Consider the following 57,671-nt stretch of genomic DNA (forward strand, 5'->3'; position numbering starts at 1 on the left):
GCCGGCGGCCGGGCCCGCGGCGCAGCGCGTCGGCGAGGTCGCTGTGCAGGCGGGCCCGCAGCGGGTCGGTGAGGTCGCGGTAGACGGCGTCGGACAACAGCGCGTGGCGGAACCCGATCGCGCCACCGCGCTCGCGGAGCAGTCCGGCCCCGAGCGCCTCGCCCACCGCGCGCGCCGGGTCGCCGACGAGGGGGAGCGCGGCCACCTCGGTGCGGTCGAGGTCCCGACCCGCGGCGGCGACCAGCTCGACGAACAGCCGGGCCGGGGCGCGCAGCCGACTGATCGCGGCCCGGGAGGCGCCCTGCAAGCCCGCGGCGGGATCGGCGGCGGTCTCCAGCGCGATGAGCGGGTTGCCGCCCGCGACCTCGACGATCTGCTCGACCCGTGACTCGGGCAGCTCGGCCACGAGCCGCCGGATCGTCGTCGGCGGTAGCGGAGCCAGCTCGAGGTCGGCGGCGAGCGCGCCGCAGGCCCGCAGCGCGCCGAGCATCCCGTCGACGTCCGGGCGACGCGGCAGCCGGCGGCGGGTGAGGAGCAGCAGCGCGGGCAGGCGGGTCAGCCGGCGTCCCGCGTACGCGGTCAGCTCGAGGCTGGAGAAGTCGGCGAGCTGCAGGTCCTCGACGAGCAGCACGAGCGGCCGGCGCCGGCAGGCCCAGGTGAGCAGCTCGACGACGGCCTCGAAGAAGCGCACCCGGTCGAAGTCCGGCTCGGTGGCCGCCCTGGCCGGCTCGCCCGCGGCGGGCACCACCCGGGCGAGGTCGGCCGGCCAGCTCGCGTCCCGCGGCAGCGGCCCGGCACGGGCGACCAGGCTCGCGACGAGCTCGCTCCACGGCCCGAACGGCGCCGGCGGTCCGAACCCGGTGGCCGCTCCCCGGGCGTCGAGTGCCCCGGCAGCCGCCGCCCGCGCGCACACCTCCTCCGCGAGCCGCGTCTTGCCGATGCCACCGTCCCCGCTGAGCGCCACGGTCCGCCCGGCCCCGCTCGCGGCCGTTCGCCAGACGGTCAGCAGTTCCCCGAGCTCCTGCTCCCGCCCGGTGAGCCCCCGGTCGTCCGGTTCGTCGGCCTCCAACCGCGGAGGATCCGGCGCGGGCTCGTCGGCGAACAGCAGCGCCGTCGTCCGGACGTCCGGGGCGACGTCGAGCTCCGCGCGCAGGCGGGTCTCGAGGCGTCGGTAGGCGGCCACCGCGGCGGCGCGCTCGCCGGTGGCCAGCAACAGGCGGACCAGCGTGCGGGTCGCCGACTCGTCCACGGGTCGCAGGGCCGCCCAGCGGCGGGCCCACTCGGCGGCCGTGGCCGGTTCGGCCGCCGACTCGGCGAGCCGGGCCAGCACCGCCGCGCGCCGGGCGTCGTACTCCTCGCGCAGGTCGAACACCCACTCGGCGTCGAACCGGTGCAGCAGCTCCGCCCGGCACAGCCGCTCCGCCTCGGTGAACCGACCGGCCGCCATCGACTCGTCGAACTCACGAACGTCCACCACGACGTCCGCCAGCTCAACGCTGTCCCGGCTCGCCCGCAGGTGCCCGCCCGCAGTGCCGATCGCAGTGCCGACCGCGTTGCGCAGCGCCCAGATCGCGCTGCGCAGGCTCGCCCGCGCGCTCGAGTCCGGCACGTCCGGCCAGAACGCCGCCGCCAGCCGGGACCGGTCGTGCGGTCCCGGGTGCACCGCCAGCCAGGCGAGCAGTTCGCACGCCTTGCGGCTCGCGGGCAGCGCGAGTGGCTCGCCGTCGACTTCGGCCGCGAGCTCACCGAACAGCAGGATCCGCACCACCGCTCCAGTGTCCGCGTTGGACGGTCCCGCGGGCAACACCAGCGGGTTGACGCTCGGTTGACGGTGCCCGCGGACGCTCGTGGCACCCGAGTCGAGAGGAACCGGCCATGAGCACCACCGAGACCACCTTCAACGTCGAGGCGTTCCGCCGCGGCATCGAGGACCGCGACGCCGCCGCGCTGATCGACCTCTACGGCGACGACGCGGAGCTGCGGATCGTCGACCGCACCAGCCCACCGAGCAGCCCGCGCGTACTGAGCGGCAAGCAGGCCGTCGCCGCCTACCTGACCGACGTCTGCGCCCGGGACATGACCCACCACCTCGAGCGGTTCGTCGTGCAGGGCGACACCGCCGCCTACCTGGAGTCCTGCCGGTACGCGGACGGCACCCGCGTGCTCTGCTCGGCCGTGCTCGACCTCGCCGGCGGCCGGATCATGCGCCAGGTCGGCGTGCAGGCCTGGGACGAGTGAGGGAGGCAACGCCATGACCAGCACGACCACCACCGAGCAGCACGACTTCGCCCGCCCCGACGAGGTCCGCGAGTTCGACCGGGGCCGCCTGGAGCTGCTGCACGTCGGCGGCAGCGAGATCGGCCGCCTTGTCCTGCGACCGGGCTGGCGATGGTCCGAGCACGTCAAGCCGATCGCCGGCACCGAGCTGTGCGAGGTCCCGCACTTCCAGTACCACGTCGCCGGGACGCTGCGCGTCCGCACGGCCGACGGCCTCGAGTTCGACGCCACCTCCGGTCAGGTCACCAGCCTCCCCGCCGGCCACGACGCGTGGGTCGTCGGCGAGGAGGAGGTCGTCATCGTCGACTGGTGGGGCGCGAGCACCTACGCCAAGCCGTAGCGGCCCCTGAAATCAGCTCGCCCGTGCTCACCTCGTCCGATACGTTCCGGCGATGGCGTGTCGGATGGGTGAGCTCGTACTCGGTTGCCGCGACCCCGAGCTGCTGGCGCGGTTCTGGTGCGAGGTCCTGGACTTCGTCGTGCTCGAACGCATGGACGACGGCTCGGCGGAGATCGGGCCGCGCGAAGGGTTCGGCGGTCCGCAGCCGACGATCATCCTCAGTCGCCGGGAAGAGCCGGAGCCCGGGAAGTCTCGGCTGCACATCGACGTCAACCCCACCGACCGCGACCAGGACGCCGAGCTCGAACGCCTGCTGAAGCTCGGTGCGCGCCCGGCCGACATCGGCCAGACGGGCCAGGAGCAGTGGCATGTCCTGGCCGACCCGGAAGGCAACGAGTTCTGCCTGCTCAAGGGCCGTATCGACCCCCTCTGACGCTAGATGGTGCCTTCGACGGGGTCGGGTTTGACGTCTCCGCCGGTGCTCGAGCTGCCGCCGCTGGCGTACTCCTGGCCGTCCGCGATCACCTTGTACGTGAACTGGCCCTCGCCGTGGTGGTAGACGATCCGGTAGGTGGTGCGTTGCGGCCATTCGGGGATCTCCACCAGCTTGCGGTAGGGCAGCTTCACGTTCCGCAGCGTCAACCGGTCGCCGTTGATGGTCACGGTGAGGGCCTTCAGCCGCGCGTCGCCGAACGCGTAGATCTCCAACATCCGTGGCTCGGGCGCGACGGAGGTGGTCACCTGGGCCGGCGCGTCGGACGTCGGGGTGGCCCGCGTGGTCGTGCCGGACTTGGCGGTCTCGTCCTCCGGGATGGCGGCGATCAGGGCGGCCGCCACACCCCCGCCCGCGACCAGCGCGCCGGCGCCGAGCAGCACGGCGCGCCTGCCGAGCCGGCGGGGTGCCTGCCCGCCGAGCGGGTCGAGGGGCGGGTTCCGCGCTTCGCCGGCCCGGGTGGCGATCTCGGTGGTCACGGCGGCGGGCAGGGGCGCGCCCGCGAACTCCGCCAGCGCGGGAGCCAGGTCCGCGAGCCGTGGGCGCTGCGCCGGGTCGACGCGCAGGCAGGGCTCGATGAGCGCGCGCAGCCGCTCGTCGCCGACGTCGGCGTCACGCGGGTTGCCGGTGAGGGCGAACGACAAGGTGGCGCCGAGGGAGAACACGTCGCTGGCGGCGCTCACCCAGCCGCCCGCCGCCTGCTCGGCCGCCAGGTAGCCCGGCGACCCGACGGGCACGCCGCCGAGGTGGGCCTGCCCGTCGCGCAGCGTGGCCGCGATGCCGAAGTCGGCCAGCCGCGGGCCGTCGCCGGTGAGCAACACGTTGGCGGGCTTGAGATCCAGATGCGCCACGCCCGCCCGGTGGACCGACGCCAGCGCCTCGACCAGTCCCGCCGCGACCGTCCACACCGCGGGCGAGGGCAGCGGGGCCGCGTCGCGCAAGGTGACCGACGGGAGGAACTCCATTGCCAGCCACGGCACGGCGGCGTCGGGGTCGGCGTCGACGATGCCGGGGCTGTAGCGACCGCCTACGGCGCGAGCCGCGGCGACCTCGCGGCGGAACCGGTCGCGGTAGGCGGGATCGGCGGCGAACTCGGTGTGCACCGCCTTGAGCGCCACCGCCCGCCCGGTGCTCGACCGTCCGAAGTAGACAATGGCAAGGCCGCCCGCGCTGATCCTGGCCAGCACGCGGTAGCGCCCGATGGTCCGCGGATCGTGTCGCTCAAGAGCCCGCACGCGTACCTCCCGGTGGCGCGAGCGCCTCGACCGCACCGTCGCGCGTGCCGACGTAGACCATGTCGCGCACCGCGCACGGCGGCGTCTTCCGGTTGACGTCCGCCTCGTAGGTCCACCGGGTGGTGCCGTCCGCGGCGTCGAGCACGTGGACCGCGTCGCCCACGGACACCTGCAGCACGCCGTCCGCGTGGCCGACCACGCAGTCGCGGCCGAACTCGCGTGACCACCTCCGCGCACCGGTCGCGGCGTCCAGCGCGATCACCTCGCCCCGCCCGCCGCCGAGGTAGACCACGTCTCCCACGGGCACCGGCGTGCAGGCCACCAGCATCGACGCCAACCGCCACAGCGACTTGCCGTTGGATCTCGCGATCGCGTGCAACACCCCGTCGGGGTCGATCGCGAACACCGCGCGGTCGCCCACCGCGAGGTAGTACGGCGAACCGACGCGGTAGGTCCACCGCGTCCGGCCGGTCTCGGCGGCCAGCGCGGTGAGCGCGGTCTCCGACGCGGCGACGACGATGTCCCCGCGGGCGGCCAAGCCGCTCTGCGCCGCCACCGGCGCGGTCCAGCGGCTCGCTCCGTTCGCGGAGTCCCGCGCGCGCAGCGTCTCGAAGCCGAAGCAGGTGACCGAGCCCGTGTCGACCAACCGGACGATGATCTCCGAGAACGGCGGCTGGTAGGACCAGCGGACGGCCCCGGTGCGGGGGACGAGCGCGCGCAGCACCGGGTTGGCGTTCTCGGCGGCGAAAACGCGGCCGTTGTCGACCTGCCCGATGCCCGTGGTCGGCGTGGTCCACAGGACCTTCCCGCTGCCCGGTTCGATGGCGTGCATCCGGTCCTCCTGGCCGATCGCCACGATGACGCCGCCCGCGGTGTACACGTCCGGGTAGTAGTCGCTGATCTTGGCGCGCCAGCGAAGGGTCGCGGTCGGTGGCGGAGCGGCGGTCGTCGGCGGCTCGGTGGTCGGCGGCGGCGCGGAAGGAGCCGCGGCGGGCTCGTCCCGGTCGCGAAGCGCCGCGATCCCGACAACGGCCGCGGCCGCCGCCGCGCCGCCGGCGATGAGCAGGGTGCGCCTGCGCGGGCCGGGCCGCTCCACCACGGGGTCGGCGGTCTCCTCGGCCATGACCCGCGCCGACGCCGGCCGCGGGTCGGGGCGTGCGACGGGGTCGTCGGTGCCGCGGCGGTCGATCTCCTCGCGCACCGCCGCGGGCAGCCAGTCCCGGCCGTGCTCACCCGTCAGCTCGAGCAGGGCGGCGGCGCCGGGCCGGTCGGCGGGGTCGCGGGCCAGGCACGCGGCGACCGCCCCGCGCAGCCGGTCGTCGGCGATGCCGGCGAGATCGGCCTCGCCCCGTTCCATGCGACCGAGGATCGTCGCGGCGTCGCCCGCGCCGAAGGGGGCCCGACCGGTTGCGGCGTAGGCGAGCACGGCGCCCGCGGCGAACACGTCGGCCACCGGGCCGACCGGTTCCCCGCGGGCCTGCTCGGGCGCCATGAACCCGGGGGTGCCGATGACCGAGCCGACGACGGTGATCGCGGTGGCGTCCTGCGGCCGGGCGATGCCGAAGTCGATGAGCCGCGGGCCGTCGGCGGTGAGCATGAGGTTGCTGGGCTTGATGTCTCGGTGGGTCATGCCGATCCGGTGGATCTCGACCAGCGCCTCGCCCAGCCCGGCGGCCACGACGCGCACCGCGTCGGACGGCAGCGGCCCGTGCCGGTCGACGGCCTCGCGCAGTGTCACGCCGACCAGGTACGCGGTGACCAGCCAGGGCGCGCTCGCATCCGGGTCGGCGTCGAGCACGGGTGCGGTGACTGTGCTCGTGACCTGTGCGGCCGCGGCCGCCTCGCGGCGGAACCGGGCTCGGAACCGAGGATCGGCCGCGAAGCGCTCCCGGATGACCTTGACCGCGACGGCGCGTCCGCCGGGGGAGCGGCCGAGGTACACCACGCCCATGCCGCCCTCGCCGAGCCGGCCGAGCAACCAGTACCCGCCGATGCGATCCGGATCTTCCGGGCGCAGCCCCTCCACGTGTCCCCCAACCTGGCCGAAGTCCACCCGCGACGGCTGGGCTCAGCGTAGCCATCCGTCGATGCGGTCCCCGGCCGGCGTTCGGGTCGTCATCCGCAGAGGACCGTGCGGTCGCGTCGGGGCATGGTGCCCGGCCCGCGTCGGGACTGGTCCCGGGCGGGACCCCTCCCGAGGCGCGCACGCGACAGTTCCCGTGCCACGTCGGTCGACCAGAGGACACTCGCGATGTACCAACCGCAAGAGCCGGCCGTCGACCTGTCCTGGACCAGTCCGCCGCGGCCGCGTGCACCGAGAGATCCGGTCGCCGTCGCGTTGGGCAACGCGTCGCTGTTCGGCGTCGGCTACCTGCTACTCGGCCGCCGCCTGCTCGGTGTCGCGACCGCGCTGATCTCCCTTGTGCTGCTGGTGGTTCTCGGCAGCGCGGCGCACTCGGGCTGGCTGCAGTGGCTGCTGCTCGGCTGGTGGGCCGGCATGATCGGGCACGGCTGGCTCGCCGCGCGCCGGGTGCCGACCACGACGATGACCGGGCAGCGGGTCGGCGCGGGTGTGCTCGCGGTGGTCGTGCTCGGCGCGTTCGTGGTCGTCCGGTTCGACGTCGACGGCCGCGCCGACGACATGGACGTCGCGCACGCCGACGGCGACTGCGGACTCGCTCTGTCCATTGTGGATGGTGTCGGCTTCTGGCAGCGGATCGGCGACGGCCCGGTCGCGGACGGCATGCTGGACGCCGCGGCCGCGTGCCGGCTCGTCCAGCGGGCACGAGAGCAGGCCACGACCGATCGCCTGCTGGCCGCCGAGACGATGGCGGGCTACGAGCGGCGGCCGGACGCACGCTGGACCGGCGCGCGTCGCTACCGCGAGGACCTCCTGCTCGACCAGGCCGGCGACGATCTGCTCGCCGGCCTGACCGACGCCCATCGACTGGACCTGGAGCACGGCTTCGACCTGCTGGCCAGGCTGCGGTCGGAGTTCCCGAACCGGCAGCACGACGCGGACGCCGTCCTGGACGACTTCCTGGCGGGCCTGCCGACCGACGACGCGTGCCGCACCGTGGACGTCACCGACTGGATCGCCAGGCAGGACGCGGAGACCGAGGAGCTCGACCGGGCGGGGCCGGTCGTCGCCGAGGTCGCCCCGGACGCGCTGCTGGCGTGCGCGGACACCCGCCTCGCCGCGGGCGATCCGACCGGCGCCCGCGACCGTTATCGGCAGCTCCTCGACACCTACCCGAACGATCCCGGCGCTGCGAGGGCGAAGCGCGGCAGCACGCTGGCCACCTGGGCGATCCAGCTGGGCGAGGTCCGCGCACTCGTGCAGACCACGTACCCGAACGAGATTCCGGACTACTGCGGGAATCCGAAGCCGTACGGCGCGGCACCGCGATACTCCGGGCGTGGCACGTTCCGCGCGATGGTCTTCGGGCAGGACACCCAGCGCAACAGCCTGCCGAAGGCCTGGCGGGCGGCCGATCCGAAGAACGCGGCGCTCGTCATCTGTGCCGGCGAGACCGACTACGGCGCCGTGACCGAGACCTGCCCATACGTGCCGACGACCGGCGGCGGCCCGACCAGGTACGTCTCGTTCCACAAGCAGAAGGTGCCGGTTCGGGTGTACGAGGTGCGCACCGGCCGGCGCGTGAGCAACCGCGCGCTGCAGATCGGCGGGACCAGCTGCCCGCAGATCATCAGCGTCGAGACGTACGGGACCGACATCGGACCTGGCTCGCAGTACGTCGAGTCGTCGCGTGCGGACATCCGGGCCGCGTACCAGCCCCTGATCGTTCGATAGCGAGAAGTTTTCCCGACCCCGGAGAGTCGAGTTGGTGACCTACTATCGAGCGGTGCGTAGTGGTCAACTGATCGCGGGGCGTTACCGGCTCGAGGAGGTCATCGGGTCCGGCGGGATGGGCGTGGTCTGGCTCGCCACGGACACGCGGCTCGAGCGGCCGGTCGCGGTGAAGCGTGCCTCCGTGCCGGACCGGCGCGGCGCGCGGCAGCTGCTGCGAGAGGCGAAGAACGCCGCGCGGCTGCATCACCCGAACTCTGTGGCGGTGTTCGACGCGGTCGAGGACGACGACGGCCGCTGCTGGCTGGTCATGGAGTACGTGCCGTCGACCAGTCTCGCCGATCTCATGGTCCGCGATCCCGGGTTGTCGCCGGAGACCGTGGTGTCCGTCGGCGCGCAGGTGGCCGACGCGCTCGCCGCCATGCACGCGCTCGGCATCGTGCACCGCGACGTGAAGCCGGGCAACGTGCTGGTCACCGACCAGGGCGTGGCCAAGCTGACCGACTTCGGCATCGCGACCTGGCAGGAGGTGACGGTCACCGAGACCGGGCCGGTGCCGTGCACGCCCGGCTACCTCGCACCCGAGGTGGCCAACGGCGTCGAGGCGACGACCGCGTCCGACGTGTTCTCGCTCGGCGCGACGCTGTACGCGGCCGTCGAGGGCACGCCGCCGTTCGGCCGGGGCGACGTGCAGCTGGTCATGCGACGTGCTCGCGCCGGGACGATGCCGGAGCCGGTGAAGGCGGGCGCGCTGACGCCGGTGCTCGCCTCCTTGATGGCCACCGACCCGGCGGCGCGGCCGAGCGCCGCGGGGGCCCATGAGCTGCTGACCGAGGCGGGCGGGACCAAGTCCACCGTCCACGCGCCACCGCGGTCGCGGGTGCTGCGGCGGCGGCCGGTCGGGGTGGCCGCGGCGGCGCTGGTGGTGGCCGCCGCGGTGGCGCTGATCGCGTGGCTGGTGCCCGTCGGCGAGGTGCGCGGCTCCCCGCGCTCCGCGGCGCCCGGTCCGCCAAGCCTGGGTGCCGAGCCGACGACGGTCGACCCGTGCGCGCTGATGTCGGTGACGCCGTACGAGAAGTTCGGCGACCCGAAGCTGGACGAGGACTTCGGCTCGTTCGCACGCTGCGACGTGCTCGTCGGGATCGGGGAGAACGACGACGTCGACGTGTCCGTGGAGCTCGACGACGCCGACGACGAGGACAACCTGCCCGCGCTGACCGTGCGCAAGGACGACGACGAGGAGGCCGACGATCTCTGCGCCCGCACGGTGATCATCGGCGACGGCCACATCGCCGAGGCCGAGGCCGCCACCTACAACGACAGCGGCACCACCGCGGCCGACCTCTGCGCGATGGCCGACGTCGCCGCCGCCGAGGTCGTCGACGTGCTGCGCCGCGGCCCGGTGCCTCGCGACCAGGACGAGCTGCCGGCCGAGTCGATTGCGAACTCCAACGCGTGCGCGATGGCCGACGAGGAGGTCGTCGCCCTGGTGCCCGACGTCGACCCCAAGGACCCGATGCCCGGCTTCGGGCCGTGGTACTGCCGGTGGAGCGACCCGGAGGACGGGCCGTCGAGCCTGCTGCTCCAGTTCGACCGGAACCCGCCCTATGGTCCCGAGGAGGGCCGCGAGATCCGCCTCGGCGACCGCGACGCCGTCGTGTTCCCGCGCGGCTTCGGCGACGACACGTGCGAGGTCTCGGTGATCCACCGGCGGTACGTCAACGAGCTCGACGAGGACATGATCGAGGCCCTGCTCGTGGTCGTCTACGGCGACGGGCCGACGGAACCGTTGTGTGCCACGGCGCGCCAGGTCGCGTCGCGTGCCGCGGGCAACCTGCCCGCGGTCTAGTTCGGACGGCGGCTCCTGCCAGCCGCATGCGTCCGCGAAGCGAGCAAGGCTTCGGTCAGTACTTGCTGTCCTGTTGGGACGGTGGTCGCAGCCGCAGGCCGTGCATGCCGCCGTCCACGGCGAGCACCGTGCCCGCCGTCGAGCCGGACAGCGGGCTCGCCAGGTAGGCGATCGCGTTGGCCACCTCGTCCGCCGACACCATGCGGCCCATCGGCTGGCGCGCGTTGAGCGCGGCTCGCTCGGCCTCCGGATCCTCCTGCTGGTTGAGCAACCTGTCCACCCATGGCGTGTCCGCCGTACCCGGTGCCACGCAGTTGACCCGGATGCCCTCGCGCAGGTGGTCCGCCGCCATGGCCAGCGTCAGCGCGTACACCGCGCCCTTGCTGGCCGAGTACAGCACCCGCTTCTGCAGCCCGGCCCACGCGACGATCGAGCACGTGTTGACGATCGCCGCGGCGGGGGAGTTTCGCAGGTGCGGCAAGGCGTGCCGGGACGTCCTGACCATCCCGACCACGTTGACGTCCAGTACCCGCAGCCACTCGTCGTCGCTGTTGCCGGCGATGTCGCCGACCGCGCTGATGCCGGCGTTGTTCACCACCACGTCGAGCCTGCCGAACCGCTCGGCCACAGTGTCCACAGCGGACTTGACCTGGTCGTCGTTGGTGACGTCGGCCTCGACGCCCAGGATGTCGTCTGGGAGCCCGTCCGGCTTGAGATCGAGCGCGGCGACCTTGGCTCCCCTGCTGTTCAGCAGTTTCGCCGTGGCCAGGCCGATTCCCGACGCACCGCCGGTGACGATCGCGACCAGTCCTGCGAACTCACTCACGATTTCTCTCCTGTTCACTGCGGACCACCTTGGCAACGTCCACTTTGGATTTCGCGCGCCGGCTCGGCAGGCTGAGCTGAGCGGAGAGCACCCCGACCACGCCGATCAGGACCCACAGCGCCCACGGGCCGAGCGCGTAGACGGCGCCGCCGACGAGCGGTCCGACGCCGGTGCCGAACGTGTACGCGACGCCGTGCAGCCCCTGGTAGCGCCCGACCAGGTGCGGCGGCGACAGACTGCCCAGGTAGGCCTGGGACAGCGTGCTGGAGATCATCTCGCCGAGCGTCCAGATCAGCACGGTCGCCGCCAGCATGAGCATGTCGGTCATGAGCCCGGTCAGCGCGAGGCCGATGCCGACGATCAGGTTGCCGACGGCCAGTACGTGCTCCGGCTTGTACCGGGCGATCCAGCCGGTGATGGGCAGCTCGAGGACCAGCACCAGCAGACCGTTGAGCCCGATCAGCAGACCGAAGTCGGCCGCGGTCAGGCCCACGTCGGTGACGTGCAGGGGCAGGGCGACGGTGGACTGGATGTAGACGAACTCGGCGGTCACCGTCATCAGCAGGAACCGCAGCAGGACGCGGTCGCCGAACGCCTGTCGGTAACCCGCCGCGCGGTCCGCCTTCGTGTCCGCGTCGTCGTGGTCGCCGCCCGGCTGGGCCGTGTCTCGCAGCAGCAGCGCCACGACCACGCCGAACGACAGGAACGTGGCGGCGTTGCCCAGGAAGAGCCACATGTAGGAGGTGCTGGCCAGGACGCCGCCGATGACGCCGCCCAGTGCGGCGCCGATGTTCTGCGCGAACCGGAACACGCCGAAGGCGGCGAGCCGTTGCTGGTTGGTCTCCACGGCGTCGACCAGCGCCGCGGCCGCGGCCGGTCGCTGGATCTGCGAGGTCACGCCGATGAGCCCGACCACGGCGGCGATGAGCGACAGCGGTCCGACGAACGGCACGAGCGCTGTCAGCCCGGCGGTGGTCACGGCGGACAGCACGATGGTCCATCGCCGGCCGAGCCGGTCGGCGAGGTAGCCGCCGACGGCGTTGCCGAGCATCTTGCCCACGCCGGACATGCCCAGCACCAGGCCCGCGGCACCGGCGGAGTAACCGCGCTCGGTCAGGTAGAGCACGATGAACACGGGCAGGAAGTTGCCGACCTGGTTGATCAGGATGCCGAGACTGATGACCCAGACGCGGATGGGCAGCCCGCGCAGCGAGTCGCGGAACCGCTCCTCGACGCCCGACTGTTCCGGCGGTGCGCTGCTCACGTGATGGGCTCGGTGCGCACGTGGATCATGTCGAGCAGCCGCTTGCAGTTGGCCTTCGCGTCGGTGGCGTCGGCGCCGCGGGCGGTGACGTAGCCGCCGATGTCCTCGTTCCAGGTCAGCGGCGGCACCACGTCGCCCGGCTTCACCTTGACGTGCAGGGCGACGAACGCCGGGTCCGCGCGCACGGCGTCGACCCCGGTCACCTCCACGACCCGGCCGGGCTCCGGCGTGAGAGCCAGCAGCGCCGATCCGCCCAGCGGCTCCGGCGACTCGATCAGCGGCTCCACCAGGCCGAACTTGTCGCCCAGCGTGTAGCGCTCCATGTCGACGCCGTAGGCGGCCTCGACCATCTCGTTGACCGCGTACCCGCCGATGCGGTTGTGCGACTCGATGATTCTCGGGCCGCGCGAGGTCAGCCGAACCTCGGTGTGTGTCGGACCGTTGCGCAGCCCCACCGCGTCGAGGAAGTCCGTCACCAACTTCGTGATCTCCTGCTTCTCCTCGGCCGAGCAGCCGCTGGGCTGCGAGAGTCCGAGCTCGACGAATCCGGAGCCGCCACCGAACGCCGCCTTGTCGGTCATCGCGCAGGCCACGTGCCGGCCGTCGAAGCTCAGCGACTCCACGCTGACCTCCGGGCCGTCCAGGTATTCCTCCATGAGGAAGTCGTCGAAGGAGTCGTCGCCGAACAGGTCACCGGCGACCCAGTGCCCGTCGTCGAGGGACCGGTACTTCTCGGCGACGACGTCCACGTCGGCTGGTTCGCGGACGCAGAACACTCCCACACTGCCCGACTCGCGGATCGGCTTGACGATGATCGGGAGTCCGTGCGCCTCGACGAAGTCCCGAACGTCCTGGGCGGAACGGCCGACCGCGGTGGCCATCGGGCTGATGCCCTTCGCGGCCAGGAGCTGGCGCATCCGCCACTTGTCCAGCAGCAGCTCGACGGTCTCGACGGACTCGCCGCCGAGGTCGAGCGCCTCGTTGACCCGCGCCGCCGGCAGCAGCCCGAGCTCGAACAGCGACACGGCCAGCTGGAACGGGTACGCCTCGTGCAGCGCCCGGGCCAGGGGGAGGAACCGGTCGATGTCGCCGTAGTCGAGCAGCAGCCCCTGGTCGACGTAGGGCCAGAGTTCGCGGTCATATGCGTCGGGATACTGGACGTGAACCACGTCCAGGCCGAGCTCCCGGGCCTTGCGCACAAGCTTGGGCTTGCCGCCGATGACCAGGACGCGAGGCCGTCCGTTGGGCACGACATCGTCGGACAACGTGGTTCCCTTTCTCACGTTTCCTCGAGCGACGGAGAAATCGTTCCCTAGACGGAATGCCGCTCCATATTGTGAATTATTGACGACAACACTACCATGCGCGCCCCGTCGGGAATTCCCGGATTACGGTCACCCCAACACGTCGGCGATCGCGTCGACGCCGAAATCGATCTCCTCCCGGGTAATCACCAGCGGCGGCGCCACCCGCAGATTCCCATGGGATTCCTTGCACAGCACGCCGCGCTCCGCCAGCGCCTCGGACACCTTTCGTCCGGTCGGGCGGCCTTCGGCGATCCGCACGTTGGCCCACAGCCCGCGCCCACGAACCTCGGCGACGCCGTCCAGCTCGCCGAGCCGGGCGTGTACGTACGCGCCGAGCTCACGAGAGCGCTCCTGGAACTCTCCGCCGGCCAGCAAACGCACCACCGCGCGGCCGACCGCGCACGCCAGCGGGTTGCCGCCGAAGGTCGAGCCGTGCTCGCCCGGCCGGAGCACGCCGAGCACGTCGGCCCGGCCGACCACCGCGGACACCGGCATGATCCCGCCGCCCAGTGCCTTGCCCAGCGCGTACAGGTCGGCGCGGACGCCCTCGTGCTCCAGCGCCAGCGTCGTGCCGGTTCGGGCCAGTCCGGACTGGACCTCGTCGGCGACGAACAACGTGTTGGTGTCGTCGCACAGCTGACGGACCTCGGCCAGGTAGCCCTTCGGTGGCACGACCACGCCCGCCTCACCCTGGATCGGCTCCAGCAGGACCGCCGCCGTGTTGTCGGTGACCGCCGAGCGCAGCGCGTCGGCGTCGCCGTAGGGCACGACCTTGAAGCCCGGGGTGAACGGACCGAACTCGTCGCGGGCCTCCGCGTCGGTGGAGAACGAGACGATGGTCGTGGTGCGGCCGTGGAAGTTCTCGTCCGCCACCACGATCTCGGCCGCTCCGTCCGGCACGCCCTTGACCTGGTAGGCCCATTTCCTGGCGACCTTCAGGGCCGACTCGACCGCCTCGGCGCCGGTGTTGGCGGGCAGCACCATCTCGGTGCCGGTCAGCTCCGCCAGCTCGCGGCAGAACAGTCCGAACTGGTCGTGGTGGAACACCCGGCCGGTCAGCGTCAGCTGGTCGAGCTGCGCCTTGGCCGCGGCGACGATGTCGGGGTGGCGATGGCCGAAGTTGAGCGCGGAGTACCCGGCGAGGAAGTCGAGGTAGCGCCGACCGTCCAGATCGGTCAGCCAGGCGCCTTCCCCGTGGGCGAGCACCACCGGCAACGGGTGGTAGTTGCGCGCGCTCCAGCGCTCGTCGAGGGTGATGTAGTCATGAGTGGTCATGATCGGCTCCCTGCGCGCGTCATGGTTACGGTGGTGCCGGATCCGGCCAGTGCTCGGTTGACCGGGTCGGGAACCCGCCCGTCCGCGATGCGCACCGACGCCACTCCGCCGGCCAGGGCCTCACGCGCCGCGACGAGCTTGAGTGCCATGCCACCACCGGCGAACCGGCCGGGCGCACCGGTCGCCGGCACCTCGTAGGTGCTCAGGACGCTGGTCTCGTCGTCGGGATCGGCGAGGACTCCAGGGGCTCCGGTCAGCAGAACCAGCTCGTCGGCGCCGTGTGCCGCCGCGAGCGCCGCCGCGGCGCGGTCGGCGTCGACGTTCACCGGGTGGTCGTGCTCGTCGATCGCGGGCGGGGAGACCACCGGCACGAAGCCGGACCGCAGCAGGGTGTCCGCCAGCTCGGTGCGCACCCCGCTGAGCCGGCCGCTGAGGTTGTCCCGGACCATCGTCGTCCGACCGTCCACAACGGACCGGACGGCGGACTTGCGGCGGGCCCGCAGCATGCCGCCGTCCATGCCGGTGAGGCCGACCGAGGGCACCCCGAGCCGGGACAGCTCCGCGACGATCTTCGGCTTGACCCCGCCGGCCAGCGCGAGGATGACCACCTCGAGCGTCTCCGGGTCGGTGTACCTGGTGGTCACCTGGTCCGGGGAGACGAGCGTGCGTTGCGGGACACCGAGCTTCCCGGCCAGCCGGGCGATCTCCCCGGAACCGCCGTGCACCACCAGCACGGACCGTCCTTTCTGGACGAGTCGGGCGACGTCGGCGCAGACGCCCGCGGCGTCGACGGCCCTGTTGCCGCCGCACTTGACGACGGTCAACGGTCTGGTGGTCACGGAGGCTCCAGTCGCTCAGATGGGATGCAGGCCGGGGAAGGACAGGCCGAGGGTCTCCGGCCAGCCCATGCGGATGTTCAGGCACTGGACGGCGTTGCCCGCGCCGCCCTTCATGAGGTTGTCCAGTGCCGCGATGGTCGACAGGCGGCCGGCCTCCTCGTCGACGGCGTACCCGACGTCGCAGAAGTTCGAGCCCAGCAGGATCTTCGGCTCCGGGTAGCGGAAGGTGCCGCGCTGCTGGGCGACCAGCCGGACGAAAGGCTCGTCGCGGTACTGCTCGCGGAACGCCCGGCGCACCGCCGACCTGTCCACACCGGGGCGCATCGTGGCGTGACAGATCGTCTGCACGCCTCGTACCGCCTCGACTCCGGTCGCGGTCATGGCGACCGGAATGCCGAGGTGTCGGGAGATCTCGGCCTCGTGCCGGTGCCCGGTCGGCGCGAACACCCGCATCGCCCCGCTGCGTTCGGCATGCAGGTTCGCCTCGCCCGCGGTGGCACCGGAGCCACTCGAACCGGTGCGCGCGTCGAACTGGGCCGTCGGCTCGACCAGGTCCCGTGCCACGAGTGGGTACAGCGCGAGCACGCCCGCCACCGCCATGCAGCCGGGCACGCTGACCAGGTCGGCGGTGCCCAGGCTGTCCCGGTGCAGCTCGGGAATCCCGGGGACGAAGTCGCCGAGCAGGTGCGGCGCGGCGTGCGCGGTCCCGTAGTAGCGCTGGAATACTTCGGTGTCGTCCAGCCGGAAGTCCCCGGTGAGGTCGATGACCTGCTTGGCCTGCCCGATCCAGCGGTCGATCTGTGTCATGGCGGCGCGGTGCGGCGTGGCGAGGAAGACCGTGTCGCACTCACCCACCTCATCGGCCGTGCAGAACAACAGGTCGGTGGCGGACCGCAGGTTCGGATGCACCCCGTCGACCCGCTTGCCGGGGAACCGGGAGGACACCGCGCCCACCACCTCGACCTCGGGATGGCCGATGAGCAGTCGCAGCAGCTCGCCGCCGATGTAGCCGGCCGCGCCGACCACCGCGACGCGGGTCACGACCAGGTTCCGGTGACTGTCGTCCGTCCGCGCACGCCTACTCGCCCCAGTCCTCTTCGACCTCGGGCGCCAGGGCGAGCACCGCCGGGCTCAGCGCCACGATCTCCAGCTCGCTTCGGCAGCCGGCGCACTCGACGATCTCGTTGAGCCGCACCGAGTCGCTGATCGCCACCTCGTCCTCGCACTCGGGGCAGGCCTGCATCGTGGTCATGTAGCGATTTCCCTTCGTTCGGTCCTCCCGGAGAGGGCAGCTGTGTCGAGGGCGGCACGGACCGTCCTCACGACCCGCTCCGCGGTGAGGTCGTAGTGCTCGACGAGGTGTTCCTGGTTGCCGACCTCGTCGACGAACTGGTCCGGCATGCCCAGCCGCAGCACCCTCGTGGGCGCCTCCTCCGCCAGCGTCTCGGCCACCGCGCCGCCGAGACCGCCGCTGCGCCAGTGCTCTTCGACGGTCACCACGAGCGTGGCCGGTCGCGCCGCGGCCACCAGGGCCTCCGTGTCGAGTGGACTCAGCGTGTGCAGGTTCAGCACGGTGGCCTCGATGCCGTGTCCGGCAAGGACATCCGCCGCGTCGAGGCAGGCGAGCACCGGGTACGGACCGCAGCACGCGAGGACCACGTCGTCGCCCTGGCGCAGCGTCTGTGCGTGCCCGATGACCGGGGGAGGGGCGTCCTCGGGCAGCGGTGGCGACGGCTTGCGGCCGAGCCGGACGTAGAGCGGTCCGGGCACGCTCACGCTCTGCTCGACGAACGCCTCCGTGGCGGCGGCGTCCGCGGGCACCACCACGGTCATGCCCGGCAGCACCCGCAGTACGGCGAGGTCCTCCAGGGCCTGGTGAGTCGGCCCGAGATGGCCCGCGGCGAGACCGCCGTGGGTGGCCATGATGCGAACCGGCAGCCGGTTGTAGGCGATGTCGATCTTGATCGCCTCCAGCGCGCGGGAGGCGGCGAAGGCGGCCATCGTGTTGACGAACGGAACCCGCCCGCTCGCGGCCAGCCCGGCCGCGATCCCCATCAGGTTGGCCTCGGCGATGCCGAGGTTGAGGTACTGCTCGCCGGCCGCCGCGGCGTGCTCCGCGCTGAACAGGCCGGTGTCGGTGTCCAGGCAGATCAGCTCGGGATGCAGGTTCAACAGGGGAAGCAGACTGTCCCGGTAGGCCTCTCGGGTCGCGCGGCTCACGACCGCGCCTCGCAGGCTCGGCTCGGCCCTGTGACATCTGGTTCGCTCGCAAGCTCGCTCACGACGACCCCTCGCAGGCTCGGTGTCGCCGCTCGCGGTCGCCCTGTGACATTTGGTTCGCTCGCAGGCTCGCTCACGACGACCCCTCGCAGGCTCGGTGTCGCCGCTCGCGGTCGCCCTGTGACATTTGGTTCGCTCGCAAGCTCGCTCACGAGGCGGCGTCCGTGGTCCGCAGCGCGGCGATGGCCCGCGCGTGGTTGCGCGGCGACAGCTTCACGTAGTGGTTGGCCGCCCGGCCGGCGAGGAACGGGACTCCGTGGCCCTTGACCGTGCGGGCGATCAGCACGCTCGGCTTGCCCGGCTCCCACGGTGCGGCGGTGAGATGGTGTGCCAGCTCGTTCGCGTCGTGGCCGTCCACGTCGCGGACCGACCAGCCGAAGCTTCGCCAGCGGTCGGCCAGTGGTTCCATCGGCGCGATGCGCTCGGTGGAGCCGGTCAGCTGGAGCCCGTTGCGGTCCACCACGGCGACCAGCTGGTCCAGCTTCAGCGACGCGGCCGCGATCGCCGCCTCCCAGACCGAGCCTTCCTGGAGCTCGCCGTCGCCGAGCAGTACGAAGCTGCGCGAGTCGCGGCCGGCGTAGCGATCGGCCAGCGCGAACCCGCAGCCCAGCGCGAGACCGTGGCCGAGCGACCCGGTCGGCAGCTCCACACCGGGCACCGCGCGCACCGGATGGCCCATCAGCCGGCTGCCCGGCTGCCCGTAGCCGGCGAGCTCCTCGACCGGGAAGAAACCCCGTTCGGCCAGCGTCGCGTACAGGGCGAGGGCGGCGTGGCCCTTGCTGAGCAGGAAGCGATCGCGGGCCGGGTCGTCCGGCTGTCGCGGGTCCACGTTCAGCACCGAGAAGTACAGCGCCGTGAGCACCTCGACACAGGAGAACGCGCCGCCGAGATGGCCGCCTTCCGGACCCGCGCACATGTCGACGACGTGCGAGCGGATGCGTGCGGCGACCGTCTCCAGCGTTTCCCGCGTGGGCGCCTGGGCGGCGGTCATGACGCGGCCCCCGCGAGGGTGGTCACCATGTCGGTGTTGGCCCACACCTTCTCGAAGGCGTCCGCGTAGAGCTGGAGCAGCTCGCCGGACCCCGGGTTGAGGTGGCGCTTCTGCAGGGTCAGCGAGTCGGCGATGACCGCGCGGGCCGCCGGGTAGTCCTCGCCCGCGGTCGGTCCGGGTGCGCCGGTCACCGACCAGGGGTAGCCCGCGCCGAAGCCGACGCGGTCGACGAACACCTTCTGGTCGGGCAGCGGCATGAGCTGGTACTGCGACATCGGCACGCCCTCGGCACGCAGCAGCCGCCGCAGCGTCGAGCGCAGGGCCTCCGGCCGCGCCTCGTCCAGGCCGAACGCGGCCGGGTCGAACCGGAACCGCAGGATGTGCCAGGCGTGGGTGGTGTCCGGGAGCGCGGTCGGCACGCGCAGGCCGGGCAGCTCCGCGAGCCGGGCGAGGAAGTCGGCGATGTTGGCCTGTCGCGCGCGTTCGTAGTCGTCGAACCGGGTGAGCTGCGCGTCGGTGAACGCGGCCTGCAGGGCGTTCATCTTGTGGTTCCAGCCGAGGCCGTAGGACACGTAGTCGCGGTCGCGGCCGCTCTCGATCACCTCGCCGAACTGCCGGCCCCGGCGCACCGACTCGGCCAGCTCGGCCTTACCGGTCACGAGCAGGCCGCCTTCGCCGCAGGTCGGGATGTTCTTGGTGACCTGGAGGCTGAACGCGCCCGCGTCGCCGATTCCGCCGACCGGCCGCCCGCGGTGGGTCGCGCCGGGAGCCTGCGCGGCGTCCTCGATCACGGCGAGGCCGTGCCGGCGCGCGATGTCGGTGATCCGGTCCATGTCGGCGGGTGCGCCGTGCAGGTGCACCGGGATGATCGCCGCGGTCCGAGGGGTGATCCGGCGCTCCACGTCGTCCGGGTCGAGGTTGAAGGTGACCGGGTCGACGTCGGCGAACACGGGCACGGCCATCTGGTGCACGGGCGCGAGCCCGGTGGCGATGAAGCTGAGCGCGGGCACGATCACCTCGTCGCCCGGCCCGATCCCGAGCCCGGCCAACGCGAGGGACAGTGCGGCGGTGCCGGTGGACACCGCGACGCAGTGGTCGAAGCCGAAGTGCCGCGCCCACCGCTCCTCGAGCGTGGACACCGGGTTCGCACCGTCCGAGTTGGACACCAGTCTGGCGCCGTCGAGCGCGTCGATGACGGCTTTGCGGTCCTCGTCCTCGATCAGCGGCCAGTCCACGCGGCGCCGGTCCTTCGGCACGGCCGCGGTTCCCCCGAACGCTGCCAGCTTGCTCATGAAAGCAGTTCCGCCTCTCCGAAATTTGCTCCTGTGGTGGCGTCGGGCGGAAATCGTTCTGTTCGCCACGTGCCGGTGGCTGGGTGCCGGCGCTGGTTCGCGCTGCGGCCGTGGATCGACAGAGGATGTCTCATCACTGTCCTCTCGAGACTGTCATGGTCGCGCTGCCGCGCCGACGGCGTCGACCGCACTCGCGTACTTGCCGCGCAGCACGGTGGCGTGGTGCGCGATGTCGGCCGAGACGGCTCGGGCGTCGCCGAGTCCGTGTGCGCCGGTGATCCGCAGCCCGGTCCACGCGTGGGCGACGGCCTCGACCGCCCGGCCGGCGCCGGCCAGCGCCGGATCGCCCCACTCCCGCCCGCACCGGCGCAGGAGCTCACCGTGGAGCGAGGCCTGTGCCTGCATGCCCCAGCCGAACGCGTACAGCTCCTGTAGCGCGGTGGCGTCACCCCCGCGGCACCGGTCGAGGAGCTCCCCGGCGAACTCGTCGAACCCGGCGAGACCGGTGCGCGCCGAGGTGGCCGCGGTCGTCGTGGTCTTCGTGGTCTTCGTGGTGAACGCGTCGACGTCGGCGCGCAGGAAACCGCCGAGCAGCTCGGGGGTCAGTGGCGGGGGCGGGGCGTCGAGCCGGACGTCGAGGCAGCGTCGGCCGATCCGTGAGTCGCTGAAGAACGCGTCCTGCACGTCGGTCGGGTTGGCCGAGCCCCAGCTGCGCAGGAACGCCTCGATCGGGACGGCACCGCGGAACGCGGGCGGCATGGCGTCCGAGACGTACACCAGCCCGCGGACCTCGTCCAGGCCGTAGACCACCACGAGGTGCGCGGCGTGCACGTCGCCGTACGCGGGCCGGAACGGCAGGTGGAAGTTGTCCACCGCGGCGATGACCAGCCGGTCGTCGGCCAGCGTCTCGCGCACCTCCCGCCAGAGGTCGTCCTCGTCGGCGGGCTGCCACCAGCGCGAGTGCAGCTCGTGATGGGGTGCGAGGGCGGCACCGAGGTCGACACCGCCGGACTCGTCGGGCGGGCAGGGGTAGTAGAACTCCTCGGACCTGACGTCGCCCGGCACGTGCACGAACCGCCAGCCCGCGCCGAGCACGGTCAGCGGGTCCGCTCCCGCGCGTGTCACCACCGAGCCGAAGTTGGCCTGCAGGCAGCTGATCAGGTCGCGGTACCACAGCTCTGGTTCCGGCCCGGTGATCATGTAGGTCCGCTGTGTCACGTCACTGGTCATGCCCGGCCTCCGCCCGCTGCAGGGTGACCGCGAAGACGTGCACCGCGACGTTGCGCGGCAGCCGGACGCCGGCCAGGTCGGCGCGCCGGGTGACCGGCACCCGCTGCGCCCACATGACGGCGGGCACTCCCCGCTGCACGTGGTGCGGGTAGTGCATGACGGGGCTCTCGAACGCCGTGATCTCGCCGAACCAGGCGGGTGCGGCCCAGAAGTCGGAGACCCGCAGCGGTTCAGCGTCGACCGAGCCGTCGCCGAAGCTCAGCTCGACGGTGTCCTCGCAACGCCGTTCCGCCGCCGCCAGCACGTGCACCCAGTCGTAGCGACCCTCGGGCACTTCTAGGAACTGTCCGGCGCACCGGACGTTGTCGGGCCCGTCGCAGACCGGCGGGAACCGGAAGGGGACGCCGGCCACGTGGACGAGGCTCTCGCCGGCGGGCAGGTACTCGGCGGCGTACGAGTTGCCCCACACGTTGAACGCGCCGGCCTTGGTCGCCGTCGCCGCGGAGATGGCCGTGTTGTTGCGGTGGCCGGAGATGTCGACCGGATCGCACAGTCGGGTGATGGCGGAGGTCACCAGCGTGTTCGTCAAGTGATTCCCCCTCACTAGAATGCTTTTGGCATTTTCCCAAGGTAGGTCTCTGATTCGTGCTTTTCGTCCGCGCCGTGGTTACCGCGAATGTCCGAGTCGGTGTTCCGATTTACTCGCCGGGTAATCCTGCTGACTACTCCGGTCAGGTGATCACGGCCGAAGCGCCGCGGCGCGCAGCTGCTCGTAGTAGGGCAGGTGGTAGTCGTGGTAGGCGCGCAGCACCGGGTTCGCGGCGACCGCTTCGGCCCGGTCGTTCCTCTCACGGCTGAAGCCGGCGGTCCTGCTGGTCGACTCGTGCCACCGGCTGGTCGCCTGCCACTCCGACCGCATGCCCGGCTGCCAGTTCAGTGCGTCCGGCAGGAAGGGGATGCCCACCGCCGAGCAGTACGCCCGCACGGTTTCGGCCGGCCGGTCGAGCAGGTCGTCCGAGTCGATCACCACCGGAGTGCGGCCGGTGGCGGCCTCCACGGCCGCGAAGATCTCGTGCAGCCAGGCGAAACCGATCTCGTCGCGGCCGAGGTTCGGGTTGAGCTCGTGGTGCGACGCGATGGCCTCGGCCGGGTGGCGGATGATGAAGGTGTGGGTCGCGCCCGCCAGGAACGCCTGGTCGGCGAGCAGCGCCGGGTAGTGGAAGTCCGTGGTGTCCTTGAAGAACACCGGCTTCTCCGCCGCGATCGCGCGCAGCGACGCGAGCACGTCCGCCTCGGTGTGCGCGACCTGGTCGCCGACCTTCGCCTCGCCGAAGTCGACCACCTGCGAGAACGGCTCGTGCACGACGACGCGGTCGCCCCGCTCCGCCATCATCCGCGCGAACGCGGTGGAACGGCTGCGCGGCGCGCTCCACAGCGCGAGCACCGGTGTCCGCTCTGGCATGTGCTCCACGGTTTCCCCTTCCCCCGCTGGCGGCTGGTGTGCGACCGGTGAAAACGCGCGTTAACCGCCGCGACGCGTTTCCGAACCCGGTCAAGAGTGGCACGGGCGAGGCCCGGGCCGGGTAAGCGAAATACGCAGCCGCCGGGGCGCACAGTCAACGCAATGCGTCGCCGTGGCTGAGCTTGTCGCGGACGCGCATGGTGTCGGCGCGGCCGTAACGTCCGTCGCGACGGTCCTACTACGGAGGTCACGTGTCAGCCAAGCCCCCCGCGTTCCTCCTCACCGGAGCCTTCCGGGTCATCTGCCGCAACCCCCGCTACCTGACCGAACTGGCCAGGCGCGGGCTACGGATCCTGGTCATCTGCCCCGACTCCTCACGTGCCCAGGCCGAGGCGGTCATCGGTACGCCGGGGTCGCGCGCCGCGCTGATCACCGACATCGCCTATGTGGACGGCGCGCTGGACCGTGAGTCCTCCTTCAACCCGGGGGTGTTCGCCGAACTCCAGAAGTGGACCGAGCACTACCGCATCGTCGGCGCCTACGCCATGGAGGAAACGCTGGTCGAGCCGACCGGAATGGTCTGCGATGCCCTCGGCCTGCCCGGCCCTGGGCTCCGCGCGAGCCGTGTCTGCCGTACCAAGTACCTCCAGCGTGCCCACCTCGCCCAGTTCGGCCCCCAGGCGCTGACCGTGCCGCCGGGCAGGCGTCACCTGGTGGAACTGGAGGACTTCAGGTACCCCGTCGTGGTCAAGCCGGCCACCCGCCATGCCAGCTCGGGCGTGTTGTCCTGTGACAACGCCGACGAGGTGGCGGCAGTCCTGAGCGAGTACCGCGAGCACGAGACCGCGCTGATCGAACAGAAGGTGATCGGCCAGGAGTTCTCGGTGGAGTCGTTGGTGCGCAACGGAGAGGTGGTGTTCTCCTCCGTGACCGAGAAGGAGACGACCGACACATGGGACCGGACCTTCGTCGAGCTCGCCCACTCCGTTCCCGCCGCTGCCAGCAGCATCGGCGGTGTCGACGTCACCGCGTGCCTGAGTGAGGCCAACCGGAGGGTCCTGGCGACGCTGGCGTTCGAGAACGGGATCACGCATTCCGAATGGCGGGTCACCGCCGGAGGCGAGGCGTACCTGATGGAGATCGCGTCGCGGACTCCGGGCGACGGGCTGACCATCCTCTACGAACTCGCCTGTGGTGTGCCGCTGGAGCCGCAGATCGTCGCCATCGCGCTCGGCGAGGAGGCCGCCTATCCGCCGCCGCGGCGGCGCACGCGCCAGGTCTATGTCGAGCACGGCCCGGGAATCCTGCGAGACGTCACTCTCGACTGGCCGGGAACCACCGTCACCTGGATCGGCGAGACCGACTTGTGGCCGGCGGTCCGGCCTGGGGAGGCCGGCGACGCGCCGGCCCTGAGGTCGGTGCTGGTGCTGAAGGGACGAGGCAGCCGTCTGGAACCGCTGCGCTCCTCCGATGACCGGGCGGTGACCTTCTTCATCGACGCGGACACCGACACCGAACTCGACGCGCTCGAAGCACGGGTGCGCGCCGCGATCAGACTCGACATCGACTATGCGGGGAAGACCGCACCGGCTCGGGTCAACGTGAGCTCCACCGCGTAGCTCTGACCTTCGGTCTCCATCTCCGTGATCTCCCAACCGGTGTCGACGATCAGTTCCTCCAACTCCTTGGAGGACAGGTACAAGTAGTCGAACCAGTCCGTCGTCAGGTTCTTGTGTCGGATCCGAACCTGATATGCGCCAGGCATGCGACCCTGGCGTCGATTTTCTTCCCGATAGCGAGCGTGGTCGGGATGCGAACTCATCGCGGGATCCAAGGAGTTTCCGAACAGACGGGTGCCGACCTCGGCCTTGAGTGCAAGGCTGGCAAGAATCTCTACCGCTTCCTGGCGCGACTCCAAGAGGCCCAGGTTGTAGCCGAGAAGAAGCATGCAGTCGAACTTCCCGATATCGGGCTCTTGCTCCTTCATCGTCCTCTTCAGTGCGCGCACACCACGCTGCTGGGAAACGTAAACCGCACCCGGCGAAGGATCAATGCCTATGACGTCCGCGCCCATGTCAGCCGCGGCGATCGCATGCCTGCCAGCTCCACAGCCAATATCGAGCACCCGACCCTTGGCGCGCTTGACAGCCCATTGTTCATGCCGCTCGAGTTTGTCGAAATCGTCGAAATACTCCGCGACATCGGTGATGAAGAGGAATCCGTCATCGCGCTCGATGGTCGCGTAGGAGTGCCCAGTCTTTCCGCCGGCGGTCCAGCACTCCCTGAGAGCCTCACCGAACCCGTCGCCCAGCACCGGACCTACGACCTTGGGTTCCCGTCCGTGCTCCGGCTTGATCACGGTCTTCCCCTTTCGCGGCTGTGTCAGGAGTCCGGTTCGGCCACTGTGGACGCCTCGCGGCTGGACGCCGCGCGGCGGCTTGGCAGGGCGAGCTGGGCGGACAGCAACCCGAACACGGCGACCATGCCCCACAGCGTCCATGGGGCGATCGCGTACAAGGCGCCGCCGATTGCTGGTCCGGCGCTCGTACCGGTCGTGTACGCGGCGCCGTACAACCCCTGGTAGCGCCCGACCATCCCCGGCGGAGTCCGATTTGCCAGATATGCCTGGGCGATGGAGGTGCTCATCATCTCGCCGAGCGTCCAGATCACCACCGTTGCCACCAGCGGACCCATGTCGGTCGCGAACCCGGTCAGCGCGAGACCGACACCGATGATCAGGTTGCCGAGGGCCAGCACGTACTCCGGCCGGTACCGGGAGACCACGGCGGTGATGGGGAGTTCCAGCACCAACACCAGCAGACCGGCCAACCCCATGAGGTAACCGAAGTGGCGTTCGCTCAGACCCACGTCGTTGATGTGCAGGGGTAGGCCGACGGTGACCTGGATGTAGGCGAACTCGGCGAGCACGGTCATCAGCAGGAATCGCACCAGGATGCGATCGGCGAACGCCTGTCGGTAACCCGCCACGCGGTCCGCCCGCGTGTCCGCGTCGTCCTGGTCGGCCTCCGATTGGGGCGCATCCCGCACCAGCACCGCCACGAACACGCCGAACAGCAGGCCCGCGGCGGCGTTGGTGAGGAAGAGCGCCTCATAGGAGGTGTCGGCCAGCACACCGCCGATGACGCCGCCCACCGTGACGCCGAGGTTCTGCGCGAACCGGAACACTCCGAAGGCGGCGAGCCGTTGCTGATGGGTCTCCACGGAGTCGACCAGCACCGCGGCCGCGGCCGGTCGGTAGATCTGCGACGTCACGCCGATGAGACCGACCACCGCGACGATGGTCGCGAGCGACCCGAGATACGGAACGCTCGCCACCAGCCCGGAAGTGGTCACGGCGGACCCGGCGATGGTCCATCGCCGGCCGAACCTGTCGGCCAGGTAGCCGCCGACGGTGTTGCCGAGCACTCTGCCCACGCCGGACACGCCCAGCACGAGCCCCGCGGCACCGGCGGAATAGCCGCGTTCGACCAGGTAGAGAGTGATGAAGATGGGCAGGAAGTTGCCGACCTGGTTGACCAGAGCGCCGATGCTGATGAGCCACACACGGCTGGGCAGACCGCGCAGCGCTTCGCGGAACGGCGGGTCCTTGGTGTCCGGCTTGTCCGGCGGTGCCGAGCTCACGTGATGGGCTCGGTACGCACGTGGATCGCCGCCGCCAGCCGCCTGCCGTTGGCGACCGCGTCGGCGGTGTCGGCGCCGCGGGCGAGGACCCAACCGCTGATGTCCTCGTTCCAGGTCAGCGGCCGTACCACGTCGCCCGGCTTCACTCTCACGTTGAGGTCGATGAACGCCGGGTCCGCGCGCACGACGTCCTCGCCGGTCACCTCCACGACCCGGCCGGGCTCCGGCATGATGGCCGCGTGGGACGCCGCGCCCCGGGGCTCTGGCGACGCGGCCAGCGGCTCCAGCACGCCGAGCCCCGCGCACAGCGCGTAGCGCTCCATGTCGACACCGTAGACGGTCTCGGTCATGTCGTTGATCCCGCCACCGCCGATGCGGTTGTGCGACTCGACGATCCGCGGGCCGCGCGAGGTCAGCTTGACCTCGGTGTGCGCTGGACCGTTGCGCAGCCCCACCGCGTCGAGGAGATCCGTCACCAACCGCGTGGCGTCGCGCAGCGTCTCGCCCGGCTGGGCGCTGGGGGTCGAAAGCCCGACCTCGGCGAAACCGGTGCCGCCGAGCTCCTTGTCGGTCACCGCGACGACCACATGCCGGCCGTCGAAGCTCAGGGTCTCCACGCTGATCTCCGGGCCGTCCAGGAACTCCTCCATGAGGAACTCGTCGAAGGAGTCGGCGAAGCCCAGGTCCCCGGGATTCCATGCCTTGTCGGCGAGGGCTCGGTACCGGTCGGCGACCGTGTCCGCGTCGGCTTGGTCGCGGACGTGGAACACCGCCAGGCTGCCCCCCTCACGGGTCGGCTTGACGATGATCGGCAATCCGTGTGCCTGGACGAACTCCCGAACGTCCTGGGTGCAACGGCCGACCGCGGAAGCCACCGGGCTGATGCCCTTCGCGGCCAGGTGCCGGCGCATCCGCGACTTGTCCAGCAGCAGTTCCACGGTCTCGACGGACTCGCCGCCGAGACCGAACGCCTCGTTGAGCTGTGCCGCCGGCAGCAGCCCGAAGTCGGACAGTGTCAGGACCGCCTGGAACGGGGACGTCTCGTGCAACGTCCTGGCCAGTGGCAGCAGCTGGTCGAAGTCGGCGTAGTCGAGCAGCAGCGCGTGGTCGACGTAGGGCCAGTGGCCGCTGTCATACCTGTTCGGGTACTGGGCGTAGTCCACGTCCAGACCCAGCTCCCGGGCCTTGCACACATGAATGGACGGGCCACCGACGACCAGGACGTGAGGCCGTCCGGTGGCGGCCGTCGAGGACCGTTGGCCGGTGGGCACAACATAAGTGGACAACACGGCCTCCTTTTCTCGCCTTTCCTTGGTGCCCCTAGTTCTTGCCGGTGTCGAATGGGCACTTCTCGTCGAGTGACAGCGGCTCATTGTGGTCTTCGAGAAAATACTGACGCCATTCACGAATTCCTGGCGTGCCGAAATCGCCGAGGGCTGGCGTCGGAGGGATCTCGTCATAGGAGTGCAAGCGCTCCCTGATGATCCTCCTGCCATTCCTCCCGTGCGGAGTCTTGTCGGTGACGTCGTCGAAGACGAAGCGAGGCTGGAACGTGATGCTGAAGTAGTCGAAGTGGCGACTGGCGCGGTTTTCGTACGCCGGCGTGTTGCCGACGACGAACAGCTTCATGCCGGCGAAGCAGAACTCCCACCACTCATTGTTCGTGTCGGTTGGAACGTCTGCGGGCCAGGGATCCTCGTCCAGGGCATGAACCTTTTGCAGAGTGTCCCAGAAGAGGTCGCGATACTCCTCCAGCGTCTGCCTTTCGGAGGTCTTGTCGAAGAAGGCGACCATGGAGGCGCGTCGTCCCAGGGAGTGTGCCTGCGCGACGAACTCGCGAAGGGCGGCGGCGAGTTGTACTTCCCCGCCGTCCTCCTGGGTGATGAAGGCGTACCGCAAGCTCTCCGTCTTGAAGGCGTCCACCCCATAGATGCATGGGAATGGCCGCTCGTCATCCAGCATCAGCTTGGTGAATTTTTCCGCTGCGTCGCGCTCCCATGGCAGCTCGCGGGGGACTGACGGCTTGAATATCGGTCCACCTTCGGAAGTCGAGATCGTTGGCCTGCTCACCATCGGCGGATACCCTTCTCTGAAATGTTCTAGCGTTTTGTGAATACGTCGGACTGCGTCAGCCCAGAACTTCCGCGATCGCGTCGACGGCGAAGTCGATCTCCTCGCGAGTGATCACCAGCGGTGGCGACACCCGAAGGTTCGCATCGCCCACCTTGCACAGCACGCCACGCTCGAGCAGCGCCTCGGACACCTTTCGTCCGGTCGGGCGGCCTTCGGCGATCCGCACGTTGGCCCACAGTCCACGGCCACCGACCTCGGCGACGCTGTCCAGTTCGCCGAGCCGGGAGTGCGCGTACGCGCCGAGCTCACGGGACCGTTCCTGGAACTCCCCGGTCGCCAGCATCCGTATCACCGCGCGGCCGACCGCGCACGCCAGCGGGTTGCCGGCGAAGGTCGAGCCGTGCTCGCCGGGCTTGATCACGCCGAGGACGTCGGCCCGGCCGATCACCGCGGACACCGGCATGGTCCCGCCGCTCAGCGCCTTGCCCACGGTGTAGAGGTCGGCGCGGACGCCTTCGTGGTCCAGTGCCAGCGTCGTGCCGGTGCGGGCCAGTCCGGACTGGATCTCGTCGGCGACGAACAACGTGTTGGTGTCGTCGCAGAGCTGGCGGACCTCGGCGAGGTAGCCCTTCGGGGGGATGACCACGCCCGCCTCGGCCTGGATCGGTTCCAGTAGGACCGCCGCCGTGTTGTCGGTGATCGCCGAGCGCAGCGCGTCGATGTCGCCGTAGGGCACGACCTTGAAGCCCGGGGTGTACGGGCCGAACCCGTCGTGGACGTGAGCGTCGGTGGAGAACGAGACGATGGTCGTGGTGCGGCCGTGGAAGTTCGAGCCCGCGACCACGATCTCGGCGGCGCCGTCCGGCACGCCCTTGACCCGGTAGGCCCACCTCCTGGCGATCTTCACGGTCGAGTCGATCGCCTCGCCGCCGGAGTTGGAGGGCAGCACCCTCTCGGTGCCCGTCAGCTCGGCCAGCTCCTGGCAGAACAGCGCGAACTGGTCGTGGTGGAACATCCGGCTGGTCAGTGTCAGCCTGTCGAGCTGCGCCTTGGCCGCGGCGACGATGTCGGGGTGGCGGTGGCCGAAGTTGAGCGCGGAGTACCCGGCGAGGAAGTCGAGGTAGCGCCGACCGTGCACATCGGTCACCCAGGCGCCTTCCCCGTGGGCGAGCACCACGGGCAGCGGGATGTAGTCGGAGGGGCCCCAGCGTTCGGCCAGGGCGATGTGGTCATGAGTGGGGATGGCGACCGTGGTCATGTCGACACTCCTTCCGCGGGTTCCACATGGGACCTGCCGTCGTAGAGGTAGTCAAGTTCGATCTGTCGCAGCTTCTGATAGTCAGCGAGGATCTCTGCCGAATCATCTGAGACGAGATATATGAGCCCCGGAGCCGTCCCGGCATCGATCGTCCGAGGAAGCCGGCGCCCTTCCGGATGCCACATGCTGGTATAGGCGTGGGACGGTAGTGCGCGAATTTCAGCCATCGACTCGTGAGAGGGGACGACGCCGGAGTCCCTCGGGTTGATGAGAGACACGGAACGTGTGCGTTGGAGCAATGGGCACGCGGTGGTGGGCAGGCGGTCGAACTCGTCCGGCTTCGCCACGGACAGAGCAAGCAGATCCACCTGGTTGGTGCCGAAACAGCGCCTGAGGACCTCCGGCGCGTGTGCACCGCCGATGCGTCCGGCACATTCGACGAGCACCGGTCCTCTGGCGGTCAGCATGACCTCGGTATGGGCGGCCCCGTTGTGGATCTCCAGGGCATCGAGCACCTGATGCGTGTAGAGCTCCAGCGCTTTCGCGTCCGGGTCGTCCGGCGCCAGCGGCTCGTCGTAGTCATAGACGAAGCTGCCGCCGGGGTCTCGACGTTTGTAGTATCGCCAGATATCGACGGTGCGGTGTTTGCCGTTGCGACTGACCGTGTTGACGTAGTACTCGTCGCCTTCGAGGAACTGTTGCGCGAGCACCGTCTCGTTGGTCTGTCCGAAGCGGTCGGTGCTGGTCATGATCTTTTCGTGGGCGGCGCGAACCTTTTCCGGTGACGGACAAGCCATGACGTTGTCCGTGCCACAGCTGGCGACCGGTTTCAGCACGATGGGATAGCCCACGGTCGTCTCGGCCCATTCGATGATCTCGTCCACGTCGGGGGAGACGATGGAGGCTGCGTGTGCCAGTCCGGCATCGCGCAGAGCCAGGACCATCTCGTACTTGTCGCGTCGGCAGTTCGGCCGGCTCAGCCCGTTGCCGGGAGTGCCGAGTTCGGCGGAGAGTTGGGCGACCAGCTCGACACCCGACTCTCCGATGGCGATCACACTGCTGACCCCGTACTCACGGAGCGCGGACGCCGTGGCCGTGACGTCACCGTCGTGCCGAACACCGCCGACGAAGCCCTCGGGGTCGTACGGCTGACCCAGGACGACGTCGGGGTCCGGCGACTGGACGTGCACACACTCCGTGCCGTGCTGATGTAGCGCAGCCAGCACCTGGCTCTTCGACGAGTTCACGTCGACGATCGCCACTCGATTCGTTCGTGTGCCGGAACTGGTTGGCATGGTCAGCTACTTCCCTTCTGCACGGTGGATGTCGGCCGTTTCATCGGCGTCGAACCCGGTCAAGAGTGGCACGGGCGAGGCCCGGGCCGGGTAAGCGAAATACGCAGCCGCCGGGGCGCACAGTCAACGCAATGCGTCCCCGCGGCTGAACTTGTCGCGGACGCGCACGGTGTCGACGTGCCCGTAACGTCCCTTGCGACGGTCCTACTACGGAGGTCACGTGACACCAGCGCACCCGGGTGACGGCGTGATCGCCGTGCTCGCCAGCAGGGTCGGCGCGGACGAGAAACGGCTCTTCGACGCGTTCGACCGGCGCGGTGTCCACTTCGACCAGGTCGACACGCGCGGACAGTGGTTCACGGCCGGACAGCGTGACCTGCCCTGGAGTCTCGTGCTGAACCGGGAGATCGGCCAGGCCCGCGCGGCGTACGCGGCCCGCTGCCTCGCCTCGGCGGGCGTCGAGGTGGTCAACAGCGCGGACGCGACCGAGGTGTGCGGTGACAAGTGGCGTACCACGTTGGCGTTGCAGGCGGCCGGGTTGCCGACACCGCGCACCGCGCTCGGCCTCACCCCGCAGGCCGCGCTGGCCGCGCTGGACTCCATCGGCTACCCGGCACTGATCAAACCGCTGGTCGGTTCGTGGGGGCGGCTGGTGGTTCGGCTGCCCGACCGCGCCAGCGCGGAAGGCGTGCTCGAGTACGTCGCCGCGCTGCCCGGTCCGCAGTCGCACCTCGGGTACGTGCAGGAGCTGATCGACAAGCCCGGCCGTGACATCAGGGCGATCGTGGTCGGCGGCGACCTGCTAGGCGCCGTCTACCGGACCGGTGAGCTGTGGCGCACCAACGTGGCGCTCGGTGCGCAGACCCGGCCGTGTGAGCCGACGCCGGAGATCACCAAGCTGTCGGTCGACGCCGCCGCCGCCGTCGGCGCCGACATCGCCGGTGTCGACCTGATCGAGGACCGCGACGGCCGGCCGCTGGTGCTGGAGGTCAACCACCGGGTCGAGTTCGCCGGCTTCCAGGCCGCGCTCGCCGGCCGGGTCGATGTCGCGGACCGCATCGTCGAACACCTACTGGAACGAGCGCAACGATGAACTGGGCCTTCACTTCGTCCGGCGTTGTCACCGAGATGTACGCCGCCGGGCTGCTGCGCGGGATGCTGGAGATCCCCTCCTCGTCCTACCAGGAGCGCGCGCTGGCCGACTTCCTGGCCGAGGCGATGGTGGACCTGGGCTTCCAGACGCACATCGACGTCGTGGGCAACGTCATCGGCGTGATCGAACGCGGCGACGGCCCGACACTGATGCTGCTGGGGCACATAGACACCGTCCCGGGCCAACTCCCGGTCCGCTCCGAGGACGGCAAGCTCTACGGCCGCGGCGCGGTGGACGCGAAGGGACCGCTCGCCGCGATGATCTGCGCCGCGGCCGGCGCGGTGGACTTCCCCGGCCGGATCGTGGTGATCGGCGTCGTCGAGGAGGAGACCCCCGGATCCCGTGGCGCGATGGCGATCCGAGCCACCCACGACCGGCCGGACGCGCTGATCATCGGCGAACCGAGCGGCTGGTCGAGCGTGGTCCTCGGCTACAAGGGCAAGCTCGACCTGCGCTACACCGTCAAGTGCCCGGCCACCCACCCGAGCAACCCGGCGCCGAAGGCGTCCGAGCTCGCCGTCGAGTGCTGGGCCGCGCTGGTCGACCTGCTCGGGCCGGACGTCGGCCACGACGTGTTCGCCCGGCCGGGCGCGACGCTCTGCCAGCTCAACGGCGACCTGACCTCGGCCACGGCGGACATCAGCGTCCGCACCCCACCGGGGTTCGACGTCGACGCGCTGGTGCGCAAGCTGCACGAGCGCCTGACGGCCGGCAAGCTCGAGGTGCTGAACTCGGTGGCGGCCTGCCGGGTGGGCCGGGCCAACCCGGCGGTCCGCGCACTGGTGTCCGGCATCCGGCGACTGCACGCCCAGCCCCGGCTGCTGGTGAAGACGGCCACCTCGGACATGAACACCCTCGCCGAGGTCTGGGACATCCCGATGGCGACCTACGGCCCGGGCGACAGCAAGCTCGATCACGCCGACACCGAGCACATCCAGTTGTCCGACTTCCTGCGTGGCATCAACGTGCTGTCGATCGCCATCTCGGAGCTGGCACTCCTGCCCGTCGGCTCGGACGACCCGGGAGTCGGTGCACCGCTTGCCGAGAGGAGTCTTCGTTGCCCGACATGACCCAGCGCCTCGCCGCGCTGCCCGCGCCGCGCCGTGCGCAGTTCCTCGCGCTGCTGAGGGCGCAGGCGGAGGACGCGGCCGGCCAGGGTCCGACGCCACGCGGGGACACCGGTCCGGCCCCGCTGTCGCACGCGCAGGAGACCCTGTGGTTCCTGGACCGTCTGGCGCCGGACAGTCCCGCCTACAACGTGTCGTGGTGCACCCGGCTGCGGGGCGACCTGGACGTGGGCGCGTTGCGCTCGGCGCTGGCCGCGGTCGTGGCCCGGCACGAGGCGCTGCGGACCGCGATCGTGTCGCGTGTGGACGGTCCGGTACAGGCGGTGGCCGCCGAGGTCCCGGTCGAGCTGCCGCTGGTCGAGGTGGCGGGTGACGACCACGAGCAGCAGCTCGTCGCCGCGCGGACGTTCGTCGACGAACTGGTCAAGGCACCGCTGGACCTCGCCAGGACGCCGCTGTGGCGCGCGGTGTTGGTCAGGGTGGCGCCGGACGACCACCTGTTCCTGTTCTACGCACACCACATCGCGTTCGACGACCGGTCACTCGGTGTCCTGGCCGGCGAACTGGCCGAGGTCTACCGATCGCTGCGCGACGGCGACGAACCGCGGCTGCCCGACTTTCCCGTGCAGTACCCGGACTACGCGGTGTGGCAACGCGACTGGTCCGACGGCGGCGAGCTGGACAAGCTGGCCACGCACTGGCGGGACGAGCTGACGGGCGCCGAGGTGCTTGAGTTCCCGACCGACCGGCCACGCGGCGACGCGCTGACCTTCGCCGGTGACGTCGGCGGTTTCGCGGTCGGGCACGAGGGCCTGGCGCGGGCGGGGGAGCTGGCCCGAGCGGAGGGCGCGACCCGGTTCGACGTCCTCGTCGCCGCGTTCTTCACGCTGCTGCACCGCTACTCCGGCCTCGAAGACCTGGTGATCGGCTCGCCGGACGCGAACCGGCGGCACGACACGTTGTCATCGGTGATCGGGTTCTTCGTCGACATGATGGTGTTGCGCGGGGACGTCTCCGGCGACCCGACCTTCCGCGAGCTGGTGAAGCGGGTCAAGCTCGTGGCGGCGGACGCGCACGCGCACGGCGACCTGCCGTTCGACAAGCTGGTCGACGCGGTGCAGCCGACCCGTGACCCCTCCCGCTCACCGATCTTCCAGATCGTGTTCGCCCGGCAGCAGGCCGGTGCCGCGACCGACCTGCCCGGTCTCGTGACGTCGACGGAGGTCGTCCGGGTCGGCGTCTCCCGGTTCGACATGAGCTGGAACCTGGTGGAGCCAACGGTTCCCGGCGCCGACGCGCGACTGGACATCGAGTTCAACACCGACCTGTTCGACGGCGAGAGCATCGCCAGGTTCGCCCGGCACTACGACGAGCTGCTGCGCACGCTGACCGCCGACCCGGACGCCCCGCTGTCCGCGGCGGACGTGCTGAGCCCGGCGGACAAGGAGTTCCTCGCCGAGGTCGGCAGCGGGCCGGTGCGGCCGATTCGTGAAACCACTGTGGTGGAACAGTTCGAGGCGCGCGCCGAGGAGGCTCCGGACAGCGTGGCGGTCGTCGTCGAGGACGTCGAGACCAGCTACGCCGAGCTCAACGCCCGAGCGAACCGGCTCGCCGCCCTGCTGCGCGAACGCGGCGCCGAGCCCGGCACGCGGATCGGCCTGTGCCTGCGCAGGAACCTGGACCTGACGACCGCGGTGCTCGCGGTGCTCAAGACCGGCGCGGCCTACGTGCCGCTCGACCCGACGCATCCCTCCGCGCGGGTCGCCGAGATCGCCGCCGACGCGAGCGTGCGCGCGGTGATCGCGCACGCCGACGTCGCCGCGGCCGTGAGCGCGGTCGCCGCACCCGTCGTGACACTGGACGACGTCCGCGCGGAGCTGGCGGCGCTGCCCGCCGAGAACCTCCCGCTCGCCGCGAAGCCCGGCGACGTCGCGTACATCATCTACACCTCCGGCAGCACCGGCCGGCCGAAGGGCGTGCTGCTCGAACATCGCGGCGTGGTCAACTTCATCGACTCCACGCGGGACCTGTTCGACCTGACACCGGCCGACCGGATCCTCGGGTTCGCGTCGATGACCTTCGACGTCTCGGTGTTCGAGACGTTCTCCGCGCTGCTGACCGGGGCCCGCCTGTGCGTGGCGACCGACGACGAACGGCTGTCCATCGACCGGCTCCAGTCCTTGATGGAACGAGCCGGCATCACCGTCATCGACCTGCCGCCGACCGTGATGCCGTTGCTGGCGCCGGAGAAGTTCACCAACCTGCGGATCGCGTTCGTCGGCGGCGAGGCGTTCAGCGGTGAGCTGGTGAACCGGTGGAACCCGGGCCGGCGGCTGTTCAACGGCTACGGGCCGACCGAGTGCACGGTGACGATGATCGTCGAGGAGTGTCCGGGCACCTGGGACGCCTCGCCGCCGATCGGGCTGCCCATGACCAACCACGTGGCGCACGTGCTGGACCGCGAGCTGCGCCCGGTGCCGATCGGCGTGCCGGGCGAGCTGGTGATCGGCGGTGCCGGGCTGGCGCGCGGCTACCTCGACCGGGCCGAGCTGACGGCGGAGAAGTTCGTCACCGACCCGTTCGGCACCGCGCCGGGCAAACGGTTGTACCGCACCGGAGACCTGGTGAAGCGCCTGCCGGACGGGCGGCTGGTCTTCCTCGGCCGGCTCGACCAGCAGGTCAAGATCCGTGGTCTGCGGATCGAGCTGGGCGAGGTGGAGTCGGCGTTGGCCGCCTTCGCCGGGATCGGGCCGGTCAGCGTGCGGCCGTGGACCGACGACGCCGGTGACAAGCACCTGGTCGGCTACCTGACGGGCGTCGGCGAGCAGCAGGTGCCGTCGGTGCGCGCGCATCTCGGCACGGTCCTGCCGTCGTACATGATCCCGTCGTACTTCGTCGTCCTGGAAGAACTTCCGCTTACCAGCAGCGGCAAGGTCGACTGGCGCAGGCTGCCCGCGCCGGACCCGGGCTCGGCGGGCGTCGGGTCGGCCGACGAGCCACGCACCGCGACCGAACGGGTGCTGCTGCGCGAGGTGCTCACCCCGCTGCTGCGCAACGACCGGCTCGGCGTGCACGACGACTTCTTCCAGGCGGGCGGCAACAGCCTCCAGGCCGCACAGCTGATGTCGGCGATCAACCGCAGGTTCGAGGTGGAGATCGCGCTCAACGACTTCTTCGTCTCACCCACGGCCGCGCACCTGGCCACCACCATCGACACCGCCCGCGCCACGCGGCTCGGCGACGACGATCCGCTCGACATGCTGGAGAACCTGTCGAGCACGGAGGCCCCGGCGGACGACGGCCGGGCACCGGTGCTGATGCGACCGCCCGGCCCGGCGCGGGTGATCCTGGTGCACCCGTCGGGCGGTGAGCTGTTCTGCTACGTGCCGCTGGTCAGGGCGCTGCGCGAGGGCATCGGGGTGGCCGGGTTCGCCGCCGACCCGCGGGATGCCGCCCTGGAACCCCGAGACGGCGTGACGGCTGTCGCCACCCGGATCACGCGGGGACTGGTCACGGCCGGCCTCCCGGAGTCGTTCTGCCTGGCCGGCTGGTCCTACGGGGGCGTACTCGCCTTCGAGGTCGCCAGGCAGCTGGAGCGGGAAACCGGTCAACGGCCGTCGCTGTTGCTCCTGGACGCCTTCTACGACGAAGACGACGTCCTGCTCGACGAGGACATGGTCCGCCGGCGGTTCGTGCACGACGTCGCCAGGCTGGCGGGGCAGGACGGCCCGCCGGTGCGCGCGGTGCTGGACGACCCGGTCGCCGATCTGACCGACCTGCGGAAGACCCTGGCGTCGCTCGGTGTCGAACTGGAGCTGGACGACGACGAGCTGGCCAGTCGCTACGCCACCTTCCGGGCGTGCGCGCTGTCGATGCAGTCCTACCAACCGCCGGGCCCGTACGGCGGGCCGGTCACCCTCCTGGCCGCCTCGCCTCGCCCCGCCGCGGAAGCGCAGTGGCGGGCGGTGTGCACGGGCCCGTTCCAGGCCGACGACCTGCCCGGCGACCACTACACGCTGTTCTCGGAACCGGCGCTGGGCCGGATCGTCACCGAGATCGAACGGACGCTCGCGCCCTGAGGAGACGTACATGCGGTTCGGGTTCACCGAGGAACAACAACGGTTCCGGGCGGACGTGCGGCAGACGCTGCACTCCGCCGAGGTGCGCGCGGCGGCGGTCGACGCCACCGGTGCGGACGGCGTCGAGCCGGACGTGCGGCCGCTGTACCGCCTGCTCGGTGAGCTCGGACTGCTCGCCGTGCACTGGCCCGCCGAGTTCGGCGGCGCGGACCGGCCGCTCACCGACGCCGCGATCGTCGCCGAGGAGCTCGTGCGCGCGGGAGTGCCGGACACGTTGCACGTCAACACCATCCAGATCGTCGGCCAGTTCCTGCTGATGGCGGGTTCCACCGCACAGCAGCGCCGGCATCTGCCCGGGCTGGCTCGCGGTGAGCGGTTCGCGTCGGTGCTCTACACCGAACCGGACGCGGGATCGGATCTCGGCGCGCTGCGGACCGTGGCCGAGCCGGACGGCGACGGCTACCGGCTCACCGGCACGAAGGTGTTCAGCCTCAAGACGCGGTTCGTCGACCTCGGGCTGTGCGCGGCCCGTACGACGCCGGATGTCGGGAAGTACCAAGGGATCAGCCTGTTCCTGGTCGACCTGAGCGCTCCCGGTGTGACGGTGACGGTGATACCCGGCGTCGGCGACGAGCAGTTCCACCGGGTCGACCTCGACTCGGTGCCGGTGTCCGGCGACGACCTCCTCGGGCCGCGCGACCAGGGATGGCCGCTGCTCAACGAGGCACTGGCCATCGAACGCACCGGCCTCGACTACCACCTCAAGGCGGAGCACTGGCTCGAGGCCGCGCTGGAGGCGTTGGTCGACCGCGAGCCGGACTCCCCGCACGACGCCTACCTCGAGCAGATCGGCCGCTGGGACGGCGCGCTCACCGCCGACCACGCGCTCGCCTGGGAGGTGCTCACCGGACTCGCGGCCGACCGCGTCGACCCGGTCGCGGCCGCCGTCGCCAAGTACCACAGCAGCGAGCTCGCCCAGAGCATCGCGGCGTGGGCCGCCGACATCCCCGGCCCCGAGCAGCGGGCGAACCGCACCAGGGCGGCCGTGACGCTGGACTCCGCCTACCGGGAGGCGCCGGGGCTCACGCTGTCCGCGGGCACCTCCGAGGTGATGCTGCAGATCATGGCCGCCGCGTTCGACTCCATCGGACAGGAGAAGCGCTGACGTGGACCCGACTCCCGACCCGCTCGTCGTCCAGCTGCGCAAGGCGTTGCGGACGGCTCTCGCCCGCATCCCTGTGCGCTCCGAGGTGCACGGCGCGCCGGTGACCGACGGAGCCGCCGGCCCCGCACGGGCCGTGCTCGACCAGCTCGGCGCGGCCGACTTCGAACGACCCGCTGACGCCGGCGGCCTCGACCTCGGCCTCACGGCCGGGGTGCTCGTCAGCGAGGAGCTCGGCCGCGCGGCAGGCGGAAACCCCTACCGGGCCGTCGCGACGGCTGCCGATGTTGGTCGCCCGGCAGGCGCGGCACTGGCCGGGTTGGAGGCACTGCCGGTCGGCGACGGCGTCACCGCGAAGCCGCGAGGGGACGGCTGGGAACTGACCGGCACGGCCACGGTCGACGACCCGGAACCCGGGCCGCTGCTGGTGGCCACCAGGACGGGCGGCGTGCCGGTGCTCGTCGCGGTGCCGCGCGACGCACCCGGCCGCGGCGTGGCAGCCGGCTGGCCACCGGTCGTCCGGCTCGAGGCGACGCCGGTCACCGAAGCGGACGTGGTCGCGGAGCTGGACGACTCGCTCGCCGGGCCGCTTGCGCGAGCGCGGCTCCGGCAGGCCGCTTACCTGCTGGGCATCGCCGAGGGCGCGCACCAGCTCGCGGTGCGCTACGCCGGTGTCCGTCGGCAGTTCGACACCAGGCTGCGTGACCTGCCCGCGGTGGCCTTCCCACTGGCGCGTGCCGTGGTGGCGCTGCGTGCGACGAGGACGGCGGTGTACCGGGGCGCCTGGCTGGTCGACTCCGGGCACGACCAGGTCGACACCGCGCCGGTCACCGCGCTGGCGATGGCCGCCGAGACCGCGCGCGACGTGGTGCGGGTGTGCATGCAGAGCTGCGGCGTGCGGGCGATGACCCCGGAGCTCGGTCTGCATCGGTACTTCCGGCTGGCCGCGGCCGAGTCCAGCCGCTACGGCGAGCCCGCCGCGCTGTGGCGACTGGCCGGCGCCGCCCGCCTCGACCTGGCCAGGCGCACCGCCACGACCGACCGCGCCGAGTGGCCGGCCGCGGCGGCGGTCCCAGGGCACGTCTGACGGATCTCCGGCCGCGCGACCAAGACCCGCCAGACGCGCCCTGTGCGGGTCAGCCCGCGCGCAGGTCTGCCTGGCTCCCGGGCTTCTCGTCGCCGGGAGCGCGCCCGGTCGGCTGGATGAGCCCGGACCGGTAGGCCAGAGACACGAGCTGGGCGCGGTCGCGGACACCGAGCTTGGTGCGCACCCGGTAGAGATGGGTGCGCACGGTGGCCACGCCGATGGTCAGCGCGCGCGCCACCTCCTCGGTGGACATTCCCCGTGCCACCATCTGGGTGACGTCCCGCTCCCGCGGGGTCAGCTCGGTCAGCTCGGTCACCTCCGGGCACGGCGCGGACTCCAGGGTGTCCGGCTGTTCGCGGAACCAGGTGACCAGGCGCTGCGCGATGTCCGGCGCGAGCATGGTGCGGCCCGCGGCCGCCGCCCGGGTCGCGCTGATCAGATCCTGTGGGCTCGCGTCCTTGCCGAGCAGGCAGCTCGCACCGGCGTGCAGCACGTCGCTGACCGTCTTGTCGGCGTCGGATCCGGTGAACACCACGATGTTGGGCCGCGTGTCCTCCTTGCCGAGCCTGCGGATCATCTCCAGGCCGGAGATGGTCCGCAGGTTCAGGTCGGTGACCACGACATCGGGCCGCGCCGTGCGCACGAGGACGATGGCCTCCATGCCGTTGTCGGTCGTGTCGATCACGTCGATGTCCGGCGCGGCGTCGAGCAGCGTCCGTAAGCCGTCTCTGATGACCGGCAGTTCGTCGCAGATGAGTACCCGAATTGTCATCGTGTTCCGCCTCGATCAGGGTAGCTGGAAGCCTTTGCCGCGACACCGTCCCGAATCTGGCGGATCGTGCTCCCCTTCCGCTCAGCCACGGCGGGCTCCGGCTTCGAGGTCCTGGTCAGCGTTGGGCTGACCACTGACACAACGAAGTGCACCGCGCCGGTCACCAGAGTGACCGGGGCGGCGCTGACGAGCAGCACTAGGAGGCCGCCGAGCCCGGGTCCGCCGATCTGGGCGATCGACGCGCCGGCCCACGGCCCGATAAGGGTCGTTTCGTAGCTCCCCGGTTCGCCCCAGTGATCAGCATCTGAGTTCTTCCCCCTGTTCTAGACGTCGACCCCACACGTCGCGCCGCTATCCGGACCCATCGACCGGATAGCGGCGTCGTAGATGCGCGGAGACGTCATCCATCATGATGCCGTGCGGGAAGTGATCCATAAACATGTACAAATCGCTTCCCGCGAAAATCAAACCTCAATCGGTTCTAGTCCATGTTTCGAGTGAATGTCAACCTTGCCGACGAACAAGCAACGGATCGGACCGACGCGGCGGAGCCGGTGTTCGGCTACATGCACTCGCCGAGGATGCTGCGTTCGGCGGTGTGGCCCATCGGCGGCACGGCCGTTGACCCTGGCCGCCGCGCGGCCCAAGGTCGCGAACCGGACATTCCGTTCGGGCAAGTGATTGCCTGGTCAAGGACCAGCGAACGGTCGCTGCGCGGCATCGGTTCCGGCTATGCTCGAACGCGAGGACGACTACCGCTGGGGCTCGACCGTCCTTTGTCTATAAAGGACATTTGGTAATGGTTTGATCGTTTCACCTGCCCTTGAAACGACTGACTGACGCCGCGTCGACGCGGCAGGACGGGAGGGACAACAACCCGATGAGCCTGGTCGATGTGCACACGGAGTGGGATCCACTCGAGGAGATCGTCGTCGGGACCATCGCGGGCGCGCGAACACCGGTCGCGGACCGGAGCCTGATCGCCGTCGAGTACCCGGAGATGGCGGACGACCCGGAGCGGGTTCCGACCGGCCCGTATCCCGGCGACGTGGTCGAGCAGACCGAGGCCGAGCTCGAAGAGTTGGCGGGTCTGCTCACCGGCCTCGGCGTGACCGTGCGGCGGCCCGGCGGGCGCGACCACAAGTCGATGGTGTCCACCCCGGATTGGAGCACGGACGGGTTCTACGACTACTGCCCGCGGGACGGGTTCCTCACGGTCGGCAACACGCTGATCGAGACCCCGATGGTGCTGCGGTCCCGTTTCCTCGAAGGGTTCGCCTACAAGGAACTGTTCCTGGAGTATCTCGAGAGCGGTACGCGCTGGCTGTCCGCGCCCAAGCCGCGGCTGACGGATGACATGTACGAGCCGAAAGCGCCGGCGGGACAGCGGTTGCGGAACCTGGAACCGGCCTTTGACGCGGCGAACATCCTCCGGTTCGGCACGGACCTGCTCTACCAGGTCTCCGACAGCGGCAACCTGATCGGCGCGCGCTGGCTGCAGGCGGTACTCGGCGACCAGTACACGGTGCACCCCTGCGAGGGTTTGTACACGTCCACACACATCGACTCGACGATCGTGCCGCTGAAACCCGGACTCATGCTGGTGAATCCGGCGCGGGTCAACGAGGACAACATGCCCGAGTTCCTGCGCGGTTGGGACCGGATCGTCTGTCCGGAGCTGGTGGACACCGGGTTCGTCGGCGACCACCCGCATTCCTCGATCTGGATCGGGATGAACTTCCTGGTCGTCGCACCCGGAAAGGCCATTGTGGACAAGCGGCAGACGGGGCTCGTCCGGGAGCTGGAGCGCCACGACGTGGAGGTGATCCCGGCGCAGCTCACCCACACCAGAACTCTCGGCGGCGGGTTCCACTGCGTGACGCTCGACGTGCGCCGCAAAGGCGAGCTCGCCACTTATCGGTAAGCGCCTTCGGCATTTTTTAATTCGCGCTGAGAACGGTCAACGGAAAGCCCGCGGAGTCATGGGAACCGGGTAGGCCCCTTGGCTCGTAGGCGTCTGGCAGGCGTCCGGGCCGTCGTTGCGTCGCGCTGGGGTCGTGACTCAGGTCGCGGGACCGTACAACCGGGCGACGTCGGGCGAGTCGAGCCAGGCGCTGTAGGTCGGTGTCTGCGGCCAGCCGTCCGGGGAGTCCTGCCAGACTTCCTGCCGCCCGTAGGGCAACACGTCGGCCAGCGCGAACGTGAACGTGAGCTGTTCGACTCCGCGCCCGGACGTGTGCCAGGTGCGGTAGACGGCGTCGCCGTCGCGCAGGAAGACGTTGACCCCGAACCCGCCGCCGGCCGGCGCGTCGACGTCGGCGCCGAACGGGCTCTCGGCGGTGGAGTACCACGACATCTTGTTGCCGACGCGTTCGGCGTAGTCGAGGGCGGCCCCGATCGGGCCCTGGGTGACGATCACGAACCGGGCGTCGTAGTTGTCGAGGAAGTCCAGCCGGGTGAACGACGAGGTGAAGCTGGTGCAGCCGCCGCACTGCCACTCGGCGTCCTCCCACATGTGGTGGTAGGTGATCAACTGCGACCTGCCGCCGAAGATGTCGACGAGCCGGACCGGTCCCTCGGCCCCGACCAGGATGTACTCGGGCATCCGCACCATGGGGAGCCTTCTTCGTTGCGCGGCGATCGCGTCGAGCTCCCTGGTGGCCGCCTTCTCGCGCACGCGCAGCTCGTCCAGTTCCTTGCGCCAGGCGTCGTGATCGACAACGGGTGGTGGGGTCATGGTCGACGTCTCCCTTCGGTCCTCGACGCACCGTAACCCGAGCCGTCGTGTCCCTTCTTGAACAAAACGAGCACTCGTGTGGGCGTCAGGACGCGACGAGGTGGGCGATGGAGTAGGCGCGCCCGCCGGCGGTGGCGAGGCGGAACGCCGTGGCGGCGGCACGGTAGGCGGGGGAGAGCCGGCCCATGACGTCGTGCTCGGCGTCGAGGGTCCAGCCCGTGTCGTCGCCGGGCAGGGACCTGCCGTTGCGGGCGCCGGAGCGGAACGTCACGCCGGTCCTGGTGATGGGGTGTCGGCCGCCGAGTGCCACGTGGGGGTGGAAGTAGTCGGCCAGCACCTCGGTGCCGGCGCCGAACCGTGCGCGGGCGGCGGCGAAGAACGCGGTCACCTCGCCGCGTTCGAGATACATCAGCACGCCTTCGGCGATCACCAGGACCGGCGTGCCGGCGGCGCAGACCCGGACCGGGACGTGGTCGGCCCAGGTCCGCTCGCCGACCGAGGTCGCCACCAGTGTCGTGGGGTCGTCGGGCAGCTCGGCGCGGCGCAGCTCGACGACCGCGGCGACGTCGACGCCGACCCAGGTGACGGTGTCGGGCACCGAGTCACCGAGGCGTTGGCGCCGGGTACACAGCCCGATTCCCGCGGAGACGACCGTCCCGTGTGGATGCCGGCGGCAGAATCGTCCGGCCAGCCCGTCGATCAGCGCCGCCCGCCAGACCGCCCCCGCGACGTCCGTGCGCCCGGTGAGCATCTTCGACGCGGTGGCACCCGCCCGCGCGAGCAGCTCCACGGCGACCGGATCGGCGAACCCGGCCCGCGGCGCGTACTCCACGGCGTGAGCGCGGGCGAAGAGCGGCGAGTACAACGTCGACGCGACCGCGTCCAGCTCCGGCATGTCGGCCACGCTCCCCACTGATCGGTCCACCACGTCAGCCTGCCTGCGCGGGACTGGGTGTTTCACCGGAAGTCGCGGGACCTGTGTGCGGTGTGGAGGTCGAGGGGTTGGAGTTGGTCGGCGTTGAGGCTGGCGGCGCCGGCGTTGTTCTGCAGGACCCCGCGGACGAGCAGGGCGGTGGCTTCGCGGGCGAGGCGGCGGTGGCGGGTCCAGAGGCCGGGGGAGCAGACGATGTTGAGCATGCCGGTCTCGTCCTCGAGGTTGAGGAAGGTGATGCCGCCGGCCGTCGCGGGACGTTGGCGGTGGGTGACCGCGCCGCCGACGAGGATGCGGGTGCCGTCGGGGATCTCGGTGACGGCGGCGGTGGGGACGGCGCCGAGGCGGTCGAGCTGTTCGCGGAGGAACTGGACCGGGTGGTGGTCGGGGGTGATGCCGGTGGCCCAGACGTCGGCCACCGTCAGTTCGATGGCGCTCATGCCGGGCAGGCCGGGGGCGGTGCCGGCGGTGGCGGTGCCGGGCAGGTAGTGCGGGCGGTCGCGGGCGACGGCGCCGGCGGTCCAGAGGGCCTGGCGCCGGTCCGGGCCGAACGCGCTGAACGCGCCCGCGGTGGCGAGTGCCTCGAGCTGGGGTTCGGTGAGGACGGTGCGGCGGCCGACGTCTTCCATGTCGCGGTACGGGCCGTTGGCGCGTTCGTCGACCAACGTCTGCGCGGGGTCGTCGCCGAGGTGGCGGACCGAGCCGAGGCCGAGGCGGACGGCGACGCCGCCGGTGCTGTCCGGGTCGGGTTCGACGGTGGCGTGGGTGAGGCTGGCGTTGATGTCCGGGCCCAGGGTGACCACGCCGTGCCGGCGGGCGTCGGCGACCAGGGACTGCGGTGAGTAGAAGCCCATCGGCTGCGCGCGCAGGAGCCCGGCGCAGAACGCAGCCGGGTGGTACAGCTTCAGGTGCGCGCTGGCGTAGACGATGAGGGCGAAGCTCATCGAGTGGGCCTCGGGGAAGCCGTAGCCGGAGAACGCCTCGACCTGGGTGTAGATCAGGTCCGCCAGCTCGCCGGTGATGCCGTTGGCGGCCGCACCGGCGTAGAAGCGGTCGCGAAGGCGTTCCATCTTGGCGCGGGAGCGTTTGGCGCCCATGGCGCGGCGGAGCTGGTCGGCCTCGGCCGCGGTGAAGTCGGCGACGTCGACGGCCATCTGCATGACCTGTTCCTGGAACAGCGGCACCCCGAGGGTGCGGTCCAGCGCCCCGGCCAGGAGCGGGTGTGCGTGCTCCCAGGGTTCGTCGTTGCGGCGCCGGATGTAGGGATGCACCGAGCCGCCCTGGATCGGGCCCGGCCGGATCAACGCCACCTCCACGACGAGGTCGTAGAACTCCCGCGGCCGCAGCCGGGGCAGCGTGCCGAGCTGGGCGCGACTCTCCACTTGGAACACTCCGACCGCGTCGGCGGCGCAGAGCATGTCGTAGACCTTGGGGTCGGCGAGGTCGAAGTTCGCGATGTCCACGTCGACGCCTTCGTGCTCGGCGACGAGGTCGACGGCGTAGTGGATCGCCGACAGCATGCCGAGGCCGAGTAGGTCGAACTTGACCAGGCCGATCTGGGCGCAGTCGTCCTTGTCCCACTGCAGCACGGTGCGGTCGGCCATTCGGGCGTGCTCGACCGGCACCACTTCGGATACCGGTCGGTCGCAGATGACCATGCCGCCGGAGTGGATGCCGAGGTGTCGGGGTGTGTCGCCGATCTGGTGTGCCAGCGCGAGCACGTCTTGCGGGATGGGGTGCTCCTCGTCGGCGGCGACCTTGGCGACCGGGCCCCAACGGTCGATCTGTTTGGACCAGGTGTCCTGCTGGCCGAGTGAGTAGCCCAGCGCCTTGGCCATGTCGCGGACGGCCGAGCGGGCGCGGTAGGTGACCACGTTGGCGACCTGGGCGGCGTGGCGACGGCCGTGTTTGGCGTAGACGTACTGGATCGCCTCCTCGCGGCGGTCGGACTCGATGTCCACGTCGATGTCCGGCGGGCCGTCGCGCTCGGAGGCGAGGAAGCGCTCGAACAGCAGGCCCCACTTCACGGGGTCGGCGTTGGTGATCCCGAGGGCGTAGCAGACCGCGGAGTTCGCGGCCGAGCCGCGGCCCTGGGCGAGGATGTCGTTGCGGCGGCAGAACTCCACGATGTCCCACACGACCAGGAAGTAGCCGGGAAAGTTCAGCTCCTCGATGATGCCGAGCTCGTGAGCCAGCTGTGTATACGCCTTCGGGTCCGCAGCACGGGGGCCGTAGCGGCGCGCGGCACCCTGGGCGACGAGCTCGCGCAGCCAGGTGATCTCGGTGTGTCCACTCGGGACGGGGAAGGGCGGCAGCTCGGGGGCGACGAGCTTGAGGTCGAACGCGCACTCCAACCCGAGCAGGGCGGCGCGCTGCACAGCACTGGGATGGCGGCGGAAGCGGCGGCTCATCTCCTCCCCGGTCCGCACATAGGCGGTGGGCGCGGGCGGGAGCCAGCCGTCCAGCTCGTCCAGGCTGCGCCGGGCGCGGACCGCGGCGACCGCGGCGGCGAGGTGGCCGTCGGAGGGTTGGGCGTAGTGCACGTTGTTCGACGCGATCACCCCGACGTCGAGATCGTCGGCGATCGCGGCCAGCAGGTCGTTGTGCGTCGTGTCCAGCGGGTAGCCGTGGTCGATCAGCTCCACCATCACGTTCGCCCGCCCGAACCACCCGACCAACCGCCGCAGCCGCGCCCACGCCGCCGCCGGGCCGGACGTGAACAGGGCGCGGCGGACCGCACCCTTGCGGCAGCCGGTGAGCACCACGCTGTGGCCGGCGAGCTCGTCGACGATCTCCTCGACGTCGTAGACCGGCCTGCCCTTCTCCGCGCCGCGCAGGTGGGCGTTGGAGATCACCCGGCACAGCCGCCGATACCCCTCGACCTCCCGGCCGAGCAGCAGCAGGTGTTGCCCTTCCGGGTCGGCGACACCGTTCTGCGGGGCGGACAGGCCGAGGCTGAGCTCGGAGCCGTAGACCGTGCGCATGCCGAGCTCACGGGCGGCGTCGGCGAACCGGACCACCCCGTACATGCCGTCGTGGTCGGTCAGCGCGAGCGCGTCCAACCGCGCCCGGGCGGCCTCCTCGACGAGCTGCTCCGGATGCGAGGCGCCGTCCAGGAAGCTGAAGTTCGAGTGCACGTGCAGCTCGGCGTACGGGACCCGAGGCAGGCCCGAGCACACGTCGTCCCAGTCATGCCGCTCGACCAGGTCCGGCGGCGGACCCGGGTAGCCCTCCCGCTGCCGCGACCACGCCGGCCCGTCCCCGCCATCCCCGGGCGGCGCCTCCACCCGCCCGGACAGCGCCCGCTCCAGCTCCGACCACGACCGCCCGCCGCTGTGAAACCCCACCCGCCGCTCCCGCCCCGGACCACGTCGCCGAGGGGAAGCCAGCGATCGAACATGTGTTCGAAGTATGTGCACGGGCCGACCCGTTCGTCAACACGCCGGTTGCACCGGGGCCGTCGGATGGCTAAAAGGTGACCATGGCCTACGAAACGATCCTCCTCGACGTGACGAGCCCGGTAGCGACGATCACGCTGAACCGGCCGGACCAGCTGAACACGATCGTGCCGCCGATGCCGGAGGAGTTCGAGAACGCCATCACCAGCGCGGTGAACGACAGCTCGGTGAAGGTGATCGTCGTGCGCGGCGCCGGTCGGGCGTTCTGCGCCGGCTACGACTTCGGCGACGGGTTCCACCACTGGGACGACGTCTTCACCACCGACGGCAAATGGGACCCGGGCAAGGACTTCCAGGGCGCCTTCGGCTTCGGGCCGACCCAGCGGTTCATGTCGATGTGGCGGTGCCCCAAGCCGGTGATCGCCCAGGTGCACGGCTGGTGCGTCGGCGGCGGCAGCGACACCGCGCTGTGCGCCGACCTCGTCATCGCGGCCGACGACGCCCAGATCGGCACGCCGTACTCGCGGATGTGGGGCGCCTACCTGTCCGGCATGTGGATCTACCGGCTCGGCCTGACCCGGGCGAAGGAGTACGCGCTCACCGGCAAACCGCTCAGCGGCGCCGAGGCCGCCGACATCGGACTGATCAACAAGGCCGTGCCGTTCGAGGAGCTCGAGGCCGAGGTCGCCGCCACGGCCACCCGACTGGCCAGCATCCCGGCCTCCCAGCTGGCGGCGATGAAGCTGATCGTCAACCAGGCCTACGACAACATGGGCCTGGCCTCCACGCAGACCCTCGGTCCGATCCTGGACGGCCTCATGCGCAACACCCCCGACGCCCACCGGTTCATCGAGCTGGCCGAGACCGACGGCGTCCGCGCCGCGGTCGCCCGCCGCGACGGCCCGTTCGGCGACTACAGCCAGGCCCCGGCCGACGGCAAGCCCGACCCCGGCCACGTCATCGAACCCTGACCTCGGCTCGGGCCGCGGGTGTCACACCGTGATGACGATCTTTCCGTGGGCGTGACCCTCGACCATGTGCTGGATGGCCGCGGGAGTCTCGCTCAGCGGAAAGGTCCGCTCGACGGCCGGCGTGACGGTGCCGGACTCGACGAGCTCGGTGAGCGCGACCAGGTCGCGCGCGTTCTCCGAGCTGGCGAGCATGCGTAGGTTCTGGCCGACGAACAGCGACAGCACGGGCGCCCGGAGGGAGCGGTCGAAGCCGCCGAGCCACCGGCCACCGGTCTCCGACCCGACGATGACCAACGTGCCGTGGGGCGTGAGGGCGCGCCGAAGGTGGGTCAACGAGCGGTGCCCGCCGATGTCGAGGATGACGTCGTAGCGTTGCCCTCGAGAGGTGATGTCCTCGCGCGTGTAGTCGATGACATGGTCGGCGCCGAGGGACCGGACGAGGTCCAGCTTGGCTGTCCGGCACACACCGGTGACCTCCGCGCCGAAGGCCTTGGCGATCTGCACGGCGAACGTCCCCACGCCGCCGGACGCGCCGATGACCAGGACGTGCTGTCCAGCCTGTACTCGCCCGCTGTCGCGAAGGCCCTGTAGGGCGGTGAGAGCGGAGATGGGGGCGGCGGCGGCCTGTTCGTAGCTGAGGTTCTTCGGCTTCGGGGCGATCTTGTGCTGCTTGACGACGGCGTACTCGGCGAAGCTGCCCTCGGCGATGCCGTACACGTCGTCACCCGGCCGCACGGCTGTCACGTCGTTGCCGACGGCCTCGACGCGCCCGGCGAACTCCGCGCCTCGGACGCGTGTCTTGGGTGTCCGAACCCCGTAGCCCGCCAGCCGAAGCGGGTAGGGGAGGCCGGCCATGATGTGCCAGACGCCGCGGTCCACGCCGGCCGCGTGCACCCGCACCAGCACCTCGTCGTCGGCGATCTCGGGCCGGCCGATCTCGGCGAGCCGCAGGACGTCCAGGGCCTCGCCGTACTCGTCCTGGACGATCGCGCGCATCGTCTGCGCCTCGGCCGCGGGTGGTGCCGCCGCCGGTCTGCTGCTCTGCTCGGTACCCATTCTCTCTCACTCCCTTACGTTGTAAGCTTACGTCGTAAGGTACGCTTACACTGTAAGCAAGTCAAGGTGACGAAGGCGGGAGTAGGCGGATGACCGACCCGGGCGCGCAGCGTCGAGGCCGTTTGAACCGGGACCGGGTACTGCGTGCCGCGGTGGCCCTGGCGGACGCGAGTGGGATCGAGTCGCTCACCATGCGCAAGCTGGGCGTGGAGCTGGGTGTCGAGGCGATGTCGCTGTACCGGCACGTGGCCAACAAGGGCGACCTGGTCGACGGCATGATCGACATCGTCTTCGGCGAGATCGACCTACCCGCCGACGGCACCGCCTGGCGCCCGGCCATGCGCGCACGGGCGATCTCGGCCCGCGCGGCCATGTCGCGGCATCGCTGGGCGGTCGGTCGCATGGAGTCCCGCACCACGCCCGGCGCCGCGACACTGCGCCACCACGACGCCGTGCTCGGCATCCTGCGGGCGGCGGGGTTCTCGGTCCCGTTGGCCGCGCACGCCTACTCCGTCCTGGACAGCTACATCTACGGCTTCGCGATCCAGGAGCCGAGCCTTCCCTTCGAAGCCGGAGACGACATGGCGAAGGTGACCCAGGCGATCATGGCGAGGTTCGCCTCCGGCGAGTATCCCCACCTCACCGAGATCGCCGTCGAGCACGTCCTGCAGCCCGGGTACGACTACGGCGACGAGTTCGAGTACGGACTGGACCTCATCCTCGACGGTCTCGAACGAGCGCTCCGCACGAGCTGACCGACGAACCAGGACTGTCAGTCGGGTGAGATCACCAGGCGGAGCAGGTTTCGGAAGGCGTCACGGTCCACTGTGCACTGTTCGGCCGCGAGCCAGCCGCCGACCTCGTGGACGAACCGCTCCGGCGTCATCGACGGGACCTCGCTCGGGTCGTCGCCCACCGTGATCTCGCCCGCGCGGCGGGGATGGAGCAGCAGCACGCCGCGGAGCTCGAGACCCGGAAACCGGGTGCGGTACGCGTCGATCCAGTCCGGCAGCCGGGCCGCGCCGCCGCGGAACCGGTGGCCGTTGCGCAGCAGGTCGCCCTCGTCGTCGACGTCGTAGTGGCCGGGCAGCCACAGCTTCGACTCGACCAGCACCAGCCGGCGGCCGCACAGCACCGCGTGGTCGATGTCGGCGAACACGGAGCCGGTCTCCGCCGCCAGTCCGTGGAAGATCCGGACCCCGGGGATGCGTGCCAGGTACCGGTCGAGCAGCTCCGCGGTGAGTCGCTCGGCCACCTCGTCCACCTCGGCGCCCGGGCCGCCGAACACCACCCGGGTGCCGAACTCCGCGGTGAACTCCCGGTCGACCCTGCTGGCCGCGAGGTGCCGCCGGGCGAGGACCACAAGGGCCGCGGCCGAACCGGCGAGCAGCAGCCACCACACGACCAGCACCGTGACCGGCGGGGAGACCAGCACCTGCACCAGGAGCAGCACGACCCAGCCACCCGCCGCGGCCAGCACCACGGCGCGGTCGGGCCGGGCGGGCGGGAGCAGCGCGGTCCGATCCGTCGCGCGCACCTCGTCCCACCACGCGATCGCGTCGGTGGAGAGGGTGGGCAGCGTAGGGGTGAAGGCGGGGTCCTCCCGGCGCCGCGCGGCTCGCCGGGGCGGCTCGTCCGCGCCGGTGTCGTACCTGCCGTTGTGCCTGTCGCGGTCGTGCTGGTCGCGGTCGTGCTGGTCGTCGTGTCCGCCGTCGTCGTACTCGTCGCGGCGTTCGGGGTCGGTCAGGGTCTCGTACGCCTCGCGCAGGAGTCGGAACGTCCCCGCCGTGCCGCCCGCGTCGGGGTGCATCACCTTGGCGAGCGACCGGTACGCCGACCTGATCTGGGCGGCGGACGCGTTGCGAGCCACCCCGAGGAGCTCGTAGTAGTCGACCCCGCGCACCGCACCGCCCGTCTTCCGCCTGTCGCGCGGGACAGGTTATGCGCCCGACCCGTTCGTGCGTCGTCCGCCCGTCTAGCGACGCCGGTGGGTGTTGAGCCGGGCGGCTTGTCGGGTGAGGTGGTCGCGCTCGGCCAGGTTGGCGGCGTGGTGGGCGGCCTCGGCGTAGAGCCGTGCCGCCGTCGCGAGGTCGCCGTCGCGTTCGTGGAGGTAGGCGGCCACCGCAGTGTGGCGGGGGAGCGAGTCGTCCAGCGCCGCGAGCGCGGCCAGCCCGGCGCGCGGTCCGTCGGCCTCGCCGACGGCGACCGCGCGGTTGAGCCGGACGACCGGGCTGTCGGTCAGCCGGGCGAGCTCGTCGTACCACTCGACGATCTGCACCCAGTCGGTCTCCTCGGCGGTCTGCGCGTCGGCGTGCAGCGCCGCGATGGCGGCCTGGGCCTGGAACTCGCCCAGTCGGTCGCGGACCAGCGCCGCCTGCAGGATCTCGACCCCCTCGGCGATCGACTCGGTGTCCCAGCGGCCGCGGTCCTGCTCGGCGAGCGGCACCAGGCTGCCGTCGGGCGTGGTGCGGGTGGCGCGCCGGGCGTGGTGCAGCAGCATCAGGGCGAGCAACCCGGCCACCTCGGGGTGGTCGATCGCCGCGGCGAGCTGGCGGGTGAGCCGGATGGCCTCGGCGGCGAGGTCGACGTCGCCGGAGTAGCCCTCGTTGAACACCAGGTAGAGGACGCGCAGCACGGTGGCGACGTCGCCGGGCTGGTCGAGCCGCACGCCCGAGACGGTCCGCTTGGCCCGGCTGATGCGCTGCGCCATGGTCGCCTCCGGCACCAGGTAGGCCTGGGCGATCTGGCGGGTGGTCAGCCCGCCGACGGCGCGCAGCGTGAGCGCGACCGCGGACGACGGCGTCAGCGACGGGTGGGCGCACAGGAAGTACAGCTGAAGGGTCTCGTCGGCGTCCGGCGTGGGCCCGGGCGCCGGCTCCTCGTCGACGAGGTCCTCCCGGCGGCGGCGCGCGCCGTCCGCGCGGGTCGCGTCGAGGAACCGGCGCCAGGCCACGGTGACCAGCCAGCCCTTCGGGTCGCGTGGCGGGTCGGCCGGCCAGGTGCGGACCGCCTCGACCAGCGCGTCCTGCACGGCATCCTCCGCCGCCGCGAAGTCGGCTCCGCGGCGGCAGAGGATGCCGAGCACGTTCGGCGTGAGGCTCCGGAGCAGGGCCTCGTCCATCTGGGACGTCACTCCATGATGATGGGCGGCGAGCCGTAGAACGGGCGCAGCTCGAGCCACTCGTGGATCGGCTTCCCGCCCGCGCCCGGCGCCGCGGACAGCTCGCCGGCCAGCTCCACTGCCCGCTCGTAGCTGTCGACGTCGATGATCGTCCAGCCGGCGATGAGATCCTTCGTCTCGGCGAACGGGCCGTCGGTGACCGGCGGGCGACCCTCGCCGTCGAACCGGACGAACGTGCCCTCGGGGGACAGCGCCTGGTGCTCGACGAACTCGCCGGTCTCCTCCAGCCGGGTCGCGAAGTCGCGCATGTACTGCACGTGCGCCGTGATCTCTTCCGGCGTCCACTGTTCCATCGGCACGTCGTTGGCCGCCGCCGGCGCGCCGCGGTAGTGCTTGAGCAGCAGGTACTTGGGCATCGTCTTCTCCTAGATCTGGTTCGACCCATTCTGGTCGCGTTCACCGCGGGGACGGAGCCGGCCGCGGGTTCTCGACATCACCTCACGAGATCGTTTCCGCCAGTTCGACGATGATCCCCGCGGGGCCGCGGACGTAGCAGAGCCAGTAGCTGTCCTCGTACCGGACCAGCTCGCCCACCAGCTCGGCGCCGTGCGGCCGCAGTCGGTCGAGGACGTCGTGGAGGTCGTCCACCGCGAACAGGAGGTGCCGGATGCCGGGCGTGTTCGCCGGCGCGTGTGGGTCGCCGGCCGGACCCGACGGCGCGTGGTACCTGCACAGCTCGAGGCGTGTTCGGGTGTCCGGGACCCGCATCATCGCGATGTCCGACCGGACGCCTTCGAGCCCGTTGATGAGATCCACCACGCGGCCCTCGACCGTCGCCTCGCCCTCCAGCTCGAGCCCGAGCTCGACGAAGAACGCCACCGCGGCCGCGAGGTCGTCGACGACGACGCCGACGTGTTCCATCCCTAGGATCGTCACTGGAGTTCTCCCTCTTCGGATCGTGACAGGACACCCCGGGGACGGAGCTGTGCGCGGCACTTCGACACGGCCGACTGTGACCTGTGCCACAGCGTGCGCGTCAGGCCGTGGTGAAGCCGACCCGGTACAGCTTGCCCGGGAGGTCGGTCACCAGGTACAGCTCGCCGTCGCGGTCCGCGCCGAACGCGTTGACGTACTCGGGGAAGGTGCCGATCGGGGCGGCGCTGTGGGTGCCGTCGCCGTTGGCGCGCAGCCCGTACGCGGTCATGGCGCAGAAGTCGGCCGCGATGTACGTGCCCGCCGCCAGCTCGGCGAACTCCTGCCCGCGGTACACGAGCCCGCCGATCACCGCGCAGCCCTCGACGCCCGAGCGGTAGTGGAACACCGGGGCCGTGTACTCGGCGGCCTCGTCGCAGCGGGTCTCGTCGAAGACGATCGGACCCTCCATGCACGACCAGCCGAAGTTCTCGCCACCATCGCTCGGGCCGATGTGGTCGACCTCCTCGTAGCGGCCCTGCCCGACGTCGGCGATCCACAGTGACCGGTCGGCCTCGTCGAACGCGAACTTCCACGGGTTGCGCAGGCCCCACGCCCAGATCTCCGGCCGCGTGTCCGCGACGCCGACGAACGGGTTGTCCGGCGGTACGCAGTAGGGGAGCGGGTCACAGGCCCGGCTCACGTCGATGCGCAGTATCTTGCCCAGCAACGTGTTCCGGTTCTGTCCGCTGCCGAGCGGGTCGCCGCCGCTGCCGCCGTCGCCGATGCCCAGGTACAGGAAGCCGTCCGGGCCGAACGTGACATGTCCGCCGTTGTGGTTGCCGAACTCCGCGTGCTCCTGGGTGAGCAGCACCTCCTCGGCGCCCGTGGTGAGCGTGACCCGCGACAGGGTCACGGCCGCGTCGGGCTCGCGCGTGTAGACGACGTAGACGGTGTCGCTGTAGGCGAAGTCCGGTGCCAGGGCCAGCCCGAGCAGGCCGCGCTCGGCGTCGGTCTCGTTCACCCGGTCGGTGATGTCGAGCACGGGGGTCGGCGCGAGGCCGGACGTCGGGTCGTACGAACGAATGCGGCCGGGCTTCTCGGTGACCAGCATCCTGCCGTCGGGCAGTCCCACGACCGCGGTGGGGCGGGACAGGTCCGCGGCCACCTCGGTGGTGGTGACCCGCAGCTGTTCCAGCGGAACATCCCGGCCATCCGCGTTGGCGGGGCCTGCGATGGCCGTGGCCGTCGCGACGGCCACGATCGGTGCGATGAGATGGCGACTTCGTCGTCGGAGCATGCCGGGGTCTCCCTCGCGGTCAATGGTCTAGACAACTCATTGAACCACTCCGAGGGCGCGGCAGGTAGTCATCCGCCGACTCTTCGTCGCCGGGCCTAGGCGTTCGCCCGGCGGAGGCGTTCGGCCGCTTGTGGCCGGAGCGGGTCGGCGGGCGGTGGCGTGGTGCCGTGCAGTGCTTCCCACCGGACGTCGTGCGCCGCCGGCCACAGGCTGGCCGCCCACGCGATCTCCTGCTCCGCGGCCGTGAACGAGCGGCCTCGAAGGTCCTGATAGGCCGCCAGGAACGCCTCGGAGCTCTCGACCGGCGGCAGCGCGGGCGGTCCGACCTTGGCGAACGTCCCACTCGCCGCGCCCGCCAGCGCCGCCTCCGGTTGCCACGCCAGGCCGTCCCAGTCGTGCACCGCCCAGATCCGCCGGCCGTGCCAGCGGAGGTTCTGTGCCTCGTAGTCGGAGTAGCCCAGTACGCACGGCAGGCCGGCGGCCAGCAGCCGCCCGCGGGCCCGCTCGGCCGTCTCGACGACGTACGCGGGCACGGCGCTCTGGTCCCGTTCGTCGAGGAAGTCGATCGCCGGCCACAGCCCGGGATCCGTGTGGTCCCAACGCACCCAGCGTGGGTTCGGCAGCGGCGGCGCGACGGTCACGTCGGCCAGCTCGGCCATCAGCCGGGCGAACACCTCCGCGTAGTGCACGGCCACGTCCGGCGAGTCCCCGGGCAACATGTCGCCGCCGGTTCGGGACTGTTCGGCATGGACGGCCAGCGAGCCCACCTCGACCACCGGCGTGAGCGGCCGGGCGCACGGAAACCCGCGCTCGGCCAACCGGGCCTGCGCCGCGACGCAGGAGGTGGCCCGACCGTCGTCGGGGCGGGCCTTGACCACGACGTCCGAGCCGTCGGCCAACCGCAGACCGATCACCATCGAGATCCGCTGGATCCGGAACAGCACGTCGGCGGGCTCGCTACCCAGCTGGTCCAGACACCAGGCCGGCAACCAGTCCGGCAGATCATCCGATGGCACGGAGTCGACTGTGCCAGGTGCGCCGAACGCACCGGAAGCGGCGGTAGGGTGTGCGCGATGGTCACCGAGCTGCCTGTACGCATCGAGTTCACCCTGCCGGACGGCTGGCACCCGGCCCCGCCGGACGAGGTCGGCGCGCCCGGGGTCGCGTTCGTGGCGTTGCATCCGGCGTCGACGAACGGGTTCACCGCGAACATCACGATCGCGGGTGAGCTGCGCGACCCGGCGCTGCCGATGGCGACGATCGCCGACGAGTCGTTGCGCCGCCTCGAGAACGTCGCCGTGTCGGTGCACGCCCGCGATCGCGCGGAGGTCGGCCCGGGCGACGCGCCGGGCATCACCCAGGTGGTGGACATCGAGATGGGCCCGGGCCAGCGGCTCGTGCAGTGCCAGGTCTACCTGTCGATGAACGACGTCCACGACCCGCGTCGGCGCGCGGTGCTCGAGCTGGTGCTGACCTGCAAGCCCAACCAGCTCGACGACGTCCTCGCCGACTTCCAGCGGTTCGTGCAGACGGTCCGGCCCGCCGCCTCGTAGCGCGGCGCGCACCTCGCCTTAGTCCATAGTGGACGGAAGGGCTCGGCGGCCATGTCGGCCGCCGAGCCCTTAGTCGCCGTGTCAGGGGCGATGATCAGAAACCGCCGCCACCGCCGAAGTCGCCTCCTCCGCCGCCGAAGTCTCCGCCACCGCCGCCGCCGAAGTCTCCGCCACCGCCGCCGCCGAAGTCTCCGCCGCCGCCGCCAAAGTCTCCGCCGCCGGTGTCTCCGCCACCGCTGAAGTCGCCGCTGGCGCCCCCGCCGCCAAAGTCTCCGCCGCCGCCGCTGAAGTCCCCACCGCCGGTGTCGCCACCGCCACTGAAGTCGCCGCTGGCGCCGCCGCCACCGGAGTCGCCACCACCGCCACTGAAGTCACCGCTGGCGCCGCCACCGCCGAAGTCGCCACCGCCACCGCCGAAGTCGCCACCGCCGCCGCTGAAGTCGCCGCTGCCGGTGTCGCCGGAGTTGCCACCGTCACCCAGGTCGCCGCTGATGTTGCCGGAGCCGGAGTCAGCCGAACCGTCGAGGCCGTCCGAGCCACCGGACTCGCCCAGATTGTCCGAGCCCTCGGAGCCGCTGATGGTGTCGGAACCGTTGCCACCGTCACCGTTGATACCGCGGGACGCGCCTCCATCCCCGGTCTGGTCCGCCGACGCCTGGTCTGCCGGAGCCTGGTCCGCAGGTGCCTGGTCGGCCGGGGCTTGATCGGCGGGTGCCTGGTCCGCGGGTGCTTGGTCGGCCGGTGCTTCGTCGGCGGGTGCTTGGTCGGCCGGTGCTTGATCGGCGGGTGCTTGGTCGGCCGGTGCTTGATCGGCGGGTGCTTGGTCGGCCGGAGCCTGGTCGGCGGGTGCTTGATCCGCGGGCGCCTGGTCTGCGGGTGCCTGGTCGGCCGGAGCCTGGTCTGCGGGTGCCTGGTCGGCCGGAGCCTGATCGGCCGGTGCCTGGTCCGCAGGCGCCTGGTCGGCCGGGGCCTGCTGCTGGTCGGCCGGAGCCTGCTGGTCCGCCGGAGCCTGTGGCTGCTCGGCAGTCGGCGGCTGCTGGGCCGGTGGCTGCTGGGCGTTCGGCGTGGCCGGGCCGAACGGGTTCAGCGAGTACGCCGCGTCGCGCACGGTCTGGTAGACCTTGACCGGATCCACCGTGACGTTGAAGCCGGCCTTGCCGCCGACTCCGATGGCCAACCCGGCGTCGGCACCGATGGTGAACTTGCCGTCCGGGGTCCGGCCGATCGTCGCGCGACCCTCGAAGCCGAAGCCGGCCTGGAGCTCGCCCGAGACGCCCGCCCGCAGGCCGCCGACGTCGGCGTGCCCTTCGCCGCGAGCCCTCGCGCCGATGAA

At 71.1% G+C, this 57,671-nt stretch carries 50 protein-coding genes (1 of these 50 running past the window's edge); 16 read left to right on the forward strand and 34 right to left on the reverse strand.

What is annotated here, in order from left to right:
• A partial coding sequence (locus ACRDSK_RS00645) for an AAA family ATPase (RefSeq protein ID WP_431437839.1) occupies window positions 1-1,768 on the reverse strand: 1,768 nt, incomplete at its 3' end.
• 107 nt (window positions 1,769-1,875) lie between these two features.
• Here ACRDSK_RS00645 and ACRDSK_RS00650 point away from each other — a divergent pair.
• From ACRDSK_RS00650 to ACRDSK_RS00660, 3 genes are read left to right on the forward strand one after another with little or no spacing between them, the layout of a single operon-like run.
• The gene (locus ACRDSK_RS00650) at window positions 1,876-2,238 is read left to right on the forward strand and encodes a nuclear transport factor 2 family protein (RefSeq protein WP_431437840.1); all 363 of its coding nucleotides are present in this window, start codon (window positions 1,876-1,878) and stop codon (window positions 2,236-2,238) included.
• Between the two features lie 13 nt (window positions 2,239-2,251).
• Window positions 2,252-2,617 carry a cupin domain-containing protein gene (locus ACRDSK_RS00655; RefSeq protein ID WP_431437841.1) on the forward strand — a complete coding sequence of 122 codons (366 nt, stop codon included), beginning with the start codon at window positions 2,252-2,254 and terminating at the stop codon, window positions 2,615-2,617.
• Window positions 2,618-2,669: 52 nt separating this feature from the next.
• Window positions 2,670-3,050: a VOC family protein gene (locus ACRDSK_RS00660; protein WP_431437842.1), complete on the forward strand. Its 381-nt coding sequence runs from the start codon at window positions 2,670-2,672 to the stop codon at window positions 3,048-3,050.
• A 2-nt stretch (window positions 3,051-3,052) separates the two neighbouring features.
• Here ACRDSK_RS00660 and ACRDSK_RS00665 read toward each other — a convergent pair whose 3' ends face one another.
• Window positions 3,053-4,345 (reverse strand): serine/threonine-protein kinase, encoded by a 1,293-nt coding sequence (locus ACRDSK_RS00665; RefSeq protein WP_431437843.1) that lies wholly within the window; start codon window positions 4,343-4,345, stop codon window positions 3,053-3,055.
• Window positions 4,332-6,398 (reverse strand): PQQ-binding-like beta-propeller repeat protein, encoded by a 2,067-nt coding sequence (locus ACRDSK_RS00670; RefSeq protein ID WP_431437844.1) that lies wholly within the window; start codon window positions 6,396-6,398, stop codon window positions 4,332-4,334. The genes ACRDSK_RS00665 and ACRDSK_RS00670 overlap by 14 nt, the downstream gene beginning before the upstream one ends.
• A gap of 198 nt (window positions 6,399-6,596) precedes the next feature.
• On the opposite strand from ACRDSK_RS00670, the gene ACRDSK_RS00675 reads away from it, so the two are divergent.
• The gene (locus tag ACRDSK_RS00675; protein WP_431437845.1) at window positions 6,597-8,159 is read left to right on the forward strand and encodes a tetratricopeptide repeat protein; all 1,563 of its coding nucleotides are present in this window, start codon (window positions 6,597-6,599) and stop codon (window positions 8,157-8,159) included.
• Window positions 8,160-8,211: 52 nt separating this feature from the next.
• On the forward strand, window positions 8,212-10,005 hold the full coding sequence (locus ACRDSK_RS00680; RefSeq protein ID WP_431437846.1) for a serine/threonine-protein kinase: 1,794 nt from the start codon (window positions 8,212-8,214) through the stop codon (window positions 10,003-10,005).
• Between the two features lie 55 nt (window positions 10,006-10,060).
• Here the strand turns inward: ACRDSK_RS00680 and ACRDSK_RS00685 are convergent, their stop codons facing one another.
• The 13 genes from ACRDSK_RS00685 to ACRDSK_RS00745 form a co-directional block, all read right to left on the reverse strand.
• Window positions 10,061-10,831 carry an SDR family NAD(P)-dependent oxidoreductase gene (locus ACRDSK_RS00685; RefSeq protein WP_431437847.1) on the reverse strand — a complete coding sequence of 257 codons (771 nt, stop codon included), beginning with the start codon at window positions 10,829-10,831 and terminating at the stop codon, window positions 10,061-10,063.
• A complete protein-coding gene (locus ACRDSK_RS00690; protein WP_431437848.1) occupies window positions 10,824-12,095 on the reverse strand; it encodes an MFS transporter in 1,272 nt (423 codons plus the stop codon). Before ACRDSK_RS00690 ends, ACRDSK_RS00685 begins: the two co-directional genes overlap by 8 nt.
• Window positions 12,092-13,378, reverse strand: coding sequence for an ATP-grasp domain-containing protein (locus tag ACRDSK_RS00695; RefSeq protein ID WP_431437849.1), 1,287 nt, complete (start codon window positions 13,376-13,378; stop codon window positions 12,092-12,094). The genes ACRDSK_RS00690 and ACRDSK_RS00695 overlap by 4 nt, the downstream gene beginning before the upstream one ends.
• 111 nt (window positions 13,379-13,489) lie before the next feature.
• Entirely contained in the window at window positions 13,490-14,677 is a 1,188-nt protein-coding gene (gene rocD, locus ACRDSK_RS00700; RefSeq protein ID WP_431437850.1) for an ornithine--oxo-acid transaminase, read from the reverse strand.
• Window positions 14,674-15,516, reverse strand: coding sequence for a [LysW]-aminoadipate kinase (locus ACRDSK_RS00705; RefSeq protein WP_431437851.1), 843 nt, complete (start codon window positions 15,514-15,516; stop codon window positions 14,674-14,676). The genes rocD (ACRDSK_RS00700) and ACRDSK_RS00705 overlap by 4 nt, the downstream gene beginning before the upstream one ends.
• Before the next feature lie 15 nt (window positions 15,517-15,531).
• On the reverse strand, window positions 15,532-16,557 hold the full coding sequence (argC, locus tag ACRDSK_RS00710; RefSeq protein ID WP_431437852.1) for an N-acetyl-gamma-glutamyl-phosphate reductase: 1,026 nt from the start codon (window positions 16,555-16,557) through the stop codon (window positions 15,532-15,534).
• A gap of 37 nt (window positions 16,558-16,594) precedes the next feature.
• Window positions 16,595-16,768, reverse strand: coding sequence for a lysine biosynthesis protein LysW (locus ACRDSK_RS00715; RefSeq protein ID WP_431437853.1), 174 nt, complete (start codon window positions 16,766-16,768; stop codon window positions 16,595-16,597).
• Window positions 16,765-17,736, reverse strand: coding sequence for a transketolase family protein (locus tag ACRDSK_RS00720; RefSeq protein WP_431437854.1), 972 nt, complete (start codon window positions 17,734-17,736; stop codon window positions 16,765-16,767). The genes ACRDSK_RS00715 and ACRDSK_RS00720 overlap by 4 nt, the downstream gene beginning before the upstream one ends.
• A gap of 208 nt (window positions 17,737-17,944) precedes the next feature.
• Window positions 17,945-18,787, reverse strand: coding sequence for a transketolase (locus ACRDSK_RS00725; protein WP_431437855.1), 843 nt, complete (start codon window positions 18,785-18,787; stop codon window positions 17,945-17,947).
• Window positions 18,784-20,079, reverse strand: coding sequence for a DegT/DnrJ/EryC1/StrS family aminotransferase (locus ACRDSK_RS00730; protein WP_431437856.1), 1,296 nt, complete (start codon window positions 20,077-20,079; stop codon window positions 18,784-18,786). The genes ACRDSK_RS00725 and ACRDSK_RS00730 overlap by 4 nt, the downstream gene beginning before the upstream one ends.
• Window positions 20,080-20,232: 153 nt before the next feature.
• Window positions 20,233-21,309, reverse strand: a complete 1,077-nt coding sequence (locus tag ACRDSK_RS00735) for a BtrH N-terminal domain-containing protein (RefSeq protein WP_431437857.1) — start codon at window positions 21,307-21,309, stop codon at window positions 20,233-20,235.
• Window positions 21,299-21,898: a hypothetical protein gene (locus tag ACRDSK_RS00740; protein WP_431437858.1), complete on the reverse strand. Its 600-nt coding sequence runs from the start codon at window positions 21,896-21,898 to the stop codon at window positions 21,299-21,301. Before ACRDSK_RS00740 ends, ACRDSK_RS00735 begins: the two co-directional genes overlap by 11 nt.
• Before the next feature lie 150 nt (window positions 21,899-22,048).
• Window positions 22,049-22,771 carry a sulfotransferase family protein gene (locus ACRDSK_RS00745; RefSeq protein WP_431437859.1) on the reverse strand — a complete coding sequence of 241 codons (723 nt, stop codon included), beginning with the start codon at window positions 22,769-22,771 and terminating at the stop codon, window positions 22,049-22,051.
• 251 nt (window positions 22,772-23,022) lie between these two features.
• Between ACRDSK_RS00745 and ACRDSK_RS00750 the strand changes: the two genes are divergently transcribed.
• Window positions 23,023-24,390 (forward strand): ATP-grasp domain-containing protein, encoded by a 1,368-nt coding sequence (locus ACRDSK_RS00750; protein WP_431437861.1) that lies wholly within the window; start codon window positions 23,023-23,025, stop codon window positions 24,388-24,390.
• Here ACRDSK_RS00750 and ACRDSK_RS00755 read toward each other — a convergent pair.
• From ACRDSK_RS00755 to ACRDSK_RS00780, 6 genes are read right to left on the reverse strand one after another with little or no spacing between them, the layout of a single operon-like run.
• A complete protein-coding gene (locus ACRDSK_RS00755) occupies window positions 24,339-25,130 on the reverse strand; it encodes a class I SAM-dependent methyltransferase (RefSeq protein ID WP_431437862.1) in 792 nt (263 codons plus the stop codon). The two genes, ACRDSK_RS00750 and ACRDSK_RS00755, sit on opposite strands and share 52 nt — an antisense overlap.
• A 23-nt stretch (window positions 25,131-25,153) precedes the next feature.
• Entirely contained in the window at window positions 25,154-26,413 is a 1,260-nt protein-coding gene (locus tag ACRDSK_RS00760; RefSeq protein ID WP_431437863.1) for an MDR family MFS transporter, read from the reverse strand.
• A complete protein-coding gene (locus ACRDSK_RS00765) occupies window positions 26,410-27,699 on the reverse strand; it encodes an ATP-grasp domain-containing protein (protein WP_431437865.1) in 1,290 nt (429 codons plus the stop codon). The genes ACRDSK_RS00760 and ACRDSK_RS00765 overlap by 4 nt, the downstream gene beginning before the upstream one ends.
• Window positions 27,700-27,733: 34 nt before the next feature.
• Window positions 27,734-28,483: a YqcI/YcgG family protein gene (locus tag ACRDSK_RS00770; RefSeq protein WP_431437866.1), complete on the reverse strand. Its 750-nt coding sequence runs from the start codon at window positions 28,481-28,483 to the stop codon at window positions 27,734-27,736.
• Window positions 28,484-28,541: 58 nt separating this feature from the next.
• A complete protein-coding gene (gene rocD, locus ACRDSK_RS00775; RefSeq protein ID WP_431437867.1) occupies window positions 28,542-29,744 on the reverse strand; it encodes an ornithine--oxo-acid transaminase in 1,203 nt (400 codons plus the stop codon).
• Window positions 29,741-31,006 carry an ATP-grasp domain-containing protein gene (locus ACRDSK_RS00780; RefSeq protein WP_431437868.1) on the reverse strand — a complete coding sequence of 422 codons (1,266 nt, stop codon included), beginning with the start codon at window positions 31,004-31,006 and terminating at the stop codon, window positions 29,741-29,743. Before ACRDSK_RS00780 ends, rocD (ACRDSK_RS00775) begins: the two co-directional genes overlap by 4 nt.
• A gap of 253 nt (window positions 31,007-31,259) precedes the next feature.
• Between ACRDSK_RS00780 and ACRDSK_RS00785 the strand changes: the two genes are divergently transcribed.
• Genes ACRDSK_RS00785 through ACRDSK_RS00805 form a run of 5 tightly spaced genes read left to right on the forward strand, consistent with a single transcriptional unit; the run spans window position 31,260 to window position 39,587 of the window.
• Window positions 31,260-32,132 carry a RimK family alpha-L-glutamate ligase gene (locus tag ACRDSK_RS00785; protein ID WP_431437869.1) on the forward strand — a complete coding sequence of 291 codons (873 nt, stop codon included), beginning with the start codon at window positions 31,260-31,262 and terminating at the stop codon, window positions 32,130-32,132.
• Window positions 32,129-33,262 (forward strand): M20/M25/M40 family metallo-hydrolase, encoded by a 1,134-nt coding sequence (locus ACRDSK_RS00790; RefSeq protein ID WP_431437870.1) that lies wholly within the window; start codon window positions 32,129-32,131, stop codon window positions 33,260-33,262. Before ACRDSK_RS00785 ends, ACRDSK_RS00790 begins: the two co-directional genes overlap by 4 nt.
• The gene (locus ACRDSK_RS00795) at window positions 33,259-37,338 is read left to right on the forward strand and encodes a non-ribosomal peptide synthetase (RefSeq protein WP_431437912.1); all 4,080 of its coding nucleotides are present in this window, start codon (window positions 33,259-33,261) and stop codon (window positions 37,336-37,338) included. The genes ACRDSK_RS00790 and ACRDSK_RS00795 overlap by 4 nt, the downstream gene beginning before the upstream one ends.
• A gap of 10 nt (window positions 37,339-37,348) precedes the next feature.
• Window positions 37,349-38,503: an acyl-CoA dehydrogenase family protein gene (locus tag ACRDSK_RS00800; protein WP_431437871.1), complete on the forward strand. Its 1,155-nt coding sequence runs from the start codon at window positions 37,349-37,351 to the stop codon at window positions 38,501-38,503.
• Between the two features lies 1 nt (window position 38,504).
• Window positions 38,505-39,587 carry an acyl-CoA dehydrogenase family protein gene (locus ACRDSK_RS00805; RefSeq protein WP_431437872.1) on the forward strand — a complete coding sequence of 361 codons (1,083 nt, stop codon included), beginning with the start codon at window positions 38,505-38,507 and terminating at the stop codon, window positions 39,585-39,587.
• Between the two features lie 49 nt (window positions 39,588-39,636).
• Here ACRDSK_RS00805 and ACRDSK_RS00810 read toward each other — a convergent pair whose 3' ends face one another.
• On the reverse strand, window positions 39,637-40,359 hold the full coding sequence (locus ACRDSK_RS00810; protein ID WP_431437873.1) for a response regulator: 723 nt from the start codon (window positions 40,357-40,359) through the stop codon (window positions 39,637-39,639).
• 497 nt (window positions 40,360-40,856) lie between these two features.
• Between ACRDSK_RS00810 and ACRDSK_RS00815 the strand changes: the two genes are divergently transcribed.
• Together ACRDSK_RS00815 and ACRDSK_RS00820 are read left to right on the forward strand one after the other, a co-directional pair.
• The gene (locus tag ACRDSK_RS00815; protein ID WP_431437874.1) at window positions 40,857-41,159 is read left to right on the forward strand and encodes a hypothetical protein; all 303 of its coding nucleotides are present in this window, start codon (window positions 40,857-40,859) and stop codon (window positions 41,157-41,159) included.
• Between the two features lie 80 nt (window positions 41,160-41,239).
• The gene (locus ACRDSK_RS00820) at window positions 41,240-42,283 is read left to right on the forward strand and encodes an inosamine-phosphate amidinotransferase 1 (protein ID WP_431437875.1); all 1,044 of its coding nucleotides are present in this window, start codon (window positions 41,240-41,242) and stop codon (window positions 42,281-42,283) included.
• Between the two features lie 138 nt (window positions 42,284-42,421).
• Here ACRDSK_RS00820 and ACRDSK_RS00825 read toward each other — a convergent pair whose 3' ends face one another.
• The 3 genes from ACRDSK_RS00825 to ACRDSK_RS00835 all read right to left on the reverse strand — a co-directional run bounded on the left by ACRDSK_RS00825 (window position 42,422) and on the right by ACRDSK_RS00835 (window position 47,374).
• On the reverse strand, window positions 42,422-43,096 hold the full coding sequence (locus ACRDSK_RS00825) for a DUF899 domain-containing protein (protein WP_431437876.1): 675 nt from the start codon (window positions 43,094-43,096) through the stop codon (window positions 42,422-42,424).
• An 85-nt stretch (window positions 43,097-43,181) separates the two neighbouring features.
• The gene (locus tag ACRDSK_RS00830; protein WP_431437877.1) at window positions 43,182-44,021 is read right to left on the reverse strand and encodes a class I SAM-dependent methyltransferase; all 840 of its coding nucleotides are present in this window, start codon (window positions 44,019-44,021) and stop codon (window positions 43,182-43,184) included.
• A gap of 32 nt (window positions 44,022-44,053) precedes the next feature.
• Window positions 44,054-47,374, reverse strand: a complete 3,321-nt coding sequence (locus ACRDSK_RS00835; RefSeq protein ID WP_431437879.1) for an error-prone DNA polymerase — start codon at window positions 47,372-47,374, stop codon at window positions 44,054-44,056.
• A 134-nt stretch (window positions 47,375-47,508) separates the two neighbouring features.
• On the opposite strand from ACRDSK_RS00835, the gene ACRDSK_RS00840 reads away from it, so the two are divergent.
• Window positions 47,509-48,396 (forward strand): crotonase/enoyl-CoA hydratase family protein, encoded by an 888-nt coding sequence (locus tag ACRDSK_RS00840; protein WP_431437881.1) that lies wholly within the window; start codon window positions 47,509-47,511, stop codon window positions 48,394-48,396.
• Window positions 48,397-48,417: 21 nt separating this feature from the next.
• Here the strand turns inward: ACRDSK_RS00840 and ACRDSK_RS00845 are convergent, their stop codons facing one another.
• The gene (locus tag ACRDSK_RS00845) at window positions 48,418-49,392 is read right to left on the reverse strand and encodes an NAD(P)-dependent alcohol dehydrogenase (protein WP_431437913.1); all 975 of its coding nucleotides are present in this window, start codon (window positions 49,390-49,392) and stop codon (window positions 48,418-48,420) included.
• A gap of 149 nt (window positions 49,393-49,541) precedes the next feature.
• On the opposite strand from ACRDSK_RS00845, the gene ACRDSK_RS00850 reads away from it, so the two are divergent.
• Window positions 49,542-50,207, forward strand: a complete 666-nt coding sequence (locus ACRDSK_RS00850; protein ID WP_431437882.1) for a TetR/AcrR family transcriptional regulator — start codon at window positions 49,542-49,544, stop codon at window positions 50,205-50,207.
• Window positions 50,208-50,224: 17 nt separating this feature from the next.
• On the opposite strand, the gene ACRDSK_RS00855 is transcribed toward ACRDSK_RS00850, so the two are convergent.
• The 6 genes from ACRDSK_RS00855 to ACRDSK_RS00880 form a co-directional block, all read right to left on the reverse strand.
• Window positions 50,225-51,355, reverse strand: a complete 1,131-nt coding sequence (locus ACRDSK_RS00855) for a DnaJ domain-containing protein (RefSeq protein ID WP_431437883.1) — start codon at window positions 51,353-51,355, stop codon at window positions 50,225-50,227.
• A 72-nt stretch (window positions 51,356-51,427) separates the two neighbouring features.
• Window positions 51,428-52,573, reverse strand: coding sequence for an RNA polymerase sigma factor (locus ACRDSK_RS00860; protein ID WP_431437914.1), 1,146 nt, complete (start codon window positions 52,571-52,573; stop codon window positions 51,428-51,430).
• An 8-nt stretch (window positions 52,574-52,581) separates the two neighbouring features.
• On the reverse strand, window positions 52,582-52,989 hold the full coding sequence (locus ACRDSK_RS00865) for a YciI family protein (protein WP_431437884.1): 408 nt from the start codon (window positions 52,987-52,989) through the stop codon (window positions 52,582-52,584).
• An 82-nt stretch (window positions 52,990-53,071) separates the two neighbouring features.
• On the reverse strand, window positions 53,072-53,494 hold the full coding sequence (locus ACRDSK_RS00870) for a VOC family protein (protein WP_431437915.1): 423 nt from the start codon (window positions 53,492-53,494) through the stop codon (window positions 53,072-53,074).
• A 115-nt stretch (window positions 53,495-53,609) separates the two neighbouring features.
• A complete protein-coding gene (locus ACRDSK_RS00875) occupies window positions 53,610-54,785 on the reverse strand; it encodes a PQQ-dependent sugar dehydrogenase (protein ID WP_431437885.1) in 1,176 nt (391 codons plus the stop codon).
• Between the two features lie 95 nt (window positions 54,786-54,880).
• Window positions 54,881-55,801 carry a hypothetical protein gene (locus ACRDSK_RS00880; RefSeq protein ID WP_431437887.1) on the reverse strand — a complete coding sequence of 307 codons (921 nt, stop codon included), beginning with the start codon at window positions 55,799-55,801 and terminating at the stop codon, window positions 54,881-54,883.
• A gap of 57 nt (window positions 55,802-55,858) precedes the next feature.
• Between ACRDSK_RS00880 and ACRDSK_RS00885 the strand changes: the two genes are divergently transcribed.
• Entirely contained in the window at window positions 55,859-56,338 is a 480-nt protein-coding gene (locus ACRDSK_RS00885; protein WP_431437888.1) for a hypothetical protein, read from the forward strand.
• A gap of 94 nt (window positions 56,339-56,432) precedes the next feature.
• On the opposite strand, the gene ACRDSK_RS00890 is transcribed toward ACRDSK_RS00885, so the two are convergent.
• On the reverse strand, window positions 56,433-57,671 hold the final stretch of the coding sequence (locus ACRDSK_RS00890; RefSeq protein WP_431437890.1) for a hypothetical protein. Its footprint extends 1,506 nt past the window's final position; only the last 1,239 of its 2,745 coding nucleotides appear in the window; its start codon lies beyond the right edge, outside the window — the gene reads right to left on this strand; it ends in the stop codon at window positions 56,433-56,435.

The organism is Actinophytocola sp., from assembly GCF_050699915.1.
GTDB lineage: Bacteria > Actinomycetota > Actinomycetes > Mycobacteriales > Pseudonocardiaceae > Actinophytocola.

Excerpts from the sequence above, each read along its gene's own strand:
- ACRDSK_RS00650 (WP_431437840.1), top strand. The coding sequence starts at position 1,876 with ATGAGCACCACCGAGACCACCTTCAACGTCGAGGCGTTCCGCCGCGGC.
- ACRDSK_RS00655 (WP_431437841.1), top strand. The coding sequence starts at position 2,252 with ATGACCAGCACGACCACCACCGAGCAGCACGACTTCGCCCGCCCCGAC.
- ACRDSK_RS00660 (WP_431437842.1), top strand. The coding sequence starts at position 2,670 with ATGGCGTGTCGGATGGGTGAGCTCGTACTCGGTTGCCGCGACCCCGAG.
- ACRDSK_RS00675 (WP_431437845.1), top strand. The coding sequence starts at position 6,597 with ATGTACCAACCGCAAGAGCCGGCCGTCGACCTGTCCTGGACCAGTCCG.
- rocD (WP_431437850.1), bottom strand. The coding sequence starts at position 14,677 with ATGACCACTCATGACTACATCACCCTCGACGAGCGCTGGAGCGCGCGC.
- ACRDSK_RS00715 (WP_431437853.1), bottom strand. The coding sequence starts at position 16,768 with ATGACCACGATGCAGGCCTGCCCCGAGTGCGAGGACGAGGTGGCGATC.
- ACRDSK_RS00725 (WP_431437855.1), bottom strand. The coding sequence starts at position 18,787 with ATGACCGCCGCCCAGGCGCCCACGCGGGAAACGCTGGAGACGGTCGCC.
- ACRDSK_RS00730 (WP_431437856.1), bottom strand. The coding sequence starts at position 20,079 with ATGAGCAAGCTGGCAGCGTTCGGGGGAACCGCGGCCGTGCCGAAGGAC.
- ACRDSK_RS00735 (WP_431437857.1), bottom strand. The coding sequence starts at position 21,309 with ATGACCAGTGACGTGACACAGCGGACCTACATGATCACCGGGCCGGAA.
- ACRDSK_RS00745 (WP_431437859.1), bottom strand. The coding sequence starts at position 22,771 with ATGCCAGAGCGGACACCGGTGCTCGCGCTGTGGAGCGCGCCGCGCAGC.
- rocD (WP_431437867.1), bottom strand. The coding sequence starts at position 29,744 with ATGACCACGGTCGCCATCCCCACTCATGACCACATCGCCCTGGCCGAA.
- ACRDSK_RS00790 (WP_431437870.1), top strand. The coding sequence starts at position 32,129 with ATGAACTGGGCCTTCACTTCGTCCGGCGTTGTCACCGAGATGTACGCC.
- ACRDSK_RS00795 (WP_431437912.1), top strand. The coding sequence starts at position 33,259 with ATGACCCAGCGCCTCGCCGCGCTGCCCGCGCCGCGCCGTGCGCAGTTC.
- ACRDSK_RS00800 (WP_431437871.1), top strand. The coding sequence starts at position 37,349 with ATGCGGTTCGGGTTCACCGAGGAACAACAACGGTTCCGGGCGGACGTG.
- ACRDSK_RS00810 (WP_431437873.1), bottom strand. The coding sequence starts at position 40,359 with ATGACAATTCGGGTACTCATCTGCGACGAACTGCCGGTCATCAGAGAC.
- ACRDSK_RS00820 (WP_431437875.1), top strand. The coding sequence starts at position 41,240 with ATGAGCCTGGTCGATGTGCACACGGAGTGGGATCCACTCGAGGAGATC.
- ACRDSK_RS00825 (WP_431437876.1), bottom strand. The coding sequence starts at position 43,096 with ATGACCCCACCACCCGTTGTCGATCACGACGCCTGGCGCAAGGAACTG.
- ACRDSK_RS00840 (WP_431437881.1), top strand. The coding sequence starts at position 47,509 with ATGGCCTACGAAACGATCCTCCTCGACGTGACGAGCCCGGTAGCGACG.
- ACRDSK_RS00845 (WP_431437913.1), bottom strand. The coding sequence starts at position 49,392 with ATGCGCGCGATCGTCCAGGACGAGTACGGCGAGGCCCTGGACGTCCTG.
- ACRDSK_RS00850 (WP_431437882.1), top strand. The coding sequence starts at position 49,542 with ATGACCGACCCGGGCGCGCAGCGTCGAGGCCGTTTGAACCGGGACCGG.
- ACRDSK_RS00860 (WP_431437914.1), bottom strand. The coding sequence starts at position 52,573 with ATGGACGAGGCCCTGCTCCGGAGCCTCACGCCGAACGTGCTCGGCATC.
- ACRDSK_RS00865 (WP_431437884.1), bottom strand. The coding sequence starts at position 52,989 with ATGCCCAAGTACCTGCTGCTCAAGCACTACCGCGGCGCGCCGGCGGCG.
- ACRDSK_RS00870 (WP_431437915.1), bottom strand. The coding sequence starts at position 53,494 with ATGGAACACGTCGGCGTCGTCGTCGACGACCTCGCGGCCGCGGTGGCG.
- ACRDSK_RS00875 (WP_431437885.1), bottom strand. The coding sequence starts at position 54,785 with ATGCTCCGACGACGAAGTCGCCATCTCATCGCACCGATCGTGGCCGTC.
- ACRDSK_RS00885 (WP_431437888.1), top strand. The coding sequence starts at position 55,859 with ATGGTCACCGAGCTGCCTGTACGCATCGAGTTCACCCTGCCGGACGGC.